Here is a 57,671-nt window from a genome sequence, read left to right as displayed (position 1 = left end):
CGCTGCTGGAAGCCATGGACCCCGACATCCAGGCCACCGCGAGAGGGCTGGAGGCGGGCCTGGGCGAGCTGAAGACCCGGCTGCGCCAGTTCAGCCACCACTGGCCCAGCGCCGAAGCCATCCGGCTGGCACCGGAGGCCTTCATCGAGACGTCCAGGGACCTGCTCCAGGTCCTCCGCAGGCGGATCGACCTGGAGGAAGCCCGGCTGTTCCCCCTCGTGGAACGGGCCTAGCTTCGGGTCAATTCTCGGAAACGGGCCTCGCGCGCGGCACGCGCCAGCGGCTGCGCTGCGCGGGATCGGCCATGCCCCCGGTGTGGCAGGCCTTGCAGGCCTCCAGATGCGTGTTCTGGTTCCGCCAGTAGGCCCGGGCCTCGCCGCCGGTCTCCTGCCGGCGGTCGATGGGCACCTGGGGCCAGTAGAACGAGAGCGCGGGCGTCTCGCCCTTCATCTCCAGGGCGTAGAGCGGGCCGGGTTCGGTGCCGGGGCGGCCCCAGCGGTCCTCCAGGGTGCTGAGCACCACCAGGGAGCCCGGCGGCAGGGGGTTGCCGGCCCGGTAGGCGGAGGCGGCGGCGGGATTGGCCCAGGCGCGGATCCACCGGCCGCCGTGAGCGGGAGACTTGACGGGCTCCGCGTGGATGGCCTCGAGGGAGGCATAGTCCAGGGCCCGCACGGGAGCCTGGGCTTCGGGATCCATCGGCGCCGCGGGGGGCGCCTGGACGACCTTCGCGGGCGCGGGGGCAACGGGCCGGCCGGGATGGGCCAGGGCATAGCCGGAATAGCCGGTCGCCAGGAGGGCGCCGGACCAGGCGAGGCCCAGCAGCAGCGCGAGGGCGCCCAGGCTCTGGTGATCCTTCCGCGGGCGGTTCATGGACCAGAGCGCGGGGACCGAGAGGAGCGCCGCGGCGGTGGCGATCACCGCATGGCGGAACAGCAGGGCATCCGCTCCCAGTCCCGAGGCCGGCAGGGGGAAGATCCGCCCGGCGGGAATCAGCGCCGACAGGCGGCCCAGCGCGGGGCCGCTGACCAGCGCGGCGATCAGCCCCAGCAGGCCGACCCAGCCCAGGTACCGGCACACCGTCCACCAGGGGCGCATGCCGCGTCCGGCGCGCTGGGAGGCGAACAGCGCCCAGGGCAGGAGCAATCCGGTCGCCACCGGGAGGTGGGCCAGCAGGGCGTGTTTGAGGGCAATCCATTCCATGGGACCCACGCTCGGAAGGGGCAAGACTCCCCGCAGTCTGCCAGTGTCTGGGAAATCCTGGGAGTGGAATTCCTGTCACAATCGGCGGCATGAAGCAGATCCTCCTCCAGCACGTCCAGGAGTCCGTCCAGCTCAAGCAGGCCTTTTTCACCCGGGAGATGGACCACCTCCTCGCCCAGGCTGACGACATGGCCGAGCGCCTGCGCAGGGGCGGCCGCATTCTCGTCTGCGGCAATGGGGGCAGCGCCGCCGACGCCCAGCACCTGGCCGCGGAGCTGAGCGGGCGCTACCTGAAGGAGCGGCGCGCCCTCGCGGGCATCGCCCTCACCACCGACACATCGGCCCTCACGGCCATCGGGAACGACTACGGCTTCGACCAGGTCTTCTCCCGCCAGGTGGAGGCCCTGGGCCGGCCCGGCGACCTGCTCATCGGCATCAGCACCAGCGGCAACAGCCCCAATGTCATCCGGGCCGCGGCCTCCGCGAAGGAGCTGGGCGTGCGCACCCTGGGCCTGCTGGGCCGCGACGGCGGCAAGCTGGCGGGCCTGATGGACGACGCCCTCGTGGTGCCCTCCACCGTGACGGCGCGCATTCAGGAGATCCACCAGATGATCTACCACTTCTGGTGCGAGGCCCTTGATGCCCAGTTCTGAGAGTGACGGATGATCACCGCCGCGGGACTGCTCGTCTTGGCCCTCCTGGGCCAGCCTTCGCGAACCTACTACTGGCGCGATGCCGGCGGGCAGACCCACATCACCAATACGCCGCCGCCGGCCGACGCGGAGATCCTGGAACCCCCGCCCCCGCCCGCGGTGGAGCCGGGTCGCCTCCGTCCTGCCCAGGCCGGTTCACAGAACCTGATTCCCCGCGGGTACCGGCAGGTGGCCCTCACTCCCACCCAGAAACAGGCCTGGGAGGCCCTGGACCAGCACCTGCTCCGGGCCCGGACCGCCAATGACCGGCGCACCCTCGAAGCGGTCACCGATTCCCTCATCCACGACTGCCTCTGGGGCAATGGCCTGTGGGCCATGCCCCTGGTGCCCCTCCTGGCGCTCGCGCTCATGCTCCTCATGGGCTGGTGGCTGGCCCTGGGGCTGAGCACAGCGCTCCGCCTCCCGGTGGTGGGCGGGTTCCTGATCCTGGGCCTCGCCTTCGGCCACCTGCTCCTGAACGTCTTCCTCTACCACCCCCAGGCGGCCCGCCTCCAGCAGAACCTCGAACTGCTCGAGCTCCACATGGGCGGGCGGATCCCCCGGCCCGAACGCCATGCATTCCTGCTGCAGCGGTATCAGGCTCTGGAACGAGCCGCGGAGCCCACCCAGGCGCCCTGGTGTTTCCCGAAGGAGATCCAGGCCCTGCGGGAGGCTGTGAAGCAGGTGATGGTTGACCCCTGACCTTCCGCTCCCCCTGGCGGAGAGGCTGCCGGCGCTCAGGGCCGCCGCGCACGGGGAGCCGCTCGGGCTCTACCTGCACATTCCCTTCTGCCTGGACCGCTGCACCTACTGTTCCTTCGCCACCACCCGGGATCGCGACCTCCAGCCGGCCACGATCCGGCGCCTGACGGCCCAGGTCCGGGCCTGGGGCGAGGCCCTGGAGCGGCCCGCCGTGGACACGCTCTACCTGGGCGGGGGCACCCCCTCCCTGCTCTCCCCGGGGGAACTGGCGGCGCTCACGGCCGCCCTCCGCGACGCCTTCGACCTCTCGCCCCTCGTGGAGGCTACCTTCGAGGCCAACCCCGGTACCGTGGATCTGGGTTGGCTCCAGGGGGCACGGGATCTTGGCTGGGATCGCGTGAGCCTCGGCGTGCAGGCCCTGGATGACGCCCTGCTCGCCCGGCTGGGACGGATTCACGGGGCGGCACAGGCTCTCGAGGCGCTGGGGCTGGCCGAGCGGGCCGGTTTCCGGCGGCGCAGCGCGGACCTCATGGTGGGCATCCCTGGACAGTCGCTGTCCAAAGTCATTGAAGATGCCCGCGCCCTCGCCGCCACAGGCATCGACCACATGAGCATCTACCTGCTGGACCTGGACAAAGCCTGCCCCCTGCGGGCCGAGATCGACGCCGGTCGGCTCGCCTTGCCCTCCGAGGACGAGGTGGCGGACGTGTTCGAGGCCCTCCAGGAAGAGCTGCCACGCCAGGGCCTGGCGCCCTACGAGATCAGCAACTACGCCCGCCCCGGCGGCGGGTCCATCCACAACACCCGCTATTGGGAGCGCCGCCCCTACCTGGGTCTGGGCCCCAGCGCCGCCTCGCAGATGGGCGCCTTCCGCTGGACGGAGACCTCCGTCATCCCCGCCTGGACTCAAGGCCGCGGCGACCTGGACTTCCAGGAGCTGGGCGCCGCCGAAGCCCTGGCCGAGATCCCCCTGCTGGGCCTGCGCCTTCACCGCGGCGTGGACTGGGGGGCTCTGAGGCAGAAGGCGGGGGACCAGAACCTGCGGCCCCTGGCGGATGGGTGGGAGGCGCGGCTGCGGGCCCTCGCGAAAGAGGGCCTCACGGTCTGGGAAGGCGACCGGGTTCGCCTCAGCCCCCGCGGCATGCTCATGAGCAACGGCATCCTGCAGATGTTCGTATGACGTACCTCGGCGAAAGCGCCGCCCTGCTCACCTCCGCGTGCTGGGCTCTCAATTTCGTCTGCTTCACCATCGCGGGCCGGCGGGTGGGGTCCGCCAGCGTGAACCTGGTGCGGCTGCTCATGGCATGGGCCCTGCTGGTCCTGCTGCACCTCGCCCTCTACGGCCAGGCCTTCCCCTGGGCGGCGGGCGGAACGCGGTTCGCCTGGCTGGGCGTCTCAGGCCTCATCGGCTTCGCCGTGGGCGACGCGGTGCTCTTCGAGGCCTTCGTCCTCATCGGCGCGCGGCTGGCCATGCTGCTCATGACCCTCTCGCCCATCTTCAGTGCTCTCTTGGCCTGGCTGTTCCTGGGCCAGGGCCTGAACCTCCCGAAGGTTCTGGCCATGGCCGTCACGCTGGGCGGCATCGCCTGGGTGGTGTGGGATGGCGGTGATCGCGAGCCCCATCCCCACCTCTGGCGCGGCGTGGCGCTCGGCGTCGGTGGCGCCCTGGGCCAGTCCGTGGGCCTCCTCTTCAGCCTGAAGGGCCTGGCGGGCGGCTTCCCGCCCATCTCCGCCAACCTCATCCGGGTGACCGCGGGCCTTGGCGCCCTGCTGCTCTACTTCGGCGCCAGGGACCGTCTGGGCGGAACCCTGGGGGGCTTCCGCGACGGCCGGGCCACCGCCTACATCGGCCTGGGCGCAGTCACCGGCCCCGTGCTGGGCGTGGTGCTGTCGCTGGTGGCCATCGCCCGGGCCCCCATGGGCGTCGCGGCCACGCTCATGTCCCTGTCGCCCGTCCTCCTGCTGCCTGTCTCCCGTTTCGCATTCAAGGAGAAGGTGGGCTGGCATGCCATCCTGGGGACGCTGCTGGCCTTGGCGGGCGCGGCGGCGCTGTTCTTCGTGTAGGAGTCCCGATGTCGCTGCGCAAGGATCCCGTCAGCTGGCTCTACCCGCCCATCGAGCCCACCCGGGTGCGGCGCCTGAAGGTGTCGGACCTGCACGAGCTGCATGTGGAGGAGAGCGGCAACCCCCAGGGCAAGCCCGTCATCTTCCTCCACGGCGGGCCCGGCGGCGGCACCAGCCCCAAGCACCGGCGCTACTTCGACCCGGAGACGTACCGCATCATCCTCTTCGACCAGCGGGGCTGCGGCCAGAGCACGCCCTACGCCGAGGTGCGCGAGAACGGCACCTGGGACCTGGTGGCCGACATCGAGCGCATCCGCGTGGAGCTGGGCATCGAGCGGTGGATGGTCTTCGGGGGGTCCTGGGGCGCCACGCTGGGCCTGGCCTACGCCGAGAAGCATCCGGAGCGGGTCACGGAGCTGATCCTCCGCGGCATCTTCCTGCTGCGCCAGCGCGAGGTGGACTGGCTCTACCAGGAGGGGGCCAGCCGCATCTTCCCCGACGCGTGGGAGCCCTACCGCGACGCCATCCCCGAGGCCGAGCGGGGCGACTTCCTGCAGGCCTACGCCAAGCGCCTGCTGAGCGAGGATCCGACTGTGAACCTGCCCGCCGCCAAGGCCTGGAGCATCTGGGAGGGCGCCACCAGCAAGCTCATCCCCGACCCCGACTTCATCGCCTCCTACGGCGACGAGGCCACCACCCTGGCCTTCGCCCGCATCGAGTGCAGCTACTTCCTGAACAAGGGCTGGATGGACGAGGCCCAGCTGCTGCGCGACGCGGGGAGGCTCAAGGGCATCCCCGGCGCCATCGTCCAGGGCCGCTACGACATGGTCTGCCCCATCGAGAGCGCCTGGGCCCTGTCGAAGGCCTGGCCCGAGGCCGACCTCGTCATCGTCCCCGATGCCGGCCACAGCGCCTACGAGCCCGGCATCTCGCGAGCCCTCGTCGCCGCCACGGATCGCTTCGCCGGCTGAGGCTCCGGACCCCGCCTCCCCCAGTGCGGGTCAGGCGGGGAAGACCTCCTCTTTGGCGTTCTTCAGGATGGCGACCACGGCCGGATGCACCAGCCGCCGCGCGGCGCTGATGGCGTAGACGCGCTCCTGCAGGCCCTCCAGGCCGCAGACCCGCCGAACGCCGTAGCTGCGGCAGACCTCCTCCGCCAGCGCCGCGGGCGCCGTGAAGAAGCCCTCCCCCTCCGAGCCGAAGGTCTTCAGGAGGGCGCTGTCGTCGAAGTCCCCCGCCACCACGGGTCTCAGGCCCTGGCGCTCGAACCAGGTGTCCAGGTCCCGGCGGAGCGCGGTGCCCTCCGCCGGCAGGAGGAGGGGCGCGCCGTCCAGGGCCGCGGGGAAGGCCCCTCGGTGGCGCTTGAGGAGGCCGGGCGCCGCGAAGAGGTCCACCCCGCAGACCCCCAGGAGGTGGTTGAAGGCACGGGGCGCGGTCCTCGGGGGACAGGGCACGTCGGACAGCACCAGGTCCACCTCGTGGGCCAGGAGCGCCTGCACCAGCTCGCCCAGGCGGCCCTCCCGGCAGGAGAGCCTCAGGGGCTCCTCGAGGCCCAGGGCCGGCCGGAGGAGGCGGTGGACCATGAGCTTGGGCAGCACGTCCGAGACGCCCACGACGAGCCGTAGCGGCCGCCCCGTGGGCCGGCCCTTGAGCTCGCCCTGGAACTCCCGTCCCAGCGTGAAGATCTCGTCGGCGTAGCGGTAGGCGAGGCGGCCGGCCTCGGTGAGCCGGAGGCGGCGCCCATCCTTCTCGAAGAGCCGCTCCTCCAGGCGCTCCTCCAGCTGGCGGATCTGGGTGCTGAGGGCGGGCTGGCTGACGTTCAGCTCCTCGGAGGCCGCGCGCACCGAGCCCAGGCGGGCCACCGTCCAGAAGTAGAGGAGATGGTGGTAGTTCAGCCAGGCCATGCCGGGAATATATCCAAAAAATGGAATGATTCTTTAGAAATTATAAATTTGATGGAACCTATCCCAGGCCGCATCTTGTCCCTGCGCCCCACGGGCGCCAGGGAGGGGGACGATGAGGATCGAGGTTCGAAGCGCCGGATTCACCACCAGCGAGGCGCTCCGCGCCCACCTGGAGCGGCGGCTCGGGAGCGCCATCGCCCGCCGGGCCGACGGGATCCTGCGGCTGGTGGTGCGGATCCGCGACGAGAACGGGCCGCGGGGCGGCCTGGACAAGCGCTGCCGGATCGAGTTCGAGCTGCGCGGTGGCCCCCGCCAGGTGGTGGAGGCGGTGGCCGGAGACTTCTACGCCGCCGTTGACGCCGCGTCCCGGCGGCTGGGCCGCGCCGTGGACCGCGCCCTGGACCGGCCCCTCGCCTGACCGGAGGAGACGACATGGAATCCATCGGTTCGTTCTGGATGTGGGCCGGCTTCCTGGCCTTCGTCCTCGGGATGCTGGCCCTGGACCTGGGGGTGTTCCACCGCCGGGCCCACGCCGTCTCGGTGAAGGAGGCGGCCATCTGGAGCGCGGTGTGGGTCGCCCTCGCCCTGGCCTTCAACGGCCTGCTCTGGGCCGGCTTCGGCGCGGAGCGGGGCATGGCCTTCCTCACCGGCTACCTCATCGAGAAGGCCCTCAGCGTGGACAACATCTTCGTCTTCGTGCTGATCTTCGGCGCGTTCTCCGTGCCCACCGCCTACCAGCATCGGGTGCTGTTCTGGGGCGTCCTGGGCGCGCTGCTCATGCGGGCCGTCTTCGTCGCCCTCGGCTCGGCCCTGATCGCCAGCTTCCACTGGGTGATCTATCTGTTCGGCGCCTTCCTGGTGGTCACCGGCCTCAAGATGCTGCTGCTCCGGGACCAGACCTTCGATCCCCGCGCCAATCCAGTGTTCAGGCTGTTCCGCCGGCTGGTGCCGGCGGTGGAGGCCTACCACGGGCCCGCCTTCACGGTGGTCCAGGGCGGCCGCCGGTTCGCCACCCCGCTGCTCCTGGTGCTGGTGGCCGTGGAGCTGACCGACCTGGTGTTCGCGGTGGACAGCGTGCCGGCCATCTTCGCGGTGACCCAGGACCCGTTCATCGTGTTCACCTCGAACATCTTCGCCATGCTCGGCCTGCGCTCGCTGTACTTCCTGCTCGCCGGGGTGGTGGGGAAGTTCCATCTCCTCAAGGTCGGCCTCAGCCTGGTGCTGGTCTTCGTCGGCGCCAAGATGCTCCTCTCCGAGGTCTACAAGGTCCCCGTCGTCTGGAGCCTTGGGGTGATCGCCGGCCTGATCGGCGGCGCCATGCTGGCCTCCAGGCTGGTCCCGCGCCGCGAGGCGGAGGCCCGGTGAGCCTTGCGATTCCGGCGGCCTCAGCCCTTGGACCGGTGCTTGAGGTGGTCGTACACGAACCACGCCACGCCCGCCACGAGGAGCGCGCCGATGGCGGCGTCGAGCTTGTGGAAGTACTGGCCCAGGGTGTTCCACTTCTCGCCGAGCTTGTAGCCGATCCAGGCCAGCCCCAGGCACCAGGGGAGGCTGCCCACGAAGGTGTAGAGGTGGAAGCGGGTGCGGTTCATGCGGGCGATGCCGGCGGGCAGGGCGATGAAGGTGCGCACCACGGGCAGCAGGCGGCCGATGATGATGGCCTCTGAGCCGAAGCGCTCGAAGAAGCGGTGGGCCTGGTCCAGGTGGCCCGTGTGCAGCCAGATGTATTTGCCGTACTTCTCGATGGCGCGCCGGCCGCCCCAGGCGCCCACCTCGTAGGCGGGGATGCTGCCCAGGTTGCAGCCCAGGGCGCCGAAGATCCCGGCGATCCAGATCTGCGCCGCGGGGCTGCCGGCACCGAGGCCCAGGAAGGTGAGCTTGCCCTGGAAGGCCAGGTAGCCCGCGAAGGGCATGATCACCTCGCTGGGCAGGGGGATGCAGGCGCTCTCGATGGCCATGAGCAGCATGACGCCCAGGGGCCCCATGGCGGCCATGAGGGCCACCATCCAGGCGATGATCGGGGCGAGGAGCTTCTGCAGCATGGCGGCGTCCCAAAAGAACGAGTGTACCGGGCGGGTAGACTGGGGTCATGTCCGAAGACCTCGTCCGCAACCGCAAAGCCCTGCACAACTACCACGTCCTGGAGACCTGGGAGGCGGGGATCGCCCTGCAGGGCACGGAGGTGAAGGCCCTGCGGGCGGGCCTGGGCCAGCTGCAGGACGCCTACGTGGACGCCGTGGCCGGGGAGCTGTGGCTCAAGCAGGCCCACATCTCGCCCTACGAGTTCGGCACCTACGCCAACCACGACCCGCTGCGCCCCCGCAAGCTGCTGCTGCACAAGGCCGAGATCACCAAGATGACCGCCAAGGTCGTCCGCAAGGGCCTCACCATCATCCCCCTGGCCATCTACCTGAATGAAAAGGGAACGATCAAGGTCAAGGTGGCCCTGGCCGAGGGCAAGGCCGTGGGCGACAAGCGCGAGGCCCTGAAGGCCCGCGAACAGAAGCGCGAGATGGACCGCATCCGCAAGGGCGCACGGGAGTAGGCGCCAGAGAATTTTAATGGAGGTGCCGGTCCCCTGCCCGGGGGACGCAGTTTCCCGTGCCCAGCCTGCAGCGCGGAACGACACTGGGCCCGGTGAACCCCCTCCGTGCAGGCGGCACATGGAGCAGCCATGAGACAGGCATCGGTCGCTCTCCAGGGAATCCTCTCGGTCCTCGTCCTGGGTTGGCTGGGGTGCGGCGGGGGCGGATCGGGGGGTGGATCCTCCTCCCATCCGCCGACGCTCTCGAACCTCTCGGTCACCCCCACCGCGCTGTACCAGGGGCATGGCGGGGGGACGGCCACCGTATCCGCCAGCTTCGACTTCACGGACATGGGGGGCGACCTGTCGACCGTGAGCCTCGTGATCAAGAACGGGGCCGGGACCACGATCCAGTCCATCAGCGAGCCCATCACGGACGTGACGGGCGTGACCCACGGCAGCCTCTTCGGCCAGGTGACGATCGGCACCACCCAGGCAGACACCTACAGCTTCCAGATCACGGCCTCCGACAAGCAGGCGTCGGCCTCCCAGGCCCTGAACGGGACCTTCCGGGTGGCGCCTTCCCCCTACACGGCCCTGCCGGCCATGCCCACGTCCCGCTACCGCGTGGCCACGGCCACGGTGGGTGGCGTGATCTACGTCCTCGGCGGCGGAGACTCCCTCGGCAACCACTTCACCACCGTGGAGGCCTTCGATCCGGCCACGGGCCTCTGGTCCGCCCGGGCCAGCCTGGCCACGCCGCGCGATCCGGCCGTGGCGGGCGTGATCGGCGGGAAGATCTACGTGGCCGCCGGGGGCTTGAGCCGATCCACGGAGGTGTTCGACCCGGCCACCGGACTCTGGACCACCGTGGCCCCCCTGCCCACCGAACGCCAGGGCGCCTTCGGCTGCGAGCTGGGCGGCCGCCTCTATGTCGCGGGCGGGAACCAGGGCATGGATCTCACCACAGTCGAGGCCTATGACCCCGTCCTGGACGCCTGGATCACCTGCGCGCCCCTCCCCGTCGCCCGGTCCTGGGCCAGCGCCTGCGCCCTCAACGGAAAGCTCTACGTGGTCGGCGGGTACGCCGGGGGGACCGTGAACCCCTGGCTGGCGCGGGTGGATGTCTACGATCCCGCCACCGACACGTGGTCCTCCGCCCCGCCCCTCCCGGCCGTCTCCGGGGTGTACCAGCACGCCGTCCTGGCCCTCGGCGGCCAGGTGGTGGTGCTCGGGGGCGCCAACGCTGAGCCGGCCCTCACCACGGTGTGCCGCTTCGACCCCGGGAGCGGAACCTGGACGCAGGGCGCCCCCCTGCCGAGGCCCCTGGCCCAGTACGGCGCCGGCTCGGCCTTAGGAAAGGGCTACCTCTTCGACGGCCTGGGCACCCTCGCCTACGACCCCGCCAAGGACCTGGGACCCCTGAACTAGGCCCGGTCCCAGCCGCCCTGCGCGAAGCGCGCGAGCTTCTCGTCGCTGGCTCGGAGGGCCAGGGCGCGGGCCACGAAGCGGCCGATGGGGTCAACCTCCAGGTTCACCGGGTCGCCGGGGCGCATGGTGGCCAGGGCCGTCCGCGTCACCGTCTCGGGGATGAGGGCCACGGTGAACCATGCCGGGCCGCAGTCCACCACCGTGAGCGAGATGCCCTCCACGGCGATGGAGCCCTTGGCAGCGGTCATGGGCGCCAGCTCCGGGGGCATGGCGAAGCGCCAGATGCCTTCCGCCACGCCGCCCTGGACCTGGGGTCGCGACAGCAGCTGTCCCACGCCGTCCACGTGGCCGGAGACCAGGTGGCCGTCCAGGGGATCGCCCACACGCAGCGCCGGCTCCAGGTGCAGGGTCGCGCCCAGGGGCAGGCGGCCCAGGGTGGTCTTCGCCAAGGTCTCCTCGCTGAGGTCCGCCTCCCAGGCCCGGCCATCGACGGCCACGCTGGTGAGGCAGGCGCCGTTCACGGCGATGCTGGCCCCCAGCTCCGCCCGCGCCAGCAGGTCCGCCGGGGCCGCGATGCGCAGGCGCGCCCCGCCGGTCCGGGAGGACCGGGATTCAAGGGTGCCGAGATGTCGGATCAGACCGGTGAACATGGCAGAGCTCCGGATCCATCATCGCGCAGCTGGCGACTCCAGGCGGCTGTTCCGCGAGCCGAAGAAGAAGTAGATCACCAGCCCGATGCCCAACCAGCCGAAGAAGCGGTACCAGGTGAGGACGGGCAGGCCCTTGGCGATCCAGAAGCAGCCGAAGATCCCCAGCGGCGCCACGAGCCACGCGAAGGGCATGACGAATTTCCGGGGGGCGTCGGGGCGGCGCTTGCGCAGGATGAGCACGGCCGCGCAGACGATGACGAAGGCGAAGAGGGTGCCGATGTTGGCGAGCTCCACCACCTCGTCGATGTTGAGCAGAGCGGCGGGGATGGCCACCAGGAAGCCCGTCAGCACCGTCGCCGTGGAGGGGGTCTTGAACCGGGGATGGACCTTGCCGAACCAGGAGCCCAGGAGGCCGTCGCGGCTCATGCTCAGGAAGATGCGGGGCTGGCCCACCTGGTAGACGAGGAGGGCGGCCGTGGTGGCGATGACGGCCCCGAAGCTGATCACGGCCGCGATGCCCGTCATCTTGTGTTCGGTGAAGATGTAGGCCAATGGGTCCGCGATGCCGCCCAGCCGGGTGTAGTGCAGCATCCCCGTCACCACCAGGGCCACGGCGGCATAGATGACGGTGCAGATGACCAGGGAGCCGAGGATGCCCCGCGGCAGGTCGCGGCCGGGGTTGCGGCATTCCTCTGCGGTGGTGCTCACCGCATCGAAGCCGATGAAGGCGAAGAAGATGATGGCCGCGCCGGCCTGTATTCCCCGGAAACCGTGGGGCACGAAGGGATGCCAGTTGCCGGGGCTGATGAACTTGACGCCGAGTCCCACCACGGCCAGCAGGATGATCACCTTGATCACCACCATGACGCCGTTCACCCGGGCGCTCTCCTTGATGCCGATGTAGCAGAGCCACGTGATGACCGCGGTGATGATCACCGCGAGGAAGTTGATGGTGATGGGAAAGCCCCCCACCGTGGGCGCGCCCTTCAGCACCTCCCAGTTGGCGAAGGTGGCGCCACCACTGATGAGTCCCGCCTTGGCCTGGGCCAGGGCGTGGAGCTTCGCGCCCAGGTCCATGGCGGGCACGCCCTGGGCCAGCTTGAGGGCGCTGCGGGGATCCATGCCCAGCCACCCGGGGATGTCCACGTGCAGCACCGTGGAGAGGAAGCTGCGGGCATAGTCGCCCCAGGAGATGGCCACGGCCACGTTGGAGATGGCGTATTCCAGCAGCAGGTCCCAACCGATGATCCAGGCCATCAGTTCGCCCAGCGTGGCGTAGGCATAAGTATAGGCGCTGCCGGACACGGGGATCATGGAGGCCATCTCGGCATAGGCCAGGGCGGTGAAGCCGCAGATGACCGCCACGATGAGGATGCTGAGCACCAGACCCGGTCCCGCAGGGAGGCGCCCATCGGCCATGTTCCCGGCCGCGGCAGTGCCGATGCTGGAGAAGATGCCCGCCCCGATGATGGCGCCGATCCCGAACATGGTCAGGTCGAAGGCCCCCAGGTTCTTCTTGAGCTGGTGCTCCGGCTCCTCGGCGCTGGCGCGGAGCTGCTCCAGGGATTTCGTGCGAAGGACGCGTTCCAGCATGGGGGGCCTTGTGGGGATGAAGGACCATGCTAGCAGGCGGATTTCCGATCCCATGGCGGGGTAGGCTGGAGCCATGAGCACGAAGCAGGAGCGAAGTGCCACTTTGGCGCAGCCGAAGCCAGAAGGGCGCGGCGCAGGGAGGCTCCGCCTCGGCAAGCGGAGTGCGCCGGAGCACGCGAGGCGTGCATTAGGCGGAGGTGCCGCGTGAGGCTCTGGAGCGACCGCCGCCTCCGCCTCTCCCTCACGGGGCTGGGCGTGCAGTGCCTGCTGGCCCTGCTGGCGGTGGGCGCCTTCTCCGTGAACACCGGGAACAACCTGCTCTACCTGGTGTTCTCCTTGATGCTGGGCCTCTTCCTGGTCTCGGGGGTCTTGAGCCGCCGCGCCCTCCAGGGCCTCCGGATCGCCAGCCTCGAGGAGGGCAACCTCTTCGCCCGCGTCCGGGGCGGCCTCCGGCTCCGCCTCCAGGACCAGGGCCGGAACCTTGGCCGCGGCCGGATCCGGGGCCTGGAACTCCACCTCACCCTGGAGGACGGCCAGGTGGAGCCCGGCTTCCTGGGCCGGTCCACCTCCGATGGCGAGATCCTGGTGGTCCTCCAGGCCCGCGCGGGCCACCGGGGCTGGACGAAGGCGCGGCGGCTGGAGCTCCGCACCCGCTTCCCCTTCGGCCTGGTGGAGAAGGCCCGCTTCATCGACCTGGATCAGGACCTGCTCATCCTCCCCCACCCCCGCACCCCGCCCGCCTCCCCGGTGGGATGGCGGGGCGAGGGCCATCGCACCGTCACCCAGGAGGGAACCAGCAGCCCAGAGGGGGCACGCCCTTGGCGGGCGGGCGATCCCCCAGGCCGCGTCCACTGGAAGCGCACGGCCCAGCGGAGCCAGCTCTGGGTGCGCACCTTCCACGAGGAGCGTCCCCAGGGCCTGCATCTGCGGCTCGACCTCACCGCCTGGACCCCGGGCCGGCCCTTCGAGCGGGAGCTGGAGCGCCTCTCCGGCGCGGTGCTCCAGGCCCGCCTCCAGAAGCGGGAGGTCAGCCTGGAGCTCCAGGGCCCCCTGGAGACCCGGGAGGTGCGGGGGCATACCTCCTGCTGGCGCGCCCTGGCCCTCGCCCAGGCCGAGGGTTCCGGAGACCCAGCGGCCCCCGGGAACCTCCGCTAATCTGAACGTGACGGAGGCGCCGGTGTTCGACGATCCCCAATCCCCATCCTGGACGCCCCTGCTGGAGGCGGCCTGGAAGGCCCGGGCGAATGCCCACGCCGCCTACTCCCACTTCCAGGTCGGGGCGGCGCTGCTGACCGCCTCGGGCGACATCGTGGCCGGATGCAATGTGGAAAATGCCGCCTACCCCGTCACCCTCTGCGCCGAGCGGGGGGCTCTCAGCGCCGCCGTGGCTGCCGGCCTGCGCCCGGGAGGCCTGGTGGCCGCCGTGGTGGTGACGGACGTGGACCTGCTGACGCCACCCTGCGGCGCCTGCCGGCAGGCGCTGGCCGAGTTCGCCGAGCGGCTGCCGGTCCTCCTGGCCAACCGCCATGGCCGCGAGCTTCACCGCCTGGAGGATCTGCTGCCCCACAGCTTCACAGGGCGCAACTTCACTTAGACCACAGGATCTATCCAAGTGGGCCCCCGCCGCCTACACTTTCCGAACCGTCAGGCATCTTGAGGAAGTGAATGGCCATTGATCGCGTCAAAGTCAAGAAGGAAGCCGACAAGCTCTTGACGGCGGGGAAGGTCGATCGGGCCATCGAGGAGTTCCACAAGCTCGTCGAGGACAACCCCAAGGACTACGCCACCCTGAACCAGATCGGCGACCTCTACGTGCAGATCGGCCGGGCGCGGGAGGGCGTGGAGATCCACAAGCGGCTCGGCGGGGCCTACGAGCGGGACGGCTTCCACGCCCGGGCCGCCGCCATCTTCCAGAAGGTGGTGCGCAACGCACCGGAGGACATCGACGCGGCCCAGCGCCTGGCGGACCTCTACCGCCAGATGAACAAGGTCACCGATGCGGTGAAGGTCCACCTGCAGGTGGCCGAGCACTTCCAGAAGAAGGGCCTCATCAAGCGGGCCCTGGAGGAGTTCAACAAGGTCGTCGACCTCGACCCCAAGAACCTGAAGATGAAGGTCAAGCTGGCCGACCTCTATAACAAGGAGGGCATGAAGGACCGCGCGGCGGGCATCTACCTGGAAGTGGCCGAGTCCCTGGCCATGGAGCAGATGCACGGGGAGGCCAACCAGATCCTCGAGCGCGCCAAGTCGATGATCTCCACGCCCCACGTCTTCCTCACCCAGAGCCGGCTGGGGGTGATCCAGGGCGACTATGCCCTCGCCGCCCAGCACCTGCGGGAGGGACTGGTCAGCAACCCGCGCGATACGGAGCTGCTGGAAGCCCTGGCGGAGATCGAACTCCGCAGCGGACACCCCGACCGTGCCCTGGAGGCCCTGGGAGAGATCGCCCAGCTCCCGGAAAAATCCCTTCCGCTGGCCGAGAAGGCCCTCCGCAACCTGGTGAATGCCGACCGCGGCAACGAAGGCCTCCGGCTGTTCGCGCCCATCGCCCGCGAACTGGCCCGCCGGGGTTCCGGCGACATCGTCGGCCGCAGTCTCCGGGGGGCCATGCAGAGCGCCATGAGCCTCGAGGCCTGGGTGCTGCTCGCCGAGATCGCCCACCAGAGCGGCAACCGGACCGACCAGGTCCATGCCCTGCAGAATGCGTACAGCCTGGCCCACCAGGCCAATGACCAGTCCCAGATCGGGCAGCTCGCCAACCAGCTCCGCGGGTTGGGCGTGGTTCCCGATGCCTCGGCGCCGCCGCCCAGCCCGCTCCAGCCCGGTTCCTCCGCGGGCTTCCAGGCTCCGGCGATCATGGAGACCACCCTTCAGGGCGGGGGGGACACGGAGCTGGATCCTGTCCGACGCCTTCGCATCGAGCAATTCTCCCGGGAGGCCGAGGCCCTGCTGCGCGGCGGCAGCCACGACCGCGCCGTGGAAAGCTACAAGAAGGCCCTGGAGCTCGATCCATCGGATCTCGCGATCATCGAGGCCATCGTCGCCGTGCACCGGACCACCGGGCACCTCACCAAGGTGCAGATGCAGTACGTGCAGAGCGCCCAGGCCCTCAACCAGCTCGGCAGGAAGCGCGAGGCCGCCCAGCTGCTGGACATGGCCGAGCAGCTCTTCCCGGGATCGACCCGCATCCACCGCCGGACCCTGGGCCTGCCCGAGCCCGGCGCCCGCCTGCCCGAGCCTCCGCCCCCTCCGCCGGTTCCCGCGCCGGCCCCACCCCCGCCGCGACCGGCCATCCCCCTCGCCGCCCCCGCGCCCCCTCCGGCCCCCGCTCCCATCCCCCTGCCAGAACCCCAGCCCGAGTCCCTGCCCGAGCCCTCCCTCTCCCTGGAACAGCCCATCGAGCTGGAGCTTCCCGACCTTGCTCCGGCGCCGCCGGCCAAGCAGCCGCGCACCCCCTCACGGGAGGCCATCCCCCTGGGTGAAGGCCTGCCCGTGCTGCCGGAGCCCATCCTTCCGGCCGCGACCCTGCCTTCGGCCCCCACCGCAGCGGCGGTCCCGCCTGCTGCGCTCGACGCCTCCGACTTGAGCTGGATGGACGAATCGCTGTCCGACCTGAGCGCCGGAGCGGAAGCCGTCTCCTCTCCCACGCTGCAGCTCCCCCCCATGCCCACGGGCGTCCTCTCGCCGGAGGTCGTCGAGGCCCTGCCGCCGCTCTCGGCCGGAGAGCCCTGGGCGCCCCCGGCGGAGCCGGCCCTGCCGGATGAGCTGGGCGGCCTCCTGGGCGACATCGACTTCCAGCTGGACTACGGAAGCCCGGAGGAGGCGGAAGTCGAGATCCAGGCCGCCCTCAAACAGTTCCCCGGGCACCCCGAACTGGAAGCCCGCATGGAGCGGGCCTCCATCGCCCTCCAGAAGCTGGGCCACGCCCCCAAGGCCAGCGCCCTGGAGGAAGGCGACTTCGCCAACTCCTTCTTCGACCTCACGGACGTGCTCGGCACCGCCCTGCTGGACACGGGCGAGGGCGAGGAGATGCACGACGCCACCCACGTGGTGGAGAAGATCCAGAGCGTCGACGAGTTGTTCAGCGCCTTCCGCGAGGGCGTGGAGAAGCAGGTCAAGGGCGACGACTACGACACCCACTACAACCTGGGCATCGCCTACAAGGAGATGATGCTCATCGACCCCGCCATCGAGGAGTTCAAGATCGCCATGGGCGACCCCGAGCGGACCCTCGAGTGCTGCTCCATGCTCAGCATCTGCGAGCAGAGCCGGGGCGATCTCCAGGCCGCCGTGGACTGGCTCCGGCAGGGCGTCGAGGCCCCCGGCTTCCCGCCCGAGGACAGCATCGGCCTCCGCTACGACCTGGCCGAGATCTACCTCCAGCAGGGCCAGGCCGCCCTCGCCGCCGCCGAGTTCAAGGCCGTCCACGAGATGGACCCCGACTACCGCGACGTGGCCGCGAGACTGGCTTGATATTCTCCGGGGGTTCCGCGCTGCGCGCACACCCCCGGTCCCCCGCGCCCCCGCCCAGCGAAGCCGGGCGAGGGCTTTCACCCTGCTTGCCCACCCGCTTCCCCTCGGGCCTGGCGTGAGCTAGCTCACTACCCGGCTGCCGCTGGCGCCCCAGGGCTGGAGGGCCTGGAGGGCGGGCTGGACGGGCTTGCCGGGACGCTGGAGCTGGGTGAGCTCCAGGGCGCCTTCGGGGGTGGTGAGCCAGGCGCCCTCCTTGCCCCAGAGGAGCTGGCCCGGGTCGCGGTAGCAGGTGCGCAGGGCCCCCACGCCACAGACCTTGAGGGGCTGACCCTCCAGCTGCAGCTCGGATCCCGGCCAGGGCCAGAGGGCCCGCACCTGCCGGTGGAGTTCCGCCGCCGGGCGGTGCCAGTCGAGGTGGCCCATGTCCTTGCGGAGCTTCGAGGCGTAGGTGGCCTCCTCGTGGCGCTGCTCCACGGGTCGGCCGCAGCCGCAGAGCAGCAGGGGCAGCTGATCCATGAGCAGCTCGGCCGCGTCCCCCGCCAGGGTGGCCAGCAGGCTCTCGGCCGTGTCCCCATGGCCGATGGCGCGGCGGGACTGCGCCAGGATGGGCCCTTCGTCCAGCCCCGGGGTGAGGCGCATGAGGCTGACACCCGTCTCCTCGTCCCCCGCCAGGAGGGCGTGGTTCACCGGCGCCGCGCCCCGCCAGCGGGGCAGCAGGGAGAAGTGCAGGTTCCAGACGCCGTTGGGGCAGGAATCCAGCATCCAGCCGGGCAGCAGATGGCCATAGGCCACCACCACGGCGAGGTCGATCTTCAAGGATTCCCACAGCTCGCGGGTCTCCGGCGCCTTCCAGGTCGGGGGCTGGTGGACGGGCAGGCCCAGCCCCAGGGCCGCCCCCTTCACCGGCGGGGCCTCCAGGTGGCGCCCCCGGCCCGCAGGCCGGTCGGGATTGCAGAACACCGCCTCGATGCCTTCCTCGGCCAGGGCCCGCAGGGCCGGGACGGCCGCGCGGGGAGTGCCAAGGAACGCGATGCGCGTCATCCCCGGGCCTGTTTCTGGTACTTGCGCTGGATGACCTGGCGCTTGACCGGGCCGAAGTACTCCACGAAGAGCCGGCCGCGCAGGTGGTCGATCTCATGGCAGAAGGCCCGGGCCAGCAGGTCCTCGCCCTCCAGCTCGTGCCAGCTGCCGTCCTTGGCCCGGTTGCGGATGGCCACCTTCTGGGGGCGCTCGAGCACTTCCCGGATGCCGGGAATGGACAAGCAGCCCTCTGGCCCCACCTGGCTGCCCTCGGTCCGGACGATCTCAGGGTTGATGAGGACCAGCTTCTGGGCCGGATCCTCCCCGCAGGAGCAGTCGATGACGGCCAGGTTGAGGTTCACGCCGATCTGCGGCGCCGCCAGGCCCACACCCTCCTCGTCGAGGGCCGTTTCGAACATGTCGGACACGAGCTGTTCCAGCTCGGGGGTCCATTCCCCCACATCCTCGCTGTTCTTCTTCAATCGGGGATCGCCCCAGGTCAGTACGGGCAGGACGGCCATGCATTCGCTCCAGCATTCCAGTGTAATCCATTGCCGTTCCCGAGGTAATCTGGGAGGTCCGTGCTCCGGAGCCCCGCATGCTGCGTTCCTTCCGCCAGGTCTTCAAATCCAACCGCACGCCCATGGCGGCGGTCATGATCGTGGTCCTCCTGGGCCTGGTGGCCTATCTGGCCCCCTCCGGGCGGGTGGATACGCCGGATACCGTCGTGGCGCGGGTCTATGGCCGCGAGGTGCTGCTGCGCGACCTGGCCGAGCACATGCAGGAGCTCTACCAGCGCTACGGCAAGCAGGCCAGCCCCGAGGCCCTCAAGCCCTTCGTCCAGTCCCAGGCATTGAAGGACCTCATCAACCAGAAGCTCATGGAGGAGCTGGCGGAGCGGCACCATGTGGTGGTGACGGATGAAGAAGTGGGCGCCCGCCTCCGTGCCTTCCTGAAGCAGTACCCCGTCCTCCTGGATGCCAACGGCAACCTGAAGTCCACCGCGGAACTGAAGCAGATCTTCCAGGACACCGGCTTCAACCCGGCCATCCAGGAGCGGAACCTGCGCAGCGAGCTGCTGCGCACCAAGCTCATTCAGCAGGCGGCCGTCCAGGTGCCCGTGGATGAGGCCTGGCTGGCGGTGGAGAACCGGCTGCGCAACGAGAAGGTCGCCTTCCAGCAGGCCACCCTGGCCGTGGACCCCTCCGCCGTGGCCGACCCCGGCGACGCCCCTCTCGAGGCCTTCTACAAGGCTGGCGGCCAGCGCTTCCTCCAGCCCCCCCGCCGGGTGATCCAGTACGTGGCGGTGGACCGCGCCGCCCTTGGCAAGGACCTCCAGGTGGACGACGCCACCCTCAAGGCCGCCTTCGAGTCCCGGAAGAACGATTTCATCGAGTTCAAGGCCCGCCACATTCTCTTCAAGGCCGAAGGCGACACCCAGTTCCAGGAGGCCACGGCCAAGGCCGAGCTGCTGCGGGAGCGCCTCGTGAAGGGGCAGGACTTCGCCAAGGCCGCCGAAGAGCTCAGCGAGGATCCCAGCGCCAAGGGCAACGGCGGCGACCTGGGCTGGTTCAATGCCTCGAAGATGGTCAAGCCCTTCTCGGATGCCGCCGCGACGCTCAAGCCCGGCGAGATCAGCCAGCCCGTGCGGACCGTCTACGGCGTCCACCTCATCAAGCTGGAGGGCCGCCGGGAGAAGCGGTTCGAGGAGGTCAAGGACCAGCTGGCCCGCGAGATCTCGGAGGACCGTTTCAACGCCCGTGCCCAGGAACGCCTGGAGCAGATCCGCAAGCGCGCCAACGGGGGCGACCTCGGAGCCGCGGCCAAGAGCTTCGCCAGCCAGGCCCAGCTCAGCCAGCCCTTCAGCAACGAGCCCGGCGCCCAGTCCGAAGGCCTGCCGGAACTGCCCCAGATCGCCGGCGAGGCCTTCCGCCTGAAGGTGGGCGAGGTCTCCAAGCCCATGCGGTTCGCCGATCGCCACATCCTCTTCCGCGTGCAGGAGGAGCTGCCTGAGGCCGTGCCGCCCTTCAAGGAGATCCGCGCCAAGGTGCTGACCGCCTACCGCCTGGAGGAATCCCGCAAGCAGGCTCTGGCCAAGGCCGAGCAGGCCATCAAGACCGGCGGCATCCAGGCCGTGGGCCCCGTCTCCGACCAGACCGCGGCCCCTCTCAGCGGCCTGCGCGACCTGGTGTCCCACCCCGGCATCCGCAAGGCCCTGCTGGACACCCCCGTCGGCCAGACCACGCCCCTGCTCTGGGCTCCGGACGGCAAGCTCTGGGCGGCCCGCATCGTTTCGCGGGAGCCCGCCCCGGCCCTCGACTTCGAAAAGCGCCGGAGCCTCATCCAGGAGGTCCAGACCTCCGAGGCTCAGAAGCTCCTCTCCGCCGAGCTCCAGTCTCTGGACCAGGAAGGCCGCCTGCGCCCGGGCCTCAGCAGCTTCTGGGGCCACTTCGGCGGCATCTACGTGAACGCCAGCGCCGTGCAGGTGCCGGTGGAGGAGTAGCTAACAGCTATCGGCTGTCAGCTGTCAGTGACTGATAGCTGATAGCTGGCGGCTCCATCGCCCGATCGCACAGGACCTCCACAGCCGCCTGATCGTGGCTGGCCAGGAGGAGGGCCGTGCCCTCGGCCTTGAGGTCCAGGAGCAGGGCCAGCAGGTGGCTCGCCAGGGTCGCATCCAGGGCCGAAAAGGGTTCGTCCAGCACGAGCAGGGCCGGTTCCAGCATGAGGGCCCGTCCCAGACAGAGGCGCTGGGCCAGGCCCCCGGACCAGGCCCCGGGGTGCTGATCCAGGGCCGCCTCCGGGAACTTCACGCGCGCCGCCATGGCTGCCGCAGCCTCCCGGCGGGCTGACTCCGTGCCCCGATTCCAGATCTCGAGGGGCTCCTGGAGGATTTCCCAGCCCGTGCGGTGGGGCGGCAGGCTGGCCAGGGGATCCTGGAATACCGCCTGGATCCGGGGCCGGCGGACCCGCCGTTCCCGCTCCGGCAGGGGCGACCAGGGCGCGCCCTCCAGGAGGATCCGGCCTTCCGTCGGTTCCAGCAGGCCCAACACGAGGTTCAGCAGGGTGGTCTTTCCCGCCCCGCTCGCGCCGACCACGCCCAGGGCTTCCCCCTGGGCGATGGAAAAAGAGACACTCCTGAGCACATCCTTCCCCATGCGCTGAAGGCGCAAGCCTTCAGCGCAAAGGACGGGCCCTTCCCTCAGCGGATCACCTCGGCGCCCAGGTAGGGCCGCAGGGCCTCGGGCACCACGATGCTGCCGTCGGGCTGCTGGTAGTTCTCGAGGATGGCCACCCAGGTGCGGCCCACGGCGAGGCCGCTGCCGTTGAGCGTGTTCACGAATGCGGGCTTGCCTTCCTTCCCCTTCACGCGGATGTTGGCGCGCCGGGCCTGGAAGTCGCCGAACCAGCTGCAGGAGCTGATCTCCCGATAGGTATTCTGCGAGGGGAGCCAAACTTCGAGGTCGTAGGTCTTCTGGCTGCTGAAGCCCATGTCCCCCGTGCAGAGCAGCACGCGGCGGTAGGGCAGGCCCAGGGCCTCGAGGATGGCCTCGGCGTTGGCCGTGAGCCGCTCCAGCTCCGCCTCCGCGTCATCGGCGGCGGCGAAGGTCACCAGCTCCACCTTGTGGAACTGGTGCTGACGGATGATGCCCTTGGTGTCCTTGCCGTAGCTGCCCGCCTCGCTGCGGAAGCAGGGCGTGAAGGCGCAATGCCGCAGAGGGAGGGTCTCCGCCGGCAGGATCTCGTCGCGGTAGAGGTTGGTGACGGGGACTTCCGCCGTGGGAATGAGGTAGAGGGGCGCGCCGTCCCCGCGCGAGGTCTTGAAGAGGTCCTGCTCGAACTTGGGCAGCTGGCCCGTGCCGTACATGCTCTCGGCGTTCACCAGGTAGGGCGGAATCACTTCGGTGTAGCCCGCCGCCGTCTGGCGGTCGAGCATGAAGGCGATGAGGGCCCGCTCCAGCTTGGCGCCCAGGCCCTTCAGCACCGCGAAGCGCGCGCCGCTCAGCTTGGCGGCGCGGTCCAGGTCCAGGATGCCCAGGGCGGTCCCCAGCTCCACATGATCCTTCGGCGCGGCGATCGAGGGGACCTGGCCCCAGCGCTTGACCTCGACATTCGCATGCTCGTCGCGTCCCGAGGGCACGCTGGCGTGGGGCGGGTTGGGGATGACGGCCAGGAAGTCCCGGAAGGCGGCTTCGATCTCGCGCTCAGCCGCTTCCAGGTCCTTGAGCTTGTCGCCCACCTCGCGCTGCTGGGCGATGAGGTGGTCCGCGTTCTCCTTGGCCCGCTTGAGGCGACCCACCTCTTCGCTGACGCGATTGCGCTCGGCTTTGAGGGCCTCCGCCTCCTGGAGCGCGGCCCGGCGCCGCTGGTCCAGCTCCTGGTAGCGCGCCCGATCCAGCGCGTAGCCGCGCTCGGACAGGCGGACCGCCACGGCATCGAGGTCGTTGCGCAGGAGGTTGGCGTCGATCATGGTGGGGATTCCCGGAAACGATCAGTTTAACTTGCTCCGAACGGGCCTTGGCGCGTTCGGAGAAGGCTCAGGCCTGCGCCCAGGCTCCCTCCGGCATGGGCTCTCCGGCCCAGGCCACCCCGAAGGCCTCCCGCACCGCCTCGATGCCGCCATCGGTGCCCAGGACCAGGCCCATCTTGGCCAGGGCCGCCCAGCGGGTGTGCAGGCCGCCGGAGATGGCGCCCATCGCCTCGATCTGCCGCCCCAGCTCGTAGGCCGAGAGGTCCACGCCGCCGTAGGGGCACTGGGAGATCACCACCACGGGCAGCCGCCGCTGTCGTGCATCCTCCAGCATGGCCCGGAGGTCCGCCCGGCCCATGGGCAGGTTGCCTGCGCCGAAGGCCTGGATCAGGACCGCCCTGGCGCCCGCGGGGGCCAGGCTCCAGGCCATGCCCGGGTGGGGCGTCAGGGTGTGGATGGCCAGATCCAGCCGCTCTCCCACCCCCTCCGGCACCTGGCGGACGAACTGGCCCACGTCGGGGCGGAGGCGGATTTCCGCCCCGATCTCCGCCAGGGGCGGCAGGTTCGGGCTCTGGAAGGCCTCGAACTGGTGGACGCTCAGCTTGTCGGCCGCCACCCCGCGGATCCAGTGGGTACCGAAGCAGATCCCCACCTCGGGGATGCCGCGGCAGGCCAGGTCCACCGCGTTGACGAGGTTGCTGCGGGCGTCGCTGCGCACGAAGGCCAGCGGGCGCTGGCTGCCCGTGATGACCACGGGCTTGCCCAGGTCCGCCAGCAGGAACCCCAGGCAGGAGGCCGTGAAGGCCATGGTGTCCGTGCCGTGGATGATCACGAACCCGTCAAAGTCCTGGGCCGCGGCCCGCACGCGGGTGGCCAGCGCGAGGATGTGCTCCGGCTCCAGGCAGGAGGAATCCTGGTTGAAGGGCACCTCCACCGAGAGCTTCGCCATCTGGCCAAGCTCCGGCACCTGCTCCAGCAGGTGGTCCAGGAATCGCCCCGGCGCCAGCGAGGCCGGTTCCCCGCTGGGCATCATGCCCAGGGTGCCACCCGTGTGGAGGAGGAGGATCGTCCGCATGCTTCCACCCTAATCGAAACGGGCCGGACTTCTCCATCGGGCACGGCGCACCGTCTGTGCTCTGGTCCATGGTTGGCCCACGCCCCTTCCGGATGGTTAACTGGACCGGGACCTTCGCCAGCTCATGCGCCGCATTCCCCGCTACCTCCAGCTGATCGCTGGCCGCTATCTCCGGCGGCTGCTGAGGGGGCGTCTGTCCGGCCGGCAACTGCAGACGGCCGTGGAGACGGCCATCGCCACCCTGCCCATCCAGGAGAAGCTCCTGGTGCGCGAGGGGGCCCTGCGCTCTGAGACCCTGAACCGTCAGCTGGCCTGGGCCATGGCGTTCATCGCCGGGGCGGTGAACGCCGGCGGTTTCCTGGCCGTGAGCCACTACACCTCGCACGTGACCGGCGTGGTGTCCTCCATGGCCGATGAGCTGGCCGACGGGGACCTGGCCACCGCCTTGGCGGCGCTGGCCATGATGCTGAGCTTCCTGGCGGGGGCCTTCGTCTGCACCACCCTGATCAGCTTCGGCCAGCGCCGGCGCATGCGCAGCCGCTACGCGCTGACCCTCGTGTTCGAGGCCCTTCTGATGATGGTCTTCGGACTCATGGGCAACCGCCTCCAGCAGGAGATCCGGTTCACCCTGCCCAGCACCGTCATGCTGCTCTGCTTCATCATGGGCATGCACAACACCGTCACCTCCATCATCTCCGGCGCCGCGGTGCGCACCACGCACCTCACGGGCACGGTCACGGACATCGGCATCGAGCTGAGCCGCCTGACCTACGTGAACGTCCACCACCGGCACGGCCGGGAGCGCATCGTCGCCAACCGCCAGAAGCTCACGCTGCTCCTGCTGATCCTGGTCTCCTTCATCGTCGGCGGCGTGTCGGGGGCCCTCGGGTTCCGGCACATCGGCTTCAAGGTCACGGTGCCCCTGGCCCTGTTCCTGTGCTTCCTCGCGGCCCGTCCCCTGCTGCTGGAGATGCGCCTCCTGCTGCACCGCCTCCGCCGGCAGTGGGATCCGGACCACACGACGCCGTGACCTCCGGCCCTCCCCGGGCCGCCGATCGCTGGCTACAAGGTGGATGACCGCGGAACCTGCAATGCGGCCTACAGCGCGACCACGGCCGCCTTCAGCTCGTCGAAGCCCTGGTCGCAGGTGCAGCTGATCACCACGGCGCACTGGCCGGGCTGGCTCGGCGGCAGCTGGACCTCCCCGTCGAAGTGGCCATCGCTGGCCGTGCGCCCGCTCAGGAGGCTGGTGGCCTTCTTGAGGCTGGACACCAGCTTCACCGAGACCTCGGCATCGGCCACGGGGCTCTGGCTCTGGCTGAGGCGGGCCTGCAGGCGCACCCGGAAGGGGGCTCCGAAGGCCGGCTTCAGGGGCTGGTCCAGCACCAGCTCCAGCGTGTCCACATCGCCCTCCAGCTGGAGGAACTCGAGGATGGCCTGGTCCAGGGGGCGGTCGTTGAAGGCCTGCTTCTCCAGCAGGTCCGGCGGCGTCTGGTCGTACTTGCCGTTTTTGATGTCCCGGATCACCGCCCGGTGCTGCTCATCCATGCGCTCCTGGACGGCGACATCGGACACGGGCGGGGTCGAGATCAGGTCCTCGTAGGAGGACCGGTAGTTGTCCAGGATCTCGCCGCCCACGTAGATGAGGGTCTCGATCTTGGGATTCGACATGCCCTTGTCTTCGGTCTGCACGTGGTAGACGCGGTTCCCATGGCGGACATCGGTGTTGTAACCGGTGATCATGGGAGGGACCCGGAAGACGAAGTGGCAGGGCGGTTCATGAACCTACCTTTGCAATCTTCCAGCCAGTTCCGGCATGACTTCCCAGGCGATCTCGCGGATCACCTGATCGCCCATGCGGGCCACCAGGGCCTTCACCAGGGCATCCATCAGCGCAGGATCGGCCAGGAGCGCCTGGACCTGGGCGGGCGTGAGGGCTGCCTGCCCGGGTGCGGCAGGCGCCTGCCCAGGCGCGGCAGTGGCCGCCTCCACCGGGGCGGCCAGGACGGGCATGACTGGCGCAGCGGGCGGCGCGAACGGGACCACCGGCGGAATCCCGGCGACCGGGATCGCCGGAAGGGGAGGCTCCAGGACCGGGACCGCCTGGGGTTCCGGTGTGGCCTGATGAGGAGACGGGTGAGGGGTCTCGTGAGCGGGCTCGTGAGCCTCCTGCGACCGCCCCAGCAGACCGGCGGCCCCGGCCGCCAGGCCGGCGAAGGCGACGCCCGCCGCAGGGAGGACGGAAGGACGCTCGGCCGCGGCGGGCGGTTCGGGCAGGGGTGGCAGCTCGAGGGTGCCTCCCAGGTCGTCGAGGGCCTCGAGGCCCGAGAAGGCCGGCAGGCTTTCCTCGACCAGGGCCTCCGCCGGGGCAGGTTCGGGGGCAGGTTCGGGGGCGGGCTCAGGCAACGAGGCAGCCACCGGGGGAAGCGCCGGAGGGACCGGCAGGGACTCGGCCGCCGCAGGGATGGCGACCGGCAGCGAGGGGAGCGACTCGGTCGCCAGGCCGTGAAGGCTATCCAGGTCCAGTTCTTCCAGGTCGAGGTGGACATGGGCCACGGCCGGGGGTTCGGAGGCCAAGGCGGAAATCGGCGCAGCCATCGGTTCGGGAACCGGTGCGTGAATCGGTTCAGGAGTCGGCACGGGGGCCGCCAGGACCGCCACGTCCTCGGGCCAGAGGTCCTCGGCCGTCAGGACCAGCAGGTCATCCTCGGCCGTGTCGACGAGGGTGATCTGGGGAGGCTCGGGGCCCGCATCAAGGGCCGGCAGGCTGATGTTCGGAACTGGGAAGTCGGCCTCCAGCGCCGGAGGCGGGAGGTCGGGCGTAAAGACCGGTCGGGCAATTTCTGCGGTCTTCGCAGGCTCCTGCATCGGAGGGGCCACGGCGGCAACCGGTGCGGCGGCAGGCGCGGCAGCCACCGGCGCAGCGGAGGCGACCGGGGTCGCCAGCAGCGCCTTCACGCGGTCCGCCAGTTCCCGGAGTTCGATGGGCTTCTTCAGGAAGCCCTGGATGGGGGCCTGGGCCAGCTTGGCCGGGTCCACGGGGTCCAGCACACCAGCCATCATGGCGATGGGAAGGCGGGCGGTGGCCTCCATCTCCCTCATGCGGGCCAGAAGGGCCCACCCGTCCATGCCGGGCATGGCGGTATCCACCAGCGCCACGTCGAACCGTTCGCCCCGGGCGAACCGGTCCAGGGCCTCGGCAGCGGAGTCGACACAGACCACTTCCACATCCGTGGGAGCCAGCAGGGATTCGGCGATGCGGTGGATGCTGGGATTGTCGTCCACGAGGAGGAGGCGGGGCATCTGGTTACCTCGGGAGGCCGGGAGGAAGAAAGAGTGGCTGGGCACAACGCTACCAGAAATCTGCACTTCCAACGCAAGCGAATGGGCCGGAGGCGTGTCTGGAATCTGACGCTAGCGCAACAGCTTCTTCAAGACCCGTACCCGTTCCACTTCCACCAGGCGGACCAGCAGGACCCGGTCCCCCACCCAGATCCAGGCGACGCCCAGGGGTTCGCGCAAGGCGACCTCGGGGCCGCCGGGCAGCCAGCCCTTGACGGAGGCGCGCAGGTTCAGGGCGGCGCGCCAATCCGGACGGAAGGCCTCGTTCAGCGCCTGGCGCTGGCGCTCCGGCGGCAGGGCGCTCTCGTTCCACCGCTGGTCCCAGGCATCGAAGGCCCCGTTGTCCCGCCAGGCCCAGGCCGCGTCCCAGGCGGGCCAAGGCAGCGCCCCCTCGGGCACCGGGGTCCAGTCCACCCCCGTCACCGGGCTCGTGCGGCGGGTCATCCCCTCGTCGGCGAGAGGCAAAGCCAGGGCCATGCGCTGAGGCGGGTGGGCCGTGAGCAGCCCCGGCCCGGCGGCGGCGCGGCGCCACCGTCCCTCCTTCAGAATCCAGGCGGCCCACCCCTGGACGCCTCCGTACCAAAGGCGGTCCGCCCGCGGGAACCAGAGGCGGTCCCCCGTGTGCCAGGGCAGCTCGATGCGGGCCCCGGGCAGGTCCCGGCCATCGTCCGACAGGCCCTCCACCTTCGTGGCCAGACCCCGGGGCGGAGGGGGGAGACCCGCTTCGTCCCAGGCGGCGAGGGTGGCTTCCCCCAGATCGGTCTCCAGGGGCAGGACGCCGACCAGAAGGCGGGATTCCGCCCGGGGATCCGGTTTTTCGAAAAAGCCCAGCAGCACGGCCTTCCCGTCCCAGCTGAACCGGCTCCAGGGCCCGGACTCCGTGGACCAGATCACCCGGCCCTCGGGCACCTCCAGCAGCCGCGTCTCGTAGCGGCCGTCTCCCATCTGGAGGGTGACCAGCAGGCGGTTGCCCTTGCCCGGATCCAGCCGGGCGGAGGAAAGGGGGGCATCGAATCGGTACCGGCGCCATTCCAGCCCGCGCCAGAGGACGACCTCGCTCCGTCCCTGGGGACCGTTCAGGGCCAGGCCCTGGTCGCCCAGGTAGGGCGAGGCCGGCTCCCAGGGCGTCCCGAAGCCGCCTTCGAAGGGCCAGGGCTCGGACTGGTCCGGATCCAGGGCCCCCTGGAAGCGGGGCGCCCAGCCATCCTCCAGCCTCAGCTCGGCGAGGGTCTCGCTCCCGCCAAAGCTCATCACCGCGGGGGCGTCCGCCGCGCCCACTCCGCCCGAGGTCACCGGACGCGGCGCCTGCACCACCGCGAAGAGCAGCAGCATGGCGGCGATGAAGAGGGTGGCGATGATGTACCGTTGTGGGATCACGATGGGACCGCAGAGACAGCACCATCATGCCTGATCGGAGGCGCGCCGCGATGAAGCACAAACCCGCCGTGGAGACCGAGCTCAAGCTGCGCATCCCGGCCACGGGGCCCTATCGCGCCCTGCTGGAGGCCCTCGGGTTCCGCGAGGTCATCCCCGCCCAGGCCGAGGTGAGCGTGCTCTGGGACCGGGATGGCGAGCTTCGGGCCGCGGGCTCGGCGTTGCGGACCCGGCGCTTCGCCGGGGCCTTCCGGCTGACCTGGAAGGGCCCCAAGGTGCCGGACCCCATGCTCAAGATCCGCCCGGAGCACGAGGCGGGCATCGACGACGGCGAATCCCTGGAGGCCATCCTCCGCGCCCTGGGCTACGTCCCCGTGCTGCGCATGGAGAAGAGCCGGGCCGTGTGGGATCGGGAGGAACTGGAGGCCTGCCTCGACGAGACCCCCTTCGGCTGCTACCTGGAGCTGGAGGGCGACCCCCAGGCCATCCGCGCCGCCATGGAGGGCCTGGGCCTCGCCCCCGACCGCGCCGAACCCCGCAGCTACCCCGAGCTCTACCAGGCTCACGGACTCGGTTAGGCCCCTAAAAGAAGAACCGCCAACCGCGGAGAACGCAGAGAGCGCGGGGAAAGAAAGGCTTCCTCTGCGTTCTCCACGTTCTCTGCGGTGAATCAACCGCCCGGATGGGTCGGCGCGATTCAGACCTTCAGCACCTGCTCCAGGTCCTCGATGAGGTCCTGGACGTCCTCCACGCCCACGCTGAGGCGCAGGAGGTTGTCGTTGATGCCGAGGCGCTGGCGGTCGGTCTCGGGCACGCTGCCGTGGGTCATGCTGGCGGGGTGGCAGACCAGGCTCTCCACGCCACCGAGGCTCTCGGCCAGGGAGAAGACCTTGAAGCTGGAGGCCATGCGGCGCGTGCGCTCCGCGTCGCCCGTGTCGAAGCTGACGATGCCCGAGAAGCCTTTCATCTGCTGCTTGGCCAGGGCGTGCTGGGGGTGGGACTCCAGGCCCGGGTAGTAGACGGCCTTCAGGTCCTTGCGGGCCTCCAGCCAGCGGGCGATCTGGAGGGCGCTCTGGTTGTGGCGCTCCATGCGCAGGTGCAGCGTCTTGGTGCCACGCAGGATGAGCCAGGACTCCATGGGGGAGAGGATGCCGCCGGCGGCCTTCTGGTGGAACCGCAGGCCCTCTGCGATGTCGTCGCGGCTGGTGATGGCGATGCCGCCGATGGTGTCGCTGTGGCCGTTCAGGTACTTGGTGGTGGAGTGGAAGACCAGGTCGGCTCCCAGCTCCAGGGGGCGCTGGTTGTAGGGCGTGGCGAAGGTGTTGTCCACGGCCAGCACGGCCGTGCAGCCCGCCTCCGTCATCACCCGGCGCACACCGGGGATGTCCGTGAGACCCAGCATGGGGTTGGTGGGCGTCTCCAGCATCACCAGCTTCGTGTTGGGACGCAGCGCCGCCTTGAAGGCCGCCAGATCGCCCGTGTCCACCTGGGTGTAGGTGAGGCCGAAGCGGGTCATCACCTTGTCCAGCAAGCGGAAGGTGCCGCCGTAGACGTTGTCGCCCAGCACCACGTGATCGCCGCTGGAGAGCTGCTCGAAGATGGCCTGCACCGCCGCCATGCCCGAACCGAAGGCCATGCCGTGGGCCCCGCCCTCGAGGGCCGCCAGGTTGGCCTCCAGCGCGTCGCGGGTGGGGTTGCGCACGCGGGCGTAGTCGAAGCCCTTGTTCTGGCCCAGGCCCTCCTGCACGTAGGTGCTGGTGAAGAAGACGGGCGTCATGATGGCGCCGCTGGTGGGATCCGGGCTCTGGCCGGCGTGGATGCAGCGGGTGTCGAAACGGCCTTGGGGATTCATGGGACCATCCTTCCTGGTCCACCAGTGTGAAGGTGAGCGTCCATGAGGAAAAGCATCGCTTTGGTTTCTATGCTGGCGGTCCTCCTGGCTTGTCGATCCGACAAGCCCGAGGACCGGATCCGGAAGGCCTTCGAATCCTGTCGCGCCGCCGTGGAGGACGGGGACGCGGCGGCCGCCGTGGGGCCTCTGGACCCGGCCTTCCGCGGCCCCGAAGGCATGGACAAAGGTGGCGCCCGGCTGTTCCTCCTGGGCCTCCTGAGGCAGGACAAGGTGGGTGTGACCGTGTTGCGCAACGACCTCGCCGTGCGGGGAAACGAGGCCTTCCAGGAGGTGGACCTCATCATCACGGGCCGCCAAGGCGGTCTCCTGCCCCGGGACGCCACGCGCCGATCCTTCGGCCTGCGCTGGCGGAAGGCCGGCGACGACTGGCGGATCCTGGAGATCCAGGAGCGCGAGGGACGTCAGGAGCGCTAGGAACGTCAAGAACGCTGGGAGCGCTAATCCCCCAGGTAGGCCATGAACTCCTGGTGCAGCTCCAGGGGGAGGTGGCAGGCGGCGGCCTCCTCATCCACGAGCTGGGCGCAGCGGGGGACCGCCTTCAGGAGCGAGGCCGGAATGCCCCCATCCCGGGCGTGGCGCAGGCTCTGCATCATGGCTTCCCGCCAGCCCAGGCGATAGAGCGTGACCAGCAGCATGGCGTGGGCCCTGGCATTGCCCGGATCGATGGCGAGGGCCTGGAGCAATTGGCGCCGCGTGGTTTCCAGGACATCCTTCCGGACTTCCGCCTGGCCCGCGGGACGTTTCTCCAGTGGAACCTCCTCCTCATGCTCCGGAGCCGGCGCGACTCCTCCGGCCCTGGCGACCCCCCGGGGTCCCGAACCCGGGGATGGGGGCCTCGCAGGGGGGGTGTCCCGGGGGCGCCCGGAGGCAGCGGGGGCAGAGGCGGGGAGCTCCCTCGGCGCTGTGGCCTCCTGGGCTCTCGCGGGCCGAGGCGCAGGAGCCGCTGGGAACGGGGCCGGGGCCGCGCGGAGCGGCGGGGGACCGGCGTGGAGGCAGTCCGGGCTCCAGCGCCAGTTCGGATCCTTGGCGGCCCTCAGGGCCGCCGCCAGGCCCTCGGCGCTCTGGAACCGGTTCGCCGGGTCCTTGGCCAAGGCACCGCTCAGGAGGTTCCAGACGTCGCGGCTGATGCCGTGGAAGGCCGTGGGCAGGAGGGGCGGCGGAGGCTCGTGCAGCAGGCGGTAGATCACGGCGCCGGGATTGGGCCCGTCGAAGGGGGGGATGCCCGCCAGCGTCTCGTAGAGGACCACCCCCACGGCGAACAGGTCGCTGCGGGCATCCGGACGGCCCCCCTGGAGGTACTCCGGCGCCATGTAGGTCACGGTGCCGAAGACGATGCCCTCATCCGTGGTGTCGGTGTTGAAGATCTTGGCCACCCCGAAATCCAGAACCTTGGCCTGGAGCGCCTTCCCGTCCCACACCACCCGGATGTTGGACGGCTTGATGTCCCGGTGAAGCACCTGGTGCTGGTGGGCCACCGCCAGCCCGTCGCAGACCTGGGCCAGCACCTCGAGGGTGTCCCGCGGCGAGAGGGTGCCCGCCCGGATGAGCGTGGCCAGGTCTTCGCCCTTCACCAGCTCCATGGCGAGGTAGAGCACCCCCTGCTCCTCTCCCATCTCATGGATGGTGACGATGTTCGGATGGTTCAGCGCCCCGGCGGCCCGGGCCTCCCGGGCGAACCGCTCGCGCGCCTCGGGCCCCGCGGCCGCCGAGGCCTGGATGACCTTGATGGCCACCTCCCGCCCGATGATGGGATCGCGGCCCACGTAGACATCGCCCATGCTTCCCTGAGCCAGCAGGCGGAGAATGTCGAACTTGCCGAGGCGCGTGAGCACGGGACTTTCCAAGGATTCGGCCCCGATCATCGGACGATCCCCAAGCCGCCGTCCAGGCCTTTTCAGTCCCCCTGCCCCAGCAACCAGCCCTCGTCCCGCACGGGAATGCCCAGGGCCTCGGCCTTGGCCAGCTTGGAGCCGGCCTTCTCCCCGGCCACCAGCAGCGTGGTCTTGGCGCTGACGCTGCCCGTGACCTTCGCCCCCAGGCGCTTCAGCAAGGCCTCAGCCTCCTCCCGGGAGAGCGTGGGCAGGGTGCCGGTGACGACGGCCACCTCGCCGGAGAGGGGCAGGCCGCTCCGGTCGCGGGGTACTGGCGGAGTTGGATGAATGCCCAGGGCGGACAGCCGCGAGGGCAGGTCCGGGTGCAGGGCTGCAAAGGCGCGCAGGGCGGCGGCGACCTTGGGACCCACTTCCTCCACGGCCTGGAGGCGGCCCTCCTCGGCCGTCCACAGCGCCTCCAGCGACGGGTAGGCCTCCGCCAGCAGCTCGGCGGTGCGGGCGCCCACCATGGGGATGCCCAGGGCGTGGAGCCACCGGGGCAGAGGCTTCGTGCGGGCCGCTGCCAGGGCGTCCATGAGGTTCTGGGCGGATTTCTCCGCCATGCGCTCCAGGTTCGACAGGTACGCCAGGCCCAGCAGGGGTTCCTCCAGCAGGGTGAAGATCTCCCAGGGCTGCTGGAAGCGGCCCGACGCCACCAGCTGCTCCACCAGAGCCTCGCCCATCCCCTCGATGTCCAGGGCGGACCGCCCGCCGAAGTGGAGCATGCGCGCCACCAGCTTGGCGGGGCACTCGGGATTCAGGCAGCGGATGGCCACCTCCGCATCGTCGGTCTTGCCCACCTCGCCGCCGCACATGGGACAGGCCGAGGGGACCCCCGGCGCCGGCAGGTCGCGGTCTTCTTCTCCGGGCACCAGGGCCACCACCTTGGGGATGACCTCCCCGCCCTTCTCGATGAACACGCGGTGGCCCACCTTCAGGCCCAGGCGAGCCAGCTCATCGGCGTTGTGGAGCGTCGCCCGGCGCACGGTGGAGCCCGCCACCTCCACGGCCTCCAGCTCCGCCACCGGCGTAAGCTTGCCCGTGCGGCCCACCTGCCAGGTGATGCCCAGCACCGTGGTGGTCACCTGCGTGGCGGGGTACTTGAAGGCGATGGCCCAGCGCGGCACGCGATCCGTGGCGCCCAGCCGCTGCTGAAGGTCGGCATCGAGCACCTTGATCACCACCCCATCCGTGTCGAACGGGAGCTTCAGGCGAGCCTCGGCCTGGGTGGAGATGAAGGCCAGCATGGCCTCCAGGTCCCCGGTGGCATGGGCGGGCATGACCCCGAAGCCCCAGGCGCCGAGGTGGACCATGGACCGGGCGTGATCTTCCGCCGGGCCGCCATCCCAGAGCGCCTGCCAGGGCAGGAAGGACAGCCCGCGGCCGGCCACCTCCCGGCTGTCCAGCAGCTTCATGGTGCCGCTGGCGGCGTTGCGGGGGTTGGCGAAGCGGGCCTCGCCCCGGGCGTCCCGCTGGCGGTTCAGCTCCTCCCACCGCTTGCGGGACAGGAACACCTCGCCGCGCACGGTGAGGGTGTCCGGGGCGTCCTCGGGCAGCCGCATGGGGATGTCCGCGATGGTCCGCGCGTTCTCCGTCACCAGCTCCCCGGTCTCGCCGTCGCCGCGGGTGAGGGCCTCCACCAGCTCGCCTTTCTCGTAGCGCAGCGACAGGGACAGGCCATCCACTTTCAACTCCGCCGCGTACCCCGGCGGTGCATCCGGGGCGAGCTTGCGCCACCTGACCTCCCACTCCCGCAGCTCCGACTCGGAATAGGCGTTGTCCAGGCTCAGCATGGGCACGGCGTGGCGGCGCTTCTCGAAGGCATCGATCGGCGGGGCCCCCACGCGGCGGGTGGGGCTGTTGGGGTCGGCCAGCTCCGGGTGCGCGGCCTCCAGGTCGCGCAGCTCCCGCTCCAGGGCGTCGTACTCCGCGTCGGAGACGGTGGGCTGGTCCAGCACGTAGTACCGGTGGCGGTGCTGCCGCACCTGGTCGGCCAGCTGCTTCATGCGGGTCCGGAGATCCATCACTTCACCTTCGACCGGTACAGGATGCCCATGATGAGCCCCAGGGCGAGGAAGAAGCTGAGGGTGCTGCTGCCCCCGGCGCTGAAGAAGGGCAGCACCATGCCCTTGTTGGGCAGGGCCCCCGCCACCATGCCCACGTTTACCAGCAGGTGCAGGGCGAAGATGCCCGCGGCCCCGGCGCAGAAATAGGCCTCGGCGGTGGTGTGGGCGGCCTTGGCCGCGTCGAGGATGCGACCGAGCAGGAGGCCGAAGAGGCCCAAGGCCAGCAGTACGCCCAGGAAGCCGCGCTCCTCCGCCCACACGCTGAAGGCGAAGTCGGTGGTCTTCACCGGCAGGAAGTTCAGCTGGGTCTGGGAGCCGCTGGTGAAGCCCTTGCCGATGAGGCCGCCGGAACCGATGGCGATGCGGCTCTGATTCACCTGGTAGCCCTTGCCCTGGAGGTCGCTGGAGGGATCCAGGAAAATCATCACCCGCTGCTTCTGATAGGGCTTCAGCGCGACTTTCCACGCAGCGAACCCACCCACCGTCACCAGCAGCAGGAGGGCCACCACCCACCGCGCCCGGAGCCCCTTCATGAGGGGGATGATGAGCAGGATGGGCAGGAAGCTGAGGGCCATGCCGAGATCGGGCTGGCGCTGGACGAGCAGCATGGGGAAGGCCACGAGGCCCACCGCGCCCAGCAGCTCCAGGCGGCCGATGGCATCCGCGGGCCGCGAGCCCAGTCGCTGGGATACGTAGAGCAGTGTCACCCACTTCATGAGCTCCGAGGGCTGGAAGGTCTGGCCGGCCACCACGAACCAGCGGGTGGCGCCTCCGATCTTCTTGCCCACCACCAGCACCGCCGCCAGGGCCGCCAAGCCCAGCAGGTAGGCGGGGAAGCTGTAGCGGAGGACGCGGCGGGGGTTCGTGTTCGCCAGCAGGAGCATCAGCGCCAGCCCCATGAGGTTCCAGACGGTCTGCTTGAGCCAGATGGTGGCCTGGGGCGTGTTCCGGCCCGCCGAATAGAGGGTCAGCGTGCCCAGGGCCATGAGGGCGAGGATGACCCACAGCAACCGGGAATCCAGGGCTCGGACGCGATCCTTCATTCCGCCGCCTCCGCAGGAGGGGCGAAGGGATCCACCATGCGGCCCCTCGGGGGCGGGATGGGGTTCTTCACGCGATCCACGAACCAGTACTTCACGAGCTTGGCGGCGATGGGCGCGGCGGCGGTGGAGCCGAAGCCGGCGTTCTCCACCACCACGGCGAAGGCGATCTGGGGCTTGTCGTGGGGCGCGTAGCCCGCAAAGAGGGCGTGGTCCTTCAGGTGCTTGGCCTGGCGGGCATAGTGGCTCTTGTCCACGAAGGTGGCCACCTGGGCCGTGCCGGTCTTGCCCACGAAGGGGGCTTCCCGTGCGATCTCCCGGATAAAGGGGTTGGCCGCGGCGGTTCCGCTCTGGACCACCTCGTACAGCCCCTCGTCCAGCACCGCCCAGAGCCTCGGATCGAGCGGTGTCTCCTTGGTGCCCGGGGGAGGCGCGGGCTCCAGCTGGTTGGTCTGGTCGCTGCGGAAGCCGTAGAAGAGGTGGGGCGTGAGCACCTTCCCCCGGGTGGCCAGCGTGGCGTAGAACCGCGCCAGGCCGATGGGCGTGACGCCCACGGCCCCCTGGCCGATGCCCACGCTGATGGTCTCGCCGGCATACCACTTGGGATCCTTGGGCACGGCCTTGCGCTTCCAGGCCCGGCTGGGGATGCGGGTGCGCTTCTCCCGGGGGAGGTCGATGCCCGTGCGCTCCGTCAGGCCGTACTTCTCCGCCGTGGCGTAGATGTCGTCCACGTCCAGCCGGGAGGCCACTTCGTAGAAGTAGACGTCGCAGCTCTGGGCGATGGCCTGGACCAGGTTCAGGCCCCCGTGGCCCGTGGGCTTGTCGCAGCGGAAGTCGCGGCCGTAGAAGTTCTTCTTCCCGGCGCAGTAGATCACGGTCTGGGGGGTGATGACGCCCTTCTCCAGACCCGCCAGAGCCACCAGCAGCTTGAAGGTGGAGCCCGGCGCGTAGATGCCCTGGATGGCCCGGTTGATCATGGGGCGAGCGGGATTGTTCAGGTAGCGGTCCACCATCTCCTGGCTGAGGCGGTTGAGGAAGAGGTTCGGATCGTACGAGGGGCTGGAGTACATGGCCAGGATGCCGCCGTCCCGCAGGTCGAGCACCACGGCCGCGCCCGCCTCCTCACCGTAGGCGTCCTGCATGACCTTCTGGAGGCCCGCGTCCAGGGTGAGGTAGAGGCTGTGACCCGCGACGGCGTCCGTCTGGCCGAAATGGGCGACTTCCGTTCCGAGCTGGTCCACGAGGATGCGTTTCTGGCCATCTACGCCCTTGAGCTTGTCGTTGCCGCTGGCTTCGAAGCCCTCCTTCCCGATGGTCTCGCCCAGCCGGAAGACATCGGGATTGGCCTTCATCATCGGCTCGTCCACCTCACCCACGTAACCCAGCACGTGACCCGCCAGCTCGTCGCCGAGATACACACGCCGCGGCGCCACGTCCACGCTGAGGAAGGGGAAGCGGGCCCGGACTCGCTCCGCCTGGGCGATGCCCACATCATCCAGGTTCTCCTTGAGCACCAGCGGACGGCCCTTCCCGGCCAGACGGTAGCTCTGGATCTTCCGCATGAGCCCGGCCGGGTCCAGCTCCAGGGCCTGGGCCAGGCTCTGCACGACTTCCGGTCGGGTGGGGAGATCCTCCCGCTGGATGACGAGATGCAGCGCGCGGCGGTTGTCCACGAGGCGGTAGCCGTTGCGGTCCAGCACCAGGCCCCGCGGCGCGGCGATGGGGCGGATCTTCACGGCCTGCTGCATGGCCAGCTGCTTGAACTCGCCGTGCCGGACGATCTGGAGCCAGGCGTAGATCAGCACCAGCAGGGCCACCAGGCTCCAGGCCAGGCCCTTGAACACCCCGAGGCGGCGGTGGAGGAGGGGGCGCTGCCGGGGATCCATCAGCCCAGCCGCGGAGAAGGCCCGGAGTGCAGCAGGCGCCAGGTCGCCCAGCCCCAGAGGGGCAGGCTGAGGAGGGCCCAGAACCATCCGGGACCCCAGGCGTGCGGGCCCGCGGCCAGGCGGACGGCCGTGTGGACCAGCAGGGTGTGCGCGACGACCAGGCAGGCCAGCCGCGCCAGCCAACCCTTCAGACCCTCCAGCGGCCAGCGGCCCGCCATCCAGCCGGCCGCCAAGGTCAGGGTCATGTCCGCCCAGGCCGTCCCGCCCAGGTGCGGATAGAGTCGCAGGGACCCCTCGAAGGCCCAGCCAGCGGCCGCGGCCCAGAGGACGCCCGTCAGGGGAGAGCCCGCCCGGGGCGCCAGGGCCAGCACCAGCAGGACATGCACCACGGCCTGGAGCCGCGGGAAGGGGGCGCAGAGGAACACCAGGCCCAGGGCGGCTGCGCACAGGAGGTTCTGACGCAGGGCGGAAGGAGCCGGGATCCTCATGGCGTCCCCCGCTTGCGCTGCGGCTTCTGCTCCGGCGCCACGAAGGGCGGCTGCACTTCCAGCGGCGGCTGGGCGGGCAGCAGCAGCACGGTGGAGATCCGATCCAGAGGCGCCGACAGGTTCACCTGCACCTTCAGCTCCAGGTCGCCGGGCGCCACCTCGGCCACGTAGCCCACCAGGAGGCCCCGGGGGAACACGCGGTCCAGGCCCGACGTGAGGACGGCTTCGCCCACCTGCACCACCTCCTGGTTGCTGATGTAGCGGATCAGGGCGCGCCCGGACCCCAGGCCCTGGAGCACGCCCGTCGCGCGGCTGCGCATGAGCATGACGGCCACGGAAGCGTTCGGCGCGTCCGCTGGCAGGATCTTCGACTGGGTGGGCCCCACGGACCAGAGGCGACCCACGATGCCCTCAGGCACCAGCACGCCCTGATCCGCCACCAGGCCCAGGTCCTGGCCCCGGTCCAGGATGAGCCCCCCGAAGGCGGCGGGCCGCGTGCTGAAGATCACCCGTGCCCCCTTCAGATCCAGGGGGACCTGCCGCTTCAGCCCCAGGAGCCGCACGGCCTCGTCCGCCTCCATCAGCCGGGGCGCCTCCTGTGCCATCTGGGTCCGCAACTGCGCCAGCTCTGCGCGCAACCGTTCGTTCTCGGCCTGGGTCTCCGCGAAGCTGCGGGCCGACACCCGCCGGGCCGCCCGCCACTGTGCCCACCGGGATGCCAGCCCCTGGCCGGGCTTCGAGAGGACATCGGCGGCGCGCGCCCAGTGCCGGCCGGGATGCGGGCCCAGCAGGACCCAGGTTCCGTGGCCCAGCCACAGGAGGAGGACGAGCAGGCGCTGCCAGCCCGTGTGGCTCCATCCCCACTTGGCTGCGCGGAGGGCCATCTGTCGAACCTCCCGCCAGCTAGTCGAGGATCTGGATGCGGCGCAGGAGCGGGATGTTCTCCAGCAGGAGCGCGGTTCCCCGAACCACGGCGGTCTGGGGATCCTCGGCGCGGAAGACCGGCAGGTGGGTCTCCTTGCGTAGCCGCTCGTCGAGGCCCTGGATCAGCGAACCGCCGCCCGTGAGGCAGATGCCGCGATCGATGAGGTCCGCCGCCAGCTGGGGTGGCGTCTCGTTGAGGGCCTTGCGGACCAGGTCGATGATGGCGTTGATGGGCTCGGCCAGCGCCTCGCGGATCTCCGCGTCGTTGAGCGTCAGGGTCTTGGGCAGGCCCTCGAACTGGTCCCGGCCGCTCACCTCCATGGTGCGCGTCAGCTCCGAGGGGAAGGCCGAGCCCAGCGTCCACTTCACCTCCTCGGCCGAGGCCTCGGAGATCAGCACGTTGTACTTCTCGCGGATGTACTTGATCACCGCCTCGTCCATCTCGTCGCCGGCGATGAGGATGGAATCCGAGAACACCTTGCCGTTGTAGCTGATGACGGCCACGTCCGTGGTGCCGCCGCCGATGTCGACGATCATGCAGCCGCGCTTCTCGTTGATGGCCAGGCCCGCGCCGATGGCCGCCACCATGGTCTGGTCCACGATGAAGACCTCGCCGGCCTTGGCGTCGTAGCAGACCTGCTTCACGGCCCGGCGCGCCACCTGGTGGGCCCGGGGCGGCACGCTCACCACGATGCGGGTGCGGGCGATGCCGCGGTTGGGCCGGGCCTTGGAGATGAACTGGGCCAGCATCTTCTCGGCGGCGTCCACCTCGAAGATCATGCCGTCCTTCATGGGTCGGATGGTGCGCACGCCCTGGGGGGCCCGGCCCAGCAGCTGCTTGGCCTCGTCGCCCACGGCCTCCACGTCATGGGTGACCGTGTTCACGGCCACGATGGAGGGCTCGTAGATGACAATGCGGCCCGCCTGCTTCGTATGGATCAGGGTCGACGCCGTGCCGAGGTCGATGGCGAGGTCCGAATTGAAGATGTTGGACCAGAACTGGCTGGAAAAAATGCTGGCCACTGGCGGCTCCCGGAGAACCTCCTAGAGTGCCACGAACCACCCCTCCCCGGCCAGGGAACAGAGCAGCCCTTGCCCGGATGGATCCAGGCAGGCCCGCGGCATGGCGCTACTTCCCCGCCGCCAACAGCTCCGCCACCAGCAGATCCCCGTCCAGCCGCTGGGGCAATTCCTTGTGGTAGCCCCGGACCCGCGAACCGGATGCGGGTCGCGAGCGGACAGGCCAGACGGCCTGTCCCGAGCGGGGCCCCGCACCGGTGAGCATCAGGCGCGTGTCCGGGGCGGCGTTACATCCCCGCGGCCAGCAATTCCTCCATCAGCAGGTTCCCGTCCAGCCGCTGGGGCAGTTCCTTGTGGTAGCCCCGGACCCGCGAACCGGATGCGGGTCGCGAGCGGACAGGCCAGACGGCCTGTCCCGAGCGGGGCCCCGCACCGGTGAGCATCGGGCGCGTGTCCGGGGCGGCGTTACATCCCCGCGGCCAGCAGCTCCTCCACCAGCAGGTTCCCGTCCAGCCGCTGGGGCAGCTCCTTGTGGTAGCCCCGGACCCAGCGCCTCCCGTTCACCAGCACGAACGGAATGGCCCGCTTCCCGGTCTCCATCTCGAGTTTTTCCGCGGCACCCGGGGTCGTCTCGATGTCCACCTTCCGGTGACCCACGCCCTGACCCGCCAGCCAAGTCTCCAGGCGGCGGCAATCCGGGCACCAGGCGGCGCTGTAGACCGCCAGATCTAGGCCCTTCAGGTCATCAATTCGACTCATGCGATCCTCCCGGACCTGTCATTCTGGAGTCTTAGATGCCTTTGTTGGGGGTTCCATGTCCAAGATGACCCATCGAGCCGGCCTGATCGCGGTGCCGGCCCTGTTCCTCGCCCTCGCCCTGGGCTGCGGCAAGGCCGTCAAGCCGGATTCCAGCCGCGTCATTGCCAACATCGGCGGGAGCAAGCTCACCGAAGCCGAGTTCCAGGACATCGTGAAGAGCCTGTCTCCGGATCCCAAGGAAGCCCAGGCCTTCCTGACGGACGCCGCCGCGCGCAACGACCGGGCCCAGCTCGCCCAGCGCATCGCCATGTCGAGGGCCATCACCACCTATGCCGCGCAGACGGGGCTCGACCAGGATCCCTCCGTGAAGCGCCAGCTGGAGCAGCAGCAGGCCAACGTCTACTTCCAGGCCCTGATGAAGAAGCGCATGGCGGGCATGAACCCCACCGACGAGCAGCTCCAGGCCTTCTACAAGGAGCGCGTCGAAGCGCTCAAGACTCAGGGCCGCGCCCAGGGCATCCCCCCCTTCGAGACGGTCAAGTCCCAGCTGCCCGAGCTCTGGCGCCAGCAGCACATGCAAACCCTCAGCGACCAGATCCAGAACGAGGTCAAGCAGAAGGTCCCCGTCACCCTGGCCGACGACTACCGGCCGGCGGGGGCGGAATAGGAACCTTTCGCGCGCTCGCAAACCAAGGCCCCCGGTTGGGGGCCTTGATTTTGGTGCCTGGAGACGGAATCCCCTCCTCCGGCGCTGCGCGCCTCCCCCGGGCCGCACGGGCGCTAGGGCCGCTTCCCTCGCCGGACGCATGCGTCCGACTCGGTCAGAACGCAGCCCAACCGCCCTGTGATTTCGATTCCGTCTCCGCCAAAATCAAGGCCCCCATGCGGGGGCCTTGATTTTGGTGCCTGGAGACGGAATCGAACCGCCGACACATGGATTTTCAATCCATTGCTCTACCAACTGAGCTACCCAGGCGGGAAGAGCCAGCATATCAGGCAGCGGCGCATTTTCAAGTGCCGGAACCGAGGGGATTGGTGCATCCTCAATGGTTTGAGTGCTGCTCCATCTGAGAGGTCCGCCATGGCCCGTCCCACCAAAAACCGCGAGATCCAGGTCCAGAAGCCGGCGCAGAGCCTGGCCCACTTCCAGACCAAGCTGGGCAAGAACGAGGACGAGGACGGGGGCCTTCTGAAGCCCATCCTCATCGGCATCGGGGTCCTGGTGCTGGCGGGGCTCACCTACGGCGGCTGGAGCGCCTATCAGACCCAGGCCGTGGAGAAGCACGAGGCCGCCCTCTCGGCGCTGGAAATGGAAGTCGAGGGTGATGGCGTGACGCCCGTCCCCCCCGCCGAGGTGGAGAAGCGCATGCGGGAACGCCTGGGCCGCCTGGAGGCCCTGGTGAACCAGGCGCCCTCGTCGCGGAAGGCCGCCACCGCCGGATTGCTGAGCAGCTGGCGACTGGCCCTGGACGGGAAAGAGCAGGCCCCGAGCAAGGCTGTCGACCCCTGGGGCAAGATCCGCCTCGCCCAGCGGGCCCTGGCCCTGGGGCAGGCCGATGCCGCGCGGGCCCAGCTGGACGGCCTCCGCGCCAAGGCCACCCCCGGCGAGCCCTGGGCGGAAGCCTTTTGGGCCAGCCAGATGGATGTGGACCGTCTGGCCGGTGACCGTGCGCAGGCCATGAAGGACCTGGCCGAGTACAAGGCCCGCTTCAAGGGCCGCGGTGACGCCGGCACCTTCGAAAGCCTGATCCAGAGCATCTGAGGGCCTACGGCCGAGGAGTCATCCCATGCGGATGTACGACCTGATCTACACCAAGAAGCTGGGCGGCGCCCTGTCGCCTGAGCAGATCGCCTTCTGGGTCAAGGGAGCGGCCGACGGCAGCCTCCCCGACGAGCAGAGCGCCTCGCTGCTGATGGCCATCTGCTGGCGCGGCATGACCACCGAGGAGACCCTGGCCCTCACCCTGGCCATGCGGGATTCCGGCAAGCGGATGGACCTCTCCGCCGTGCCCGGCACCAAGGTGGACAAGCACAGCACCGGCGGCGTGGGCGACAAGACCACCCTCATCCTCGGCCCCATCGTGGCGGCCTGCGGCGTGCCCTGCCCCATGTTCAGCGGGCGCGGCCTGGGCCACACCGGGGGCACCGTGGACAAGTTCGCCGCCATCCCCGGCCTCAAGGTGGAACTCACGGACGCGGAATTCATCCGCAGCCTGAAGGAGACCCGCTTCGCCAACTCCGCGCCCACGGGGAACATCGCCCCCGCGGACAAGAAGCTCTACGCCCTGCGCGACACCACCGCCACCGTCGAAAGCATCCCCCTCATCACCGCCAGCATCATGTCGAAGAAGCTGGCCGGGGGCGCCGACGCGCTGGTGCTGGACGTGAAGTGCGGCCCGACCGCCTTCATGAAGACCTTGGAGGACGCCCGGACCCTGGCCCAGAGCATGGTGGACGTGGGCACCGCCCACGGCATGCAGATCCGGGCCCTCATCACCCGCATGGACGCGCCCCTCGGCTGGGCCATCGGCAATGCCCTGGAGGTCATGGAGTCCGTGGAGATCCTAAGCGGTCAGCACGCCGATTCCGAGCTGGCCCAGATGAGCTTCCGCCTCGCTGCGGAGATGCTGATCATGGGCGGCGCCGCCAAGACGCTTCCCGAGGCCCAGGCCCTGGTCGAGGCCAGCATCCAGGACGGCTCGGCCCTGGAGACCCTGCGGCGCTTCGTGACCCTCAACGGCGGGGATGCGACGGCCCTGGACGACTTCAGCCGCCTGCCCCAGGCCGGTCAGACGGTGGACATCCGGGCCGATCGGGCCGGCTACGTGTCCGCCATCGACGGCCGCGCCCTGGGCCTCCTCGCCATGGAACTGGGCGCGGGGCGAAAGGATCAGAAGGACGTGCTGGATCTCGGCGTGGGAATCCGGGTTCGCGCCACCGTCGGCCAGCGGGTCGAACCGGGGGACGTGGTCTTCACGGCCCATGCCAAGGCCGGCTACTCGCTGAAGCCGGACGCATTCCTGGCCACCTTGGAGCTCGCGGCGGCGCGGCCCGCGGAGGCCCCCTGGCTGCTGGACACCATCGGCTGCTGAGTCTCAATAAGCGGGCAAGTGCGCCCTTGTCGGCAAGGGTTCCCAGAAATTTATAAAAAAAGACGATTGACCTGGGTCCAGCCGCTATAATGCGACCCAACCAGAATCGATCTTTTCCACGATGAAGTCCCAGACGTCAAGCCTGGGGGTCCGAGCGGACCCTTGATCGACGACGTCTGGTGGAGGACCCGTGTTCACCCTCGGGACCTGCGATGCATGGCCCCGATTTCCATGGAGGCTGTATGCATGGACGTTTTTCCCACCTCGGCCGTCTGACGGCCCTCCTCGCCCTCGGCGGAGTGATCCTGTGCGCACAGGACGCCACGACGGGCGCCATCTCGGGGACGGTGACCGCCCCGAACGGGGCCCCGGTCGCCGGCGCGAAGGTCATCCTTGACGGTGGCCGCGGCCAGATCGTGCGCGTGACCGACGCCAACGGTGCCTTCAAGGCGTCCGCCCTGATTCCCGGCCAGTACCACCTCACGGTGACAGCGGCCGGCTACGAGACGGCGACGAAGCTCATCGCCACCGCCTCCATCAACACCCTGACGCCCGTCCGGGTCACCATGACCAAGGCGGCAGGCGCCGTGGTCGAGGTGATCGCCGCCTCCCAGGTCCTGGACACCACCACCCAGACCTCGGGTTCGACCTACACCGCCGAGACCATCTCCGCCCTCCCCCTGGGCCGGTCCTTCTCCTCCGTGGTGAACCTGGCCCCTGGCGTCTCCAGCAGCGGCATCGACGCCAACAACCCCTCCGTGGGCGGTTCATCCGGCCTTGAGAACCAGTACATCATCGATGGCGTCAACACCACCGGCGCCGGCTATGGGGCCAGCGGATCGTATTCCATCGTCTACGGGTCCCTCGGAACCGGCATCAACACCGACTTCATCAGCGAAGTGCAGATCAAGAGCTTCGGCATGGACGCCGAGTTCGGCGGCGCCACCGGCGGCATGGTCAACGCTGTCACCAAGACCGGTGACAACTCCTTGCATGCCCAGGTCTTTGCCTATTTCGACATCGACAGCCTCCAGGCCAAGGACAAGGTCCCGCCCCGGATCGATCCGACCCTCCGGATCACTCCGTCCTTCGACAGCAGGGACCGCTATGAAATCGGCTTCACGGTCTCCGGCCCCATCATCAAGGACCGCCTTTTCTACTTCATCGGATACAACCCCATCCGCACCAAGGTGAAGCGGACTCAGGTGGATCCCGACCAGCCCTACTACGGCCGGCAGGTCGAGCAGAAGACCGAGACGGACACCTACTACGGAAAACTGAACTGGATGATCACCACCACCCAGTCGTTGGAATTCAGCATCTTCGGGGATCCCGGCAAGCTGCCCTTCGGCCCCAACCTCACCAACGCCATCTACAACGCCCCCTATTCCTGGGAGGAAGTGGAGTTCGGCGGCCGCAACTGGACCTTGAAATACAACGGTGTGTTCTTCAACGACTTCCTGGTGGAGGCCCGGGTCTCCCAGGCCAACAACAAGTTCCGGCGGAAGCTGGATCCCGCCGTGCAGGCCACCTTCCGGGTGACGGACGTCTACACCGGCTTCGCCTATGCCCCCGGCCCCGGATTCGTGGATGGCACCGACGACCGTAACCGCCAGTACGACCTCAAGCTGACCAAGACCTTCGGCCCCGTCGAAATGAAGGTGGGCTACTTCAAGGAGGACATCGACCACAAGGGCGGCAACACCTATCAAGGCCCCCCGGGCTTCGTGGATCCGCACACCACCGCCACCGGCCAGCCCTACTCCAGCGGCGCCCTGGTCAGCCAGCGCTACTATATGCTGGATCCCACCCTTGTCGATGTGAACGGGCACACGCCCCTCAACAACATCGCCCCCTACTGGCGCATCACCCGCGCCCGCACCTCGCCTCCCCTCATCCCCACCTCCGCGCCTTGGGAAGGCTACTTCATCCAGGCGAAGTACTCCTGGAACAACCGCCTGTTCGTGAAGGCCGGGTTCCGCTGGGAGCAGGAGGACATGAAGGGCCTGCAGCAGACCTACAAGTTCAAGGCCCAGGACGCCATGGCGCCCCGCATCTCCATCACCTGGGATCCGGAAGGCGACGGGCGGAACAAGATCTACGCCTTCTACGGCAAGTACTTCGAGAAGGTCCCCCTGGATCTCGCGGTCCGCTCCCTCAGCACCGAGGTCGGCGTGAGCCGGTCCGACTTCTACAACATCAGCAGCGGCTACAACGGCCTCAGCAACCCCATCGAGAATGGCGTGTCCATCCGCGACGTCCGTCCGGACACGGTCAATGGCTACGGCATCGCCGGCAGCACCAACTCCACCCACTTCATCGGGAGCCAGGGGTTCCTGACGCCCGTGCTTCCCAATACCAAACTTCCCTACACGAACGAGTATGTCCTCGGCTGGGACATGCGCCCCTCCGATGGGCTCACCCTCAGCAACCGGATCATCTACCGCTCCGTGGGCCGCGTCCTCGAGGACCTGGGCATCGACGGCGGCAACAACCTGCCCTATTTCATCGGCAACCCCGGCGAGAACACCGACGTGATCACCTCCATGGCGGCGGCCATCGACCCCACCCTGGGAAACAGCATCACCCCCACCGCTTCCTGGCCCAAACCCAAGCGTGATTACTGGGCCTTCGAATTCGAGGCGACGAAGAACGCCAAGAACTGGATGGCCTTCTTCAACCTCCGGCTCTCCCGGCTCGAGGGAAACTATGAGGGCCTGTTCCGCAATGACAACGGCCAGAGCGATCCGAACATCACCTCGCTCTTTGACTTCTCCCTGGAGTACATGAAGAAGTACGAGACCCCGGGCAATCCCGATTACCACCCCCGTGGCTTGACGGGTGACGAGGCCTTCGCCTCGGGCCCCCTCCCCAACGACCGCACCGTCGTGGCCAATGGTGGCTTTACCTACCAGTGGGACTTCGGCTTCTCTCTCACCACCCTGGTCAAGTTCCAGACAGGCACGCCCCTGAACAAGCTCTATGGCCTGATCGACTACGACAACAGCGGCGAGCTCGCTGCCGGTGGACGAGGATCCATGGGGCGCACCCCCAACACCCTGAACTTCGATCTGAGCGGCCAGTACGTCTGGAAGCTGGCCAACAAGCACCAGATCTCCGCCCGCATCGATGTGTTCAACCTGTGGAACGTCCACAAGCCGGTCACCTACGACCAGGACTATGAGGCCTCGGTGGATGCCCCCAACGGCAACTTCATGAACGTGCTGACCTACCAGACAGCCCGCCGGATCCGGTTGGGTCTGAAGTACCAGTTCTGATCCACCCTCGCCACGAGGATTCCGGGCCCCTTCGGGGGCCCGTTTTACGTCCGCCAAACCCGGTCAAACCTGCAGGCTCGACCCGACCCGCATGGTCTTCCGGATAGACCAAAGAAAATACCGTCTCACCCCTTCAGGCAGCTTCTTGACACTGCGATAACCTCGCAAGTAGAGGCATGCCTTCGAAGCTAAAGTGGAGTGCCGATTCGGTCGAATCGGTTCCCAACTTTCTGGCCGAATTAACAAAAATTAATATCCCTCGCAAGACAATGGCCGCATCATCGTGCTCTGATCTTTCTCCCCTTTAATGCCTTCTGCCGTCCCCGATGCCTGGGCAATTCCCTGGGCGCCCTCGGAGATCGCGGATGTTTTTTCAACGCAGAGCCGCCCTGTCCGGCTCTGGTCTTCGGAGGATGCAATGCATCTCTTGAACAACCGCCTGGGCCGCCTCACGGCCCTCATCGCCCTGGGCGGGGCAGCGCTGTACTCGCAGGGCACCCAGACTGCGAACATCACCGGCACGGTGGTCGACGCCGCTGGCGCCCCCGTGGCTGGCGTCACTGTCCGCCTCACCTCCCCCGCCCTCCAGGGCGTCCGCACCTACGTCACGGACGCGACGGGCAAGTTCATCGCCCGCCTGCTGCCTCCCGGCCTCTACACCATCCAGTACACCAAGGACGGCCTCGAGACCCGGAAGATCACCGAGCAGATCGGCATCGACCAGACCTTCAGCCCCAAGGTCACCCTGAGCAAGGCCGGTGGCGCCGTGGTCGAAGTGATCGCCGCCGCTCCCGCCGTGGACAAGACTGACGTCAAGACCGCCAGCAACTACCGCAACGACACTGTCGATCTCCTGCCCAACGCCCGCACGATGGAAGGCGTCGCCCTCCTCACCCCCGGCGTCACGGCCGGCGTGGGCGGCCGCGTGCAGATCCGCGGCGCCATGACCTCCGGCAACCTCTACCTGCTGGACGGCCAGAACATCGCTGACAACGCCTACAACAACCGCGGCGTCCGCACCATCGATGACTCCATCGAAGAGACCCAGGTCATCACCGGCGCCATGTCCGCCGAGTACGGCGACGTGGACGGCGGCGTCATCAACTCCATCACCCGCTCGGGCGGCAACGAGTTCTCCGGCTCCCTCCGCTGGGAACTGAGCAACGCCGCGTGGAATGCCACGGCCCCCACGCAGGACCGCACCAAGATCAACAACGTGCTCAACGAAGAGAAGACCCTCTTCCTGAGCGGCCCCATCCTCAAGGACCGTCTGTGGTTCGCCGCCTCCTTCTTCAAGACGGATCAGGCCACCGCCGGCGCCATCACGCGCAACCAGAAGGATGTCTACGGCCTCTGGCCCGCCGGCACCAACCTGAACGGTCCCGAGGGCCTGAACGCCGGCTACACCGCGACCTCCAAGGAAATCCGCCGGCAGGCGAAGCTGACCTGGTCCGTCAATCAGGACCACACGGTCATCGCGTCGTTCATGAACTCCAGCACTGACCAGATCAACCGCAACTACTCCGCGGCCGAGCTGCGTTCCCTGGTGCCCCAGATCAACACCAGCGAGTTCTGGAAGCTGTCCTGGCGCGCTGCCTGGGCCACCAACTTCACCACAGAACTGAACATCGGCAACAAGAAGCAGAACCTCTCTGCCGGCGGCTCGCCCAACGGCGAGAGCCCCTTCTACACCTACGGCATCGGCGGCTACAGCAACAACGGCATCTTCAACAGCGCCGACGGCGGCGACGAGCGCGACAACCGCACCTACAACATCAAGGCCAGCCTCTTCTGGGATGCCGCCGGCAGCCACCAGACCGACTTCGGCATCGACTACTACGAGGGCAAGCGCCAGGCCAAGAACGAGCAGACCCCCACTGGCTACATCTTCGGTGTCTATGGTCTGAACCTGGCCACCCGTCAGGCCTTTGGCGCCGACGTCTGGACCTACCAGAGCGGGTCCGGCTCCGCCAAGAACTACTCCTACGGCCTCTACGTCAACGACAAGTGGAGCCTCAACCAGCACTGGAATTTCCAGCTGGGTCTGCGCTTCGACAAGTACAAGGCCAAGAACGAGGGCGGCACCGAGACCGCCGGCGCCGACGGCCTGTCCCCCCGCCTGGGCCTGAAGTACGACCTCTTCGGCGACAGCAAGCACATCTTCGGTCTGAGCTTCGCCCGGTACAATGCCAAGGTGCTGGAGGGTATCACCAACTCCGTCACCAGCCAGGGCAATCCCACCGAGATCGACTACGCCTACATCGGACCCTGGCAGCCCATGAGCCTGACGGCCCTGCAGGACCTGTCCCTCTACGACATCGGCGGCACGCCCACCTACTACAACGACCCCAAGCTGAACGTCCGCCTGAGCAGCAACCTCAAGGCCCCCACCGTGGATGAAGTGCAGGGCAGCTACGCCTACTCCTTCAACTACGGCCCCATGGGCGACGGCTACGTCAAGGTCACCGGCGTCTACAAGAAGTGGAAGAACCTCATCGACTACAGCGTGGGCAACATGGGCACCGTGTCCGATCCCACGGGCACCCCGATCTATATCCGCGTGTGGGACAACAACCCGGATGCCCAGCGCAAGTACAAGGGCCTGGAGCTCGAGGGCAGCTACAACCGCAATGAGTGGAGCTTCCTGGGCAACATCACCTGGAGCGAGCTCAAGGGCAACTACGAGGGCGAGAGCACCAACTCCCCCGGCCGTGGCGAGGGCCTGAACAACTTCAACGTCCAGGATGGCGTGGCCCTCTACGACCGCAACTGGACCACCCCCGAAGGCTACCTCTCCGGCCACGTGCCCATCCGCATGCGCGTCACGGGCAACCGCACCTACCTGAACTCCTTCGGCAAGACCTCCATCGGCCTGGTCTACCGATTCGACGCCGGTTCCCACTACAGCGACACCCGCAACATCACCCCGCGGGCCCTGGGTGGTACGAGCACAATCGCGGACCCGAATTACGATCCCACCCGCGCTCTCAGTGACACCAACAACCCCTACCTGACGAACCTCAGCAGCCAGTTCGGCACCGCGGCCACTCAGTACATGAACCAGCAGCGCGGCACCGGCGTCTACAACGCCGCCTCCTACCTGGACCTGGCCATCACCCACGACTTCCCCCTGTTCAAGGTGGCGGGCAAGGACGTGACGGCCTTCGGCAAGGTGGTCATCGGCAACGTGTTCAACCACCAGCAGCTCGTCACCTTCGACACGTCCTACAACTCGGCGCCTCAGGCCGTGGCCGGCGGCAGTGTGAACTCCCCCTGGATTCGCACCTCCGCCTTCGGCAAACCGACCAGCTACCTCAGCTACGGCACGGCCCGCACCATCACCGCATCCGCCGGCTTCCGCTTCTAATCGGGAACGCCGCTTTCGGAAAGAGGCCCGCAAGGGCCTCTTTCCTTATGTACTAAGGAAAACCTGTCGAAAGATCTAGATCCATTAGCATCACGTTGCGATGCCTGTATTCCCGGACTCAAGGTCAAATTTATTTGTAAAGTTCTTGGAACCTGGCCTATCCTTTCGACACTCGTCCCCGCTCTTTGGCAGTCCCCCGAATTCGGAACCGCCGCCGCCGCAGACCCTGCGGCGGACTTGTTTACCCCCACTCGACTTCGCTTTTTCTCGCTTTTTACCTGCACCATGCGGCATTGCCGCCTTCCCCCCAAAAGGAGTTTCTATGAATCGTGTCTTAACCCGGCTGGGCTTCACGGCCGCCGCCATCGTCGCCGGGAGCGGCATCGTCGCGCACGCGCAGACGGCCACCACCGGTGCCGTCAGCGGCGCAGTGACGGATGGCAAGGGCGCCCCGATCGCCGGTGCGACCGTCCGCCTGACCTCCGCCCAGACCACGCGCCAGGCGGTGACGGGCGCCGACGGCTCCTTCCGCCTCGGCCTCCTGAACCCCGGTGCCTGGACCATCGAGGTCACCAAGTCGGGCCTTCAGAAATTCACCCAGAACCTCAGCGTCCTGGTGAACCAGACCCAGCCCGTCAATATCAAGATGGCCTCTGAGGCGGCCACCGTGGTCGAGGTGCTCGGCACCACCGCCACCGTGGACACCACCACCACCCAGACGGGTCTGGTGACCTCCATGGACAACCTGTCCGCCATCCCCAAGGGCCGCGACATGAGCACCGTCGCCATGCTGGCCCCTGGCGTGGTCACTGGCGGCTTCGGCAACGACCCTTCCATCGGCGGCGGCTCCTCGGCTGAGAACAGCTACGTCGTGGACGGCCTCTCCACCACCAACACGGCCAAGGGCTTCCAGGGCGCCTCCCTCGTCACCGACTTCATCGACCAGGTGGAAGTCCAGACCGGCGGCTTCAAGCCCGAGTTCAGCGCCCTCGGCGGCGTGATCAATGCCATCACCAAGTCCGGCACCAACGCCTTCAAGGGCTCCGCCTGGGCCACCTGGGACGCCATCGGCATCCAGGCCCTGCCCAAGAGGAACGACTACTTCAAGCAGGCCCCCCCCAACAGCCGCTACGACCTCGGCGGTGAGGTGAGCGGTCCCATCATCAAGGACAAGCTCTTCTTCTTCGTCGGCGTGGACGGCAGCAAGACCGAGGCCCCCGAGAGCAACAACCTCCCCAACCGTAGCGGCCTGCGCAACGGCGACGAGACGATCGACGCCTTCCAGGTCATCGGCAAGATCAACTGGTACCTGACCCAGGACCAGCAGATCACCTTCTCCGCCAACGTGAACAACTCGAAGGACGATTTCCCCAACCAGTACCCGGGCACCCTGGGCAACGCCCAGCTCGGCTACAACCGGAAGGACACTGTCCAGAACTTCGTGCTGAACTACGACTGGAACATCAGCCCCAGCCTGTTCCTCAGCGCCAAGTTGGGCACCACCCAGTACAAGACCACCAACAATCCCACGGATACCACGCATGTCCGCGTGACTGACTACCTCTGGGAGGAGACCGGCCCCGGCTTCCTCAACGGCGATCCCAATGCCGGCAGCGGCCTGGCCTTTGCGCGTGGCGGCGCGGGCTACTACGTGGGTGAAGACAAGACTCAGACCACCCAGGCCCGTGTGGACCTGAGCTGGTTCGTGGGCAACCACAACATGAAGTTCGGCGTGTCCCAGCTCACCTCCAAGTACACGGAAGTCGCTGCCACCTCCGGTGGTGAGCGCGTTTCGATCAACCCTCTGGGCTCGTCCACCCAGATCATCCGCCAGTTCCTTCACACCAACGCCACCGTGAAGGCGATCATCAGCGCCGTCTACGCCCAGGACACCTGGGATGTGGGCGCCGGCGTCAAGCTCATGTATGGCTTCCGCTTCGAGACCCAGGACCAGCGGGATCTCCACGACAAGTCCTTCATGAAGTTTGACAAGTTCAGCGACTACATCCAGCCCCGCCTGGGCTTCACCTGGGACGTGAACCAGGATGGCAAGACCAAGGTCAGCGGCAACTACGCCAAGTACTTCGAGCAGATCCCCCAGCGCATGGCCATTCGCGTCTACGCGAACGAGACCTACCTGCGCTACAACTACCGTCCCTCCAACTCCACCTACGACAATGCCACCGGTGCCTACACCTACGGGGCCACGCCGAACACCATCACCGACTACGGCACGCCCTTCAGCTTCGACCCCATTGCCGAGGGCACCAAGCTCCCCGAGCGCAATGAGTACATCCTGGGCGTGGACCACACCTTCGCCAGCGGCTGGACCGCGGGCGTCCACGCCAAGTACCGCGAGCTGAAGAACCCCATGGAAGACATGGTGTTCACCGATCAGTACGGCAACCCCTACGATGAGGGTCCGGCCATCTCCTACACCGCCGGCGGCACTCCCCGCTACGGCGCTGGCGCGGCCGTCATCGGCAATCCCGGCGCCTTCCAGCAGTGGCGTCCGAATGCGAAGAGCATGACCAACGTGATCCTCGCGGGCGGGCCCGGCAGCTCCACGTATTTCGGCTATCCCTACCCCTACAACAGCTACGGCATCAACATCCTGGACTACTACAACCCCGCCACGGGTCTCTTCACGGTCCAGAACACCGGGTATGAGAAGGCCGGCAACAAGTACTCCAGCGTGGACTTCACCCTGGACAAGAAGACCGACCGTGACACCTTCAGCTTCAGCTACACCTGGAGCCGCCTGGAAGGCAACTACGAGGGTGTGGTGTCCAGCTCCAATGGCCAGGCGGATGGCAACATCACCGCCAGCTTCGACTACTTCCCCTATGTGGGCTGGGGCCTGCTGCCCAACGACCGCACCCACGTGGTCAAGCTCTTCGCCAGCCACCGCTTCGACTTCTTCGGTGGCGATCTGAACGTGGGCGTCAACTGGACCTACCAGAGCGGCACCCCCAACAGCGCCTGGGATGACGGCTCCCTCACCCACGGCAAGGCCCCGGGCTACGACACGGCCCACCTCGGCTACCTCGATTACGACAACAACACCACCCTGAGTGGCAACCCCGTCGTCATCTCCTCCGAGGCCGCCTACAACGATGTCAACAACTGGGGTCCGGATGGCGTTGGCACCCAGTGGATCGGCCCCGCGTCCGACACCTACAATTTCCTCGACATCGGCTTCTACGGCGATGCCGTGGCCACCAACGGGAAGCAGGGCGACGCTGGTCGCTCGCCCGCGCTCAACAACGTGGACCTGCACCTCGACTGGGCCTACAAGATCGGCAAGAAGTACAAGCTGATCCCCAGCGTGGACGTGTTCAACCTGTTCAACACCCGCTACGCCACTGGCCAGCTCCAGCAGGCCACCGACCAGGGCGGCACCGCAGATGTCCGCTACGGCGCTGCCAACGGCTGGCAGGTCGGCCGCCGCTACCGGTTCGGCGTGAAGTTCCAGTTCTAATCGGAACCCACGACCGCAATGAAAACGGGCCCTTCGGGGCCCGTTTTCATTGGGCGCCACGCCATTATTGATGATGTATCAATCGCCTATTCTTTCAACAAGAGGGCGTCAATCTTCTTCTATTTCCCGGGCTTTCAGTCGCCTGACTCATTAATATCGCGTTGCGATGTAACGCATGAAAAGGTCAAGAAAAGCATGAAGAAACTCGAGAACCTGTCCTATCCTTATCGCACTTTCCGCTCTTTCGATCTCGACGTCCTGTTACTCCCGGGGCTTGTCGTCCCGCCTCCATGAATCCTGGTTGGAGGTCGGCCGCGGTCTAGGCGAAGGCAGGCTCGATGTCTCGACAACCTTCACCCGTGCGGCCTACCGCACCCACCAGGAGTTTTGCATGCATCTCTCCCCCTCCCGAATGGCCCGCACCACGGCCCTTCTTGTGGCCATGGGCGCCGCGCTCCACGCGGCCGGCGATGGCGGCATCACCGTCACAGTGACCAACACCGCCGGTGCGCCCGTCCCCGGGGCCACGGTCATCATCTCCAGCCCCACCCAGATCGGCGGCGCCCGCACCGAAGTCGCTGACCATGATGGAAAGGCCCGCTTCCTGCGCCTCATCCCCGGCAGGTTCCGGGTCCTGGTCACGGCCAAGGAATACCAGACGGCGACCATCGAGAAGGTGGATGTGCTCGTGGACCAGACCCAGAGCGTGAACGCCCGTCTGGCGCCTCTGGGCGCGGCGGTGGTCGAGGTGGTCAGCAGCATCAGCGCCGTGGACGTCACCACCGTCACGGCCGGCACTCAGCTCACCCAGGAGGAACTGACCAGCCTGCCCGTGGCCCGCAACCAGATGGCCACCATCAACCTGGCCCCCGGCGTTGTCAGCGTCGGCGGCAACCCCTCACTGGCCGCCGGACTCAACCGAGACAACTTCGGCAACAACGGCGCACGCAACAACACCTACCTCATCGATGGCATCGATGTGACCAGCCCGGAATCGGGCCTTTACCGCACGACCATCGCCCCCGAGCTGGTGGCCGCCCAGGACATCAAGACTGGGGCCATCACGGCCGAGTACACGGCCCGCGCCGGCCTGTTCTCCAACACCACCACCATCTCCGGGTCCAACGACTGGAGCGGCGGCATCAACTACTACCACCGCTCGTCGGATTGGTGGAACTCGGTGGGTCGCTATCGCCTGGCCGTCGTGCCTTCCCAGCTGAACGACACCACGGTCTACTTCTCCGGTCCCATCCTGAAGGACAAGCTGTGGATCGTCGCCTCGGGCCAGAAAGTCAAGGAGGACGGCACCGCCAAGGTAGACCCCTCCGCGACTCTGACCCCCGGCGAGACGCGGAGCACCGTCATCAACGACGAGTCCCGCTACTTCTTCAAGCTAACCTGGGCCATCGCCCCGGGCCACACGGTGGTGGGCGGCTTCAACCGCAATCCCAGCACCTTCGACAACCTTGCGAGCCCCCTCGTCGTGTCCAGCCAGGCCACCCGGACCGAGCGTGGCGGCAACAACTACAACCTGTCCTACACGTGGCAGGAATCCAAGTTCATCCTCGATGCCCGCTTCCTTCGGCATGAAGAGGCGGACACCACCCAGGCCCTCCGCGCCGACCTCGGTCCCCAGATCATTCTGGAATCCAATGTCGCCATCCCCTCCATCCAGAGGACTTTCGGCGGCGGCTCCGCCGGCACCGCCCGCAAGTACCAGGTGGACAACGGCCGCGTGGACTTCACGTATCTCTTCGAGGCCGCCGGCAGCCACACCCTCAAGATGGGCATCCAGAAGGGCAAATCAGAGCTCACGCAGACCATCTTCATCGTCAACGGCACCTGGTACGACAACCTGACCGCCTCGCAGAACGCCGCGGCCACGGGGAGCAACGGCCCGACCTTCAACCTGGTCGACCAGGGCGTCGCCGCCACCTCGACGACCCCCAAGATCCCGCCCTACGGGGGCTATGTGCCCGGGACCGGGAGCCGCCTCCTCACGGCCATCAACAGCGGCAACTACAACTCGGTCCGCACCGCGCTTGATTCGAACGGCGACGGCGTCGTTTCCGCGAGCGAGCTGGATGCCTATCAATTCAATGAGCTCTTCGACCCCGCCCGCCCGTACCTCGGCTACTACGGCTACCGCCGCAACCTGGCCAGCAAGGCCACCTCGTCTCCCCGCATGGAGACCCAGGGCGGCTACATCCAGGATCAGTGGCAGATCGGTACCTGGACCTTCAGCCCCGGCGTCCGCTTCGATTCCTACGAATACAAGGCGGACAATGGCCAGTCCCTCTTCAAGACCGGCGCGAACTGGGCACCCCGTCTCGGCGTCACCTGGGACGTGAAGGGCAACGGCCGCACCAAGGCCTACGCCTACTTCGGCCGCTACATCGACCCCATCAAGCTGGACATGGTGCGCTTCACTGGGAGCCTCACCAGCTCGGTCCAGACCGAGGACATCCGCCTTGCCGGCGTGTGGGTCACCGAGAACACGCGAGGCGGCAGCAAGACGGTAGACGCCGTGTTCGCGGATTCCTTCAAGCTGCCCAAGACCGATGAATTCCGACTGGGCTTCGCCCAGGACTTCGGCAATGCCTGGACCGCGGAAGCCACCTACACCTACCGCCGCGACTACGACATCGTCGAGGACTGGGATCCCACCCTCTACACAAGCGCGGACCGGCTGGAAGCCGAGGCCCGGTCCTTGTACGGGCTGTACACGGCCAATCCCACGACCGGCAAGCTCGATGTGCCCATTCCCTATTCCCAGCTGACTTCCGCGCAGCTCAAAGCCGTGAATCGCTTCCGTTCCCTGGCCATCGACCCGAACTACTTCGCGGGCGGCGGCTACTCAGGCGCCCAGAATGTGGCCCGCGTGAATGGCGGCACTCTGAACTTCGTGCTCGCCAACCTGCCCGGCGGCTTCCGCTACTACAACACGGTGGACTTGACGGTTACCCGCCGTCTCCAGGATCACTGGGGCGGCTTCGCCACCTTCAGCCGCATCCGGGCCACGGGCAACTCCAACAGCTCAGGCAACGCCGACTACCAGGGCGATCTGGCCCGTTTCGACCCGCGGCTGGGCTACAACAACGGCAGCCTCGAAGGCTCCCTCGACTGGATGGGCAAGGCGTACGCCTACTACAAGTGGGACTCCGGCTTCCTCATCGGCGCCACCTACAACGTGGTCTCCGGCTATCACTACAGCGACGGGCAGGTCTTCTCCAGCCGCCTGCTGCTGCTCGCTCCTAAGGACCCGGCCATGGTCGACACCGAGACCCTCGGCAAGAACATGAGCCCCCGCTACGACACGATGGATGTCCACCTCCAGTACGACTTCAAGGTCTGGCAGAAGACCAAGGGCTCGGTCTCCCTGGATGTGTTCAACTTCTTCAACCGGCAGCTGGCCACCGACGTGGCCGCGGCCCAGAACTTCCCCTTCAGCGGCCTCAGCGTGGGCCAGGCCTACGCCTGGATTCCGCCCCGCCGCTGGAACGTGGGCGTGAAGTTCTCCTTCTAGCCCGGATCTCCAATCCGCAAAGCTCGGCCCCCGGAAGGGGGCCGAGCCATGTACCGCCGCCCCGGGAATGGCGCCGTCAGTCCTTCGGCACCCACTGGATGTCGGGCACGCCGGCGGTGGCGTTCTCGGCGCGGGCGAGGGCGAAGAGCCAGTCGCTGAGTCGGTTCAGGTAGGCCAGGACAGCGGGGTTCAGCGGCTCCTCGTGGGTGAGGGCCACCACCTCGCGCTCGGCCCGGCGGCAGACCGTGCGGGCCAGGTGGGCGTGGGCCGAGGCGGACGTGCCTCCAGGCAGCACGAAGGCCGTCATGGGCGGCGCCAGGGCGGTCAGGCGGTCGATGTCCGCCTCCATGTCCGCCAGGGCCCAGGTGGGGGTGCTCATGCGAGCGCCCAGCAGCTCCTGGCGGTTGGCCGGCGTGGCGAGGATGGCCCCCAGCACGAAGAGATCG

Annotated in this window: 48 protein-coding genes and 1 tRNA gene (2 of these 49 cut by a window edge); 24 read left to right on the top strand and 25 right to left on the bottom strand. The window is 68.5% G+C overall.

Going from position 1 to position 57,671, the window contains the following annotated elements:
* On the top strand, positions 1–233 hold the 3' portion of the coding sequence (locus ML539_RS09065; protein WP_243322715.1) for a hemerythrin domain-containing protein. Its footprint begins 187 nt before the window's first position; 233 of the gene's 420 nt are visible here — the last part of the coding sequence; its start codon lies off the left edge, out of view; it ends in the stop codon at positions 231–233.
* A 7-nt stretch (positions 234–240) separates the two neighbouring features.
* Here the strand turns inward: ML539_RS09065 and ML539_RS09060 are convergent, their stop codons facing one another.
* Positions 241–1,200, bottom strand: a complete 960-nt coding sequence (locus tag ML539_RS09060) for a hypothetical protein (protein ID WP_243322713.1) — start codon at positions 1,198–1,200, stop codon at positions 241–243.
* An 89-nt stretch (positions 1,201–1,289) separates the two neighbouring features.
* Here ML539_RS09060 and gmhA point away from each other — a divergent pair, with 89 nt between their 5' ends.
* From gmhA to pip, 5 genes are read left to right on the top strand one after another with little or no spacing between them, the layout of a single operon-like run.
* A complete protein-coding gene (gene gmhA / locus ML539_RS09055) occupies positions 1,290–1,853 on the top strand; it encodes a D-sedoheptulose 7-phosphate isomerase (RefSeq protein WP_243322711.1) in 564 nt (187 codons plus the stop codon).
* Between the two features lie 9 nt (positions 1,854–1,862).
* Complete coding sequence (locus tag ML539_RS09050; protein ID WP_243322709.1) at positions 1,863–2,594, top strand: DUF4124 domain-containing protein; 732 nt, start codon at positions 1,863–1,865, stop codon at positions 2,592–2,594.
* Positions 2,584–3,774 (top strand): coproporphyrinogen-III oxidase family protein, encoded by a 1,191-nt coding sequence (locus tag ML539_RS09045; protein WP_243322708.1) that lies wholly within the window; start codon positions 2,584–2,586, stop codon positions 3,772–3,774. The genes ML539_RS09050 and ML539_RS09045 overlap by 11 nt, the downstream gene beginning before the upstream one ends.
* Positions 3,771–4,658 (top strand): DMT family transporter, encoded by an 888-nt coding sequence (locus tag ML539_RS09040; RefSeq protein ID WP_243322706.1) that lies wholly within the window; start codon positions 3,771–3,773, stop codon positions 4,656–4,658. Before ML539_RS09045 ends, ML539_RS09040 begins: the two co-directional genes overlap by 4 nt.
* Before the next feature lie 8 nt (positions 4,659–4,666).
* Entirely contained in the window at positions 4,667–5,629 is a 963-nt protein-coding gene (gene pip / locus ML539_RS09035; RefSeq protein WP_243322704.1) for a prolyl aminopeptidase, read from the top strand.
* Positions 5,630–5,659: 30 nt separating this feature from the next.
* On the opposite strand, the gene ML539_RS09030 is transcribed toward pip, so the two are convergent.
* Positions 5,660–6,562, bottom strand: a complete 903-nt coding sequence (locus ML539_RS09030; protein ID WP_243322702.1) for a LysR family transcriptional regulator — start codon at positions 6,560–6,562, stop codon at positions 5,660–5,662.
* Between the two features lie 112 nt (positions 6,563–6,674).
* On the opposite strand from ML539_RS09030, the gene ML539_RS09025 reads away from it, so the two are divergent.
* Positions 6,675–6,980: an HPF/RaiA family ribosome-associated protein gene (locus ML539_RS09025; protein WP_243322699.1), complete on the top strand. Its 306-nt coding sequence runs from the start codon at positions 6,675–6,677 to the stop codon at positions 6,978–6,980.
* Between the two features lie 14 nt (positions 6,981–6,994).
* Positions 6,995–7,927, top strand: coding sequence for a TerC family protein (locus ML539_RS09020; RefSeq protein ID WP_243322698.1), 933 nt, complete (start codon positions 6,995–6,997; stop codon positions 7,925–7,927).
* A gap of 20 nt (positions 7,928–7,947) precedes the next feature.
* Here ML539_RS09020 and ML539_RS09015 read toward each other — a convergent pair whose 3' ends face one another.
* A complete protein-coding gene (locus tag ML539_RS09015) occupies positions 7,948–8,604 on the bottom strand; it encodes a DedA family protein (RefSeq protein ID WP_243322697.1) in 657 nt (218 codons plus the stop codon).
* A 47-nt stretch (positions 8,605–8,651) separates the two neighbouring features.
* On the opposite strand from ML539_RS09015, the gene smpB reads away from it, so the two are divergent.
* Together smpB and ML539_RS09005 are read left to right on the top strand one after the other, a co-directional pair.
* Positions 8,652–9,107, top strand: a complete 456-nt coding sequence (smpB, locus tag ML539_RS09010; RefSeq protein ID WP_243322695.1) for an SsrA-binding protein SmpB — start codon at positions 8,652–8,654, stop codon at positions 9,105–9,107.
* A gap of 129 nt (positions 9,108–9,236) precedes the next feature.
* Entirely contained in the window at positions 9,237–10,517 is a 1,281-nt protein-coding gene (locus tag ML539_RS09005; protein ID WP_243322692.1) for a kelch repeat-containing protein, read from the top strand.
* Here ML539_RS09005 and ML539_RS09000 read toward each other — a convergent pair.
* Both ML539_RS09000 and ML539_RS08995 read right to left on the bottom strand, forming a co-directional pair.
* Positions 10,514–11,167, bottom strand: coding sequence for a riboflavin synthase (locus ML539_RS09000; protein ID WP_243322691.1), 654 nt, complete (start codon positions 11,165–11,167; stop codon positions 10,514–10,516). The two genes, ML539_RS09005 and ML539_RS09000, sit on opposite strands and share 4 nt — an antisense overlap.
* 18 nt (positions 11,168–11,185) lie before the next feature.
* On the bottom strand, positions 11,186–12,760 hold the full coding sequence (locus ML539_RS08995; RefSeq protein ID WP_243322688.1) for an amino acid permease: 1,575 nt from the start codon (positions 12,758–12,760) through the stop codon (positions 11,186–11,188).
* Between the two features lie 204 nt (positions 12,761–12,964).
* On the opposite strand from ML539_RS08995, the gene ML539_RS15510 reads away from it, so the two are divergent.
* The 3 genes from ML539_RS15510 (at position 12,965) to ML539_RS08975 (ending at position 17,233) form a co-directional block, all read left to right on the top strand.
* Positions 12,965–13,915, top strand: a complete 951-nt coding sequence (locus ML539_RS15510; protein ID WP_347710750.1) for a DUF58 domain-containing protein — start codon at positions 12,965–12,967, stop codon at positions 13,913–13,915.
* Between the two features lie 22 nt (positions 13,916–13,937).
* Complete coding sequence (locus ML539_RS08980) at positions 13,938–14,354, top strand: cytidine deaminase (protein WP_243322687.1); 417 nt, start codon at positions 13,938–13,940, stop codon at positions 14,352–14,354.
* Between the two features lie 71 nt (positions 14,355–14,425).
* Positions 14,426–17,233 (top strand): tetratricopeptide repeat protein, encoded by a 2,808-nt coding sequence (locus ML539_RS08975; protein ID WP_243322685.1) that lies wholly within the window; start codon positions 14,426–14,428, stop codon positions 17,231–17,233.
* 120 nt (positions 17,234–17,353) lie between these two features.
* Here ML539_RS08975 and fmt read toward each other — a convergent pair whose 3' ends face one another.
* Entirely contained in the window at positions 17,354–18,274 is a 921-nt protein-coding gene (fmt, locus tag ML539_RS08970) for a methionyl-tRNA formyltransferase (RefSeq protein ID WP_243322683.1), read from the bottom strand.
* Positions 18,271–18,774, bottom strand: coding sequence for a peptide deformylase (gene def, locus ML539_RS08965; RefSeq protein WP_243295076.1), 504 nt, complete (start codon positions 18,772–18,774; stop codon positions 18,271–18,273). The genes fmt and def overlap by 4 nt, the downstream gene beginning before the upstream one ends.
* Positions 18,775–18,851: 77 nt before the next feature.
* On the opposite strand from def, the gene ML539_RS08960 reads away from it, so the two are divergent.
* On the top strand, positions 18,852–20,756 hold the full coding sequence (locus tag ML539_RS08960; protein WP_243322680.1) for a peptidylprolyl isomerase: 1,905 nt from the start codon (positions 18,852–18,854) through the stop codon (positions 20,754–20,756).
* Positions 20,757–20,763: 7 nt separating this feature from the next.
* Here ML539_RS08960 and ML539_RS08955 read toward each other — a convergent pair whose 3' ends face one another.
* The 3 genes from ML539_RS08955 to ML539_RS15505 form a co-directional block, all read right to left on the bottom strand.
* Positions 20,764–21,426 (bottom strand): ATP-binding cassette domain-containing protein, encoded by a 663-nt coding sequence (locus tag ML539_RS08955; protein ID WP_243322678.1) that lies wholly within the window; start codon positions 21,424–21,426, stop codon positions 20,764–20,766.
* Positions 21,427–21,455: 29 nt separating this feature from the next.
* Complete coding sequence (serS, locus tag ML539_RS08950) at positions 21,456–22,724, bottom strand: serine--tRNA ligase (RefSeq protein WP_243322677.1); 1,269 nt, start codon at positions 22,722–22,724, stop codon at positions 21,456–21,458.
* Positions 22,725–22,791: 67 nt separating this feature from the next.
* Positions 22,792–23,799, bottom strand: coding sequence for an asparaginase (locus tag ML539_RS15505; RefSeq protein WP_279341575.1), 1,008 nt, complete (start codon positions 23,797–23,799; stop codon positions 22,792–22,794).
* 124 nt (positions 23,800–23,923) lie between these two features.
* Between ML539_RS15505 and ML539_RS08935 the strand changes: the two genes are divergently transcribed.
* A complete protein-coding gene (locus ML539_RS08935; RefSeq protein ID WP_243322675.1) occupies positions 23,924–24,829 on the top strand; it encodes a YoaK family protein in 906 nt (301 codons plus the stop codon).
* 68 nt (positions 24,830–24,897) lie between these two features.
* Here ML539_RS08935 and ML539_RS08930 read toward each other — a convergent pair whose 3' ends face one another.
* From ML539_RS08930 to ML539_RS08920, 3 genes are all read right to left on the bottom strand, one after another.
* On the bottom strand, positions 24,898–25,542 hold the full coding sequence (locus ML539_RS08930) for a hypothetical protein (protein ID WP_243322674.1): 645 nt from the start codon (positions 25,540–25,542) through the stop codon (positions 24,898–24,900).
* A 42-nt stretch (positions 25,543–25,584) separates the two neighbouring features.
* On the bottom strand, positions 25,585–27,102 hold the full coding sequence (locus tag ML539_RS08925; RefSeq protein ID WP_243322671.1) for a response regulator: 1,518 nt from the start codon (positions 27,100–27,102) through the stop codon (positions 25,585–25,587).
* 111 nt (positions 27,103–27,213) lie between these two features.
* The gene (locus ML539_RS08920; protein ID WP_243322669.1) at positions 27,214–28,518 is read right to left on the bottom strand and encodes a hypothetical protein; all 1,305 of its coding nucleotides are present in this window, start codon (positions 28,516–28,518) and stop codon (positions 27,214–27,216) included.
* 50 nt (positions 28,519–28,568) lie between these two features.
* On the opposite strand from ML539_RS08920, the gene ML539_RS08915 reads away from it, so the two are divergent.
* Positions 28,569–29,093: a class IV adenylate cyclase gene (locus tag ML539_RS08915; protein WP_243322666.1), complete on the top strand. Its 525-nt coding sequence runs from the start codon at positions 28,569–28,571 to the stop codon at positions 29,091–29,093.
* Positions 29,094–29,212: 119 nt separating this feature from the next.
* On the opposite strand, the gene ML539_RS08910 is transcribed toward ML539_RS08915, so the two are convergent.
* On the bottom strand, positions 29,213–30,367 hold the full coding sequence (locus tag ML539_RS08910) for a PLP-dependent aspartate aminotransferase family protein (protein ID WP_243322664.1): 1,155 nt from the start codon (positions 30,365–30,367) through the stop codon (positions 29,213–29,215).
* 69 nt (positions 30,368–30,436) lie between these two features.
* Here ML539_RS08910 and ML539_RS08905 point away from each other — a divergent pair, with 69 nt between their 5' ends.
* Entirely contained in the window at positions 30,437–30,841 is a 405-nt protein-coding gene (locus ML539_RS08905) for a hypothetical protein (RefSeq protein WP_243322662.1), read from the top strand.
* Positions 30,842–30,864: 23 nt separating this feature from the next.
* Here ML539_RS08905 and ML539_RS08900 read toward each other — a convergent pair whose 3' ends face one another.
* The 9 genes from ML539_RS08900 to ML539_RS08860 all read right to left on the bottom strand — a co-directional run bounded on the left by ML539_RS08900 (position 30,865) and on the right by ML539_RS08860 (position 40,481).
* Positions 30,865–32,259 (bottom strand): serine/threonine-protein kinase, encoded by a 1,395-nt coding sequence (locus ML539_RS08900; RefSeq protein WP_243322661.1) that lies wholly within the window; start codon positions 32,257–32,259, stop codon positions 30,865–30,867.
* A gap of 62 nt (positions 32,260–32,321) precedes the next feature.
* The gene (gene ligA, locus ML539_RS08895) at positions 32,322–34,322 is read right to left on the bottom strand and encodes an NAD-dependent DNA ligase LigA (protein WP_243322659.1); all 2,001 of its coding nucleotides are present in this window, start codon (positions 34,320–34,322) and stop codon (positions 32,322–32,324) included.
* On the bottom strand, positions 34,322–35,407 hold the full coding sequence (rodA, locus tag ML539_RS08890) for a rod shape-determining protein RodA (protein ID WP_243322657.1): 1,086 nt from the start codon (positions 35,405–35,407) through the stop codon (positions 34,322–34,324). The genes ligA and rodA overlap by 1 nt, the downstream gene beginning before the upstream one ends.
* A complete protein-coding gene (gene mrdA / locus ML539_RS08885; protein ID WP_243322655.1) occupies positions 35,404–37,290 on the bottom strand; it encodes a penicillin-binding protein 2 in 1,887 nt (628 codons plus the stop codon). Before mrdA ends, rodA begins: the two co-directional genes overlap by 4 nt.
* Positions 37,290–37,778 (bottom strand): hypothetical protein, encoded by a 489-nt coding sequence (locus ML539_RS08880; RefSeq protein ID WP_243322653.1) that lies wholly within the window; start codon positions 37,776–37,778, stop codon positions 37,290–37,292. Before ML539_RS08880 ends, mrdA begins: the two co-directional genes overlap by 1 nt.
* On the bottom strand, positions 37,775–38,662 hold the full coding sequence (mreC, locus tag ML539_RS08875; protein ID WP_243322651.1) for a rod shape-determining protein MreC: 888 nt from the start codon (positions 38,660–38,662) through the stop codon (positions 37,775–37,777). The genes ML539_RS08880 and mreC overlap by 4 nt, the downstream gene beginning before the upstream one ends.
* 19 nt (positions 38,663–38,681) lie before the next feature.
* The gene (locus ML539_RS08870; RefSeq protein WP_338028450.1) at positions 38,682–39,725 is read right to left on the bottom strand and encodes a rod shape-determining protein; all 1,044 of its coding nucleotides are present in this window, start codon (positions 39,723–39,725) and stop codon (positions 38,682–38,684) included.
* Positions 39,726–39,831: 106 nt separating this feature from the next.
* Positions 39,832–39,987: a hypothetical protein gene (locus ML539_RS08865; RefSeq protein ID WP_243322649.1), complete on the bottom strand. Its 156-nt coding sequence runs from the start codon at positions 39,985–39,987 to the stop codon at positions 39,832–39,834.
* A gap of 200 nt (positions 39,988–40,187) precedes the next feature.
* Positions 40,188–40,481, bottom strand: coding sequence for a glutaredoxin family protein (locus ML539_RS08860; RefSeq protein WP_243322647.1), 294 nt, complete (start codon positions 40,479–40,481; stop codon positions 40,188–40,190).
* Between the two features lie 55 nt (positions 40,482–40,536).
* Between ML539_RS08860 and ML539_RS08855 the strand changes: the two genes are divergently transcribed.
* Entirely contained in the window at positions 40,537–41,148 is a 612-nt protein-coding gene (locus ML539_RS08855) for a hypothetical protein (RefSeq protein WP_243322645.1), read from the top strand.
* Between the two features lie 233 nt (positions 41,149–41,381).
* Here the strand turns inward: ML539_RS08855 and ML539_RS08850 are convergent.
* Positions 41,382–41,457, bottom strand: a tRNA-Phe gene (locus ML539_RS08850).
* A 105-nt stretch (positions 41,458–41,562) separates the two neighbouring features.
* On the opposite strand from ML539_RS08850, the gene ML539_RS08845 reads away from it, so the two are divergent.
* The 6 genes from ML539_RS08845 to ML539_RS08820 all read left to right on the top strand — a co-directional run bounded on the left by ML539_RS08845 (position 41,563) and on the right by ML539_RS08820 (position 57,225).
* Positions 41,563–42,243 carry a tetratricopeptide repeat protein gene (locus ML539_RS08845; protein ID WP_243322643.1) on the top strand — a complete coding sequence of 227 codons (681 nt, stop codon included), beginning with the start codon at positions 41,563–41,565 and terminating at the stop codon, positions 42,241–42,243.
* 25 nt (positions 42,244–42,268) lie between these two features.
* Positions 42,269–43,573: a thymidine phosphorylase gene (locus ML539_RS08840; protein WP_243322641.1), complete on the top strand. Its 1,305-nt coding sequence runs from the start codon at positions 42,269–42,271 to the stop codon at positions 43,571–43,573.
* A 242-nt stretch (positions 43,574–43,815) separates the two neighbouring features.
* Entirely contained in the window at positions 43,816–46,851 is a 3,036-nt protein-coding gene (locus tag ML539_RS08835; RefSeq protein WP_243322639.1) for a TonB-dependent receptor, read from the top strand.
* A 418-nt stretch (positions 46,852–47,269) separates the two neighbouring features.
* Positions 47,270–50,218, top strand: a complete 2,949-nt coding sequence (locus ML539_RS08830; RefSeq protein WP_243322637.1) for a TonB-dependent receptor — start codon at positions 47,270–47,272, stop codon at positions 50,216–50,218.
* 322 nt (positions 50,219–50,540) lie between these two features.
* Positions 50,541–53,699 (top strand): TonB-dependent receptor, encoded by a 3,159-nt coding sequence (locus ML539_RS08825; RefSeq protein ID WP_243322635.1) that lies wholly within the window; start codon positions 50,541–50,543, stop codon positions 53,697–53,699.
* Positions 53,700–54,090: 391 nt separating this feature from the next.
* Positions 54,091–57,225, top strand: a complete 3,135-nt coding sequence (locus tag ML539_RS08820) for a TonB-dependent receptor (protein WP_243322634.1) — start codon at positions 54,091–54,093, stop codon at positions 57,223–57,225.
* 76 nt (positions 57,226–57,301) lie between these two features.
* Here the strand turns inward: ML539_RS08820 and ML539_RS08815 are convergent, their stop codons facing one another.
* A protein-coding gene (locus ML539_RS08815; protein WP_243322631.1) for a cob(I)yrinic acid a,c-diamide adenosyltransferase crosses the window boundary here: on the bottom strand, positions 57,302–57,671 show its 3' portion. The gene runs 188 nt beyond the window's last position; the window shows 370 of its 558 coding nt (coding positions 189–558); its start codon lies off the right edge, out of view — the gene reads right to left on this strand; its stop codon occupies positions 57,302–57,304.

The organism is Geothrix sp. SG200 (assembly GCF_022808935.1).
Classification (GTDB): domain Bacteria; phylum Acidobacteriota; class Holophagae; order Holophagales; family Holophagaceae; genus Geothrix; species Geothrix alkalitolerans.
The sequence above is the reverse complement of the archived record's forward strand: the minus strand, read 5'-3'. Positions and strand labels throughout refer to the sequence as shown.

Bases quoted from the DNA above. Each gene is read 5' to 3' on its own strand.
- ML539_RS09060 (WP_243322713.1), bottom strand. From the start codon at position 1,200: ATGGAATGGATTGCCCTCAAACACGCCCTGCTGGCCCACCTCCCGGTG.
- gmhA (WP_243322711.1), top strand. From the start codon at position 1,290: ATGAAGCAGATCCTCCTCCAGCACGTCCAGGAGTCCGTCCAGCTCAAG.
- ML539_RS09050 (WP_243322709.1), top strand. From the start codon at position 1,863: ATGATCACCGCCGCGGGACTGCTCGTCTTGGCCCTCCTGGGCCAGCCT.
- ML539_RS09040 (WP_243322706.1), top strand. From the start codon at position 3,771: ATGACGTACCTCGGCGAAAGCGCCGCCCTGCTCACCTCCGCGTGCTGG.
- pip (WP_243322704.1), top strand. From the start codon at position 4,667: ATGTCGCTGCGCAAGGATCCCGTCAGCTGGCTCTACCCGCCCATCGAG.
- ML539_RS09030 (WP_243322702.1), bottom strand. From the start codon at position 6,562: ATGGCCTGGCTGAACTACCACCATCTCCTCTACTTCTGGACGGTGGCC.
- ML539_RS09025 (WP_243322699.1), top strand. From the start codon at position 6,675: ATGAGGATCGAGGTTCGAAGCGCCGGATTCACCACCAGCGAGGCGCTC.
- ML539_RS09020 (WP_243322698.1), top strand. From the start codon at position 6,995: ATGGAATCCATCGGTTCGTTCTGGATGTGGGCCGGCTTCCTGGCCTTC.
- ML539_RS09015 (WP_243322697.1), bottom strand. From the start codon at position 8,604: ATGCTGCAGAAGCTCCTCGCCCCGATCATCGCCTGGATGGTGGCCCTC.
- smpB (WP_243322695.1), top strand. From the start codon at position 8,652: ATGTCCGAAGACCTCGTCCGCAACCGCAAAGCCCTGCACAACTACCAC.
- ML539_RS09005 (WP_243322692.1), top strand. From the start codon at position 9,237: ATGAGACAGGCATCGGTCGCTCTCCAGGGAATCCTCTCGGTCCTCGTC.
- ML539_RS09000 (WP_243322691.1), bottom strand. From the start codon at position 11,167: ATGTTCACCGGTCTGATCCGACATCTCGGCACCCTTGAATCCCGGTCC.
- ML539_RS08995 (WP_243322688.1), bottom strand. From the start codon at position 12,760: ATGCTGGAACGCGTCCTTCGCACGAAATCCCTGGAGCAGCTCCGCGCC.
- ML539_RS08975 (WP_243322685.1), top strand. From the start codon at position 14,426: ATGGCCATTGATCGCGTCAAAGTCAAGAAGGAAGCCGACAAGCTCTTG.
- fmt (WP_243322683.1), bottom strand. From the start codon at position 18,274: ATGACGCGCATCGCGTTCCTTGGCACTCCCCGCGCGGCCGTCCCGGCC.
- def (WP_243295076.1), bottom strand. From the start codon at position 18,774: ATGGCCGTCCTGCCCGTACTGACCTGGGGCGATCCCCGATTGAAGAAG.
- ML539_RS08960 (WP_243322680.1), top strand. From the start codon at position 18,852: ATGCTGCGTTCCTTCCGCCAGGTCTTCAAATCCAACCGCACGCCCATG.
- serS (WP_243322677.1), bottom strand. From the start codon at position 22,724: ATGATCGACGCCAACCTCCTGCGCAACGACCTCGATGCCGTGGCGGTC.
- ML539_RS15505 (WP_279341575.1), bottom strand. From the start codon at position 23,799: ATGCGGACGATCCTCCTCCTCCACACGGGTGGCACCCTGGGCATGATG.
- ML539_RS08935 (WP_243322675.1), top strand. From the start codon at position 23,924: ATGCGCCGCATTCCCCGCTACCTCCAGCTGATCGCTGGCCGCTATCTC.
- ML539_RS08930 (WP_243322674.1), bottom strand. From the start codon at position 25,542: ATGATCACCGGTTACAACACCGATGTCCGCCATGGGAACCGCGTCTAC.
- ML539_RS08925 (WP_243322671.1), bottom strand. From the start codon at position 27,102: ATGCCCCGCCTCCTCCTCGTGGACGACAATCCCAGCATCCACCGCATC.
- ML539_RS08915 (WP_243322666.1), top strand. From the start codon at position 28,569: ATGAAGCACAAACCCGCCGTGGAGACCGAGCTCAAGCTGCGCATCCCG.
- ML539_RS08910 (WP_243322664.1), bottom strand. From the start codon at position 30,367: ATGAATCCCCAAGGCCGTTTCGACACCCGCTGCATCCACGCCGGCCAG.
- ML539_RS08905 (WP_243322662.1), top strand. From the start codon at position 30,437: ATGCTGGCGGTCCTCCTGGCTTGTCGATCCGACAAGCCCGAGGACCGG.
- ligA (WP_243322659.1), bottom strand. From the start codon at position 34,322: ATGGATCTCCGGACCCGCATGAAGCAGCTGGCCGACCAGGTGCGGCAG.
- rodA (WP_243322657.1), bottom strand. From the start codon at position 35,407: ATGAAGGATCGCGTCCGAGCCCTGGATTCCCGGTTGCTGTGGGTCATC.
- mrdA (WP_243322655.1), bottom strand. From the start codon at position 37,290: ATGGATCCCCGGCAGCGCCCCCTCCTCCACCGCCGCCTCGGGGTGTTC.
- ML539_RS08880 (WP_243322653.1), bottom strand. From the start codon at position 37,778: ATGAGGATCCCGGCTCCTTCCGCCCTGCGTCAGAACCTCCTGTGCGCA.
- mreC (WP_243322651.1), bottom strand. From the start codon at position 38,662: ATGGCCCTCCGCGCAGCCAAGTGGGGATGGAGCCACACGGGCTGGCAG.
- ML539_RS08865 (WP_243322649.1), bottom strand. From the start codon at position 39,987: ATGCTCACCGGTGCGGGGCCCCGCTCGGGACAGGCCGTCTGGCCTGTC.
- ML539_RS08860 (WP_243322647.1), bottom strand. From the start codon at position 40,481: ATGAGTCGAATTGATGACCTGAAGGGCCTAGATCTGGCGGTCTACAGC.
- ML539_RS08855 (WP_243322645.1), top strand. From the start codon at position 40,537: ATGTCCAAGATGACCCATCGAGCCGGCCTGATCGCGGTGCCGGCCCTG.
- ML539_RS08845 (WP_243322643.1), top strand. From the start codon at position 41,563: ATGGCCCGTCCCACCAAAAACCGCGAGATCCAGGTCCAGAAGCCGGCG.
- ML539_RS08840 (WP_243322641.1), top strand. From the start codon at position 42,269: ATGCGGATGTACGACCTGATCTACACCAAGAAGCTGGGCGGCGCCCTG.
- ML539_RS08835 (WP_243322639.1), top strand. From the start codon at position 43,816: ATGCATGGACGTTTTTCCCACCTCGGCCGTCTGACGGCCCTCCTCGCC.
- ML539_RS08830 (WP_243322637.1), top strand. From the start codon at position 47,270: ATGCATCTCTTGAACAACCGCCTGGGCCGCCTCACGGCCCTCATCGCC.
- ML539_RS08825 (WP_243322635.1), top strand. From the start codon at position 50,541: ATGAATCGTGTCTTAACCCGGCTGGGCTTCACGGCCGCCGCCATCGTC.
- ML539_RS08820 (WP_243322634.1), top strand. From the start codon at position 54,091: ATGCATCTCTCCCCCTCCCGAATGGCCCGCACCACGGCCCTTCTTGTG.